Raw genomic sequence first — 48,350 nt, forward strand, 5'->3', positions numbered from 1 at the left:
GACGATCTCTGGCGTGCAGTCGGCAACATCTGCGACCTGTTCGAGCCCGAAGAATGTTGGAACTACCTCAAGGCCGCTGGCTATGTTGCAGATTAATCGCCTGACGCTCTAAGCAGCGCGGCTATCGCTGGTACAGCGTGCCGGGATAGCGCGTCTCGTCGGGCAGCGCCGAGCCGCCCGGGCCCAGCGGCATCTGCATCAGAACAGTGTCGATCCAGCGGCCGAATTTGAAGCCGGACTGCTCGAACACACCGATCATGCGGAAGCCTGCCCGTTCATGCAGCCTGACCGACGGCGCGTTACAGGAGTCGCCGACGACCGCGATCATCTGGCGGAAGCCGCTTTCGGCCGAAATCTCGATGAGGCGCGTCAGAAGATGGCCGCCCACACCGCGCCCCTTGGCGTCCGGCGCGACATAAACCGAATCCTCCACCGACCAGCGATAGGCGGGTCTGGCGCGGAAGGCATTGGCGTAGGCGTATCCCAGGACTACGCCGTGGGCGTCTTCGGCGACGATAAAGGGATAGCCCTGACCGGTCATCGCGGTGAAGCGCGCCGCCATTTCCGCCTCGTCCGGCGGCAAGATTTCGAATGTCCCGGTGCCATGCAGCACCGCGTGCTCGTAGATCGATCGGATCGCCGGGACGTCTTCGATGCTGGCGGGTCGGATCGTATGAGCGCTCATCGGCAGGCAAGCCCAGGCTTCTTCGTTGCAATCTGGATGTCGCAAAAGCGCCACCCAAAGAAAAGGGCGGCCCGTAAGCCGCCCTGATTTGTCGGTCCTGCCCTGGCGCTTAGTTGCGGTTGCCGAACAGCTGCAGGAGGAACAGGAACATGTTGAGGAAGTCGAGATAGAGGCGCAGCGCGCCCATGACCGCCTTGCGGCCCATCACCGCCGAGCCGTCGCCCTCATAGTACATTTCCTTGATCTGCTGCGTGTCGTAGGCGGTGAGGCCCGCGAACACCAGGACGCCGATCGCCGAAATGGCGAACTGCAAAGCCGGCGAGGCAAGGAAGATGTTCACGACCATCGCGATGACGATGCCGATGACGCCCATGAACAGGAACGAGCCCCAGCCCGAAATATCCCGCTTGGTGGTGTAGCCCCAGAGCGACAGCGCGCCGAAGGAGGCGGCGGTGATGAAGAACACCTGGGTGATGGATTCCTGCGTGTAGACCAGGAAGATCGTCGACAGCGACAGGCCGACCATCGCCGCGTAGGTCCAGAAGGTCGCCTGGGCGGCCGCGACGCTCATCTTGTGAACGCGGAAGGACAAGAAAAAGACCATCGCCAGCGGCGCCAGCATCAGCACCCACTTGAGCGGCGAGTTGTACACGACATTGCCGATGTCGGTCAGACCGACGACGGTGCCAGCGTCGTTCGTCACAACCGCCATCGAAAACAGGAGATAGGCCGCAACGCCGGTGAGGGCGAGACCGCCCGCCATCAGGTTGTAGACCTTCAGCATATAGGAGCGGAGGCCCTGGTCGATGTCCGCTCTTGTACCGGCTGCTGGCACGGTGCGAGCGCCGGCGTTCCGATATTCCGCCATGGATGAATTCCTTTCTGCGTGTCCCGTCCGGTGTCCCCGCGCGACGGTTTCAGTCGGCACGAAGAGGCGCCGCTGGCGGGACGCCCAGCGATCCTATGCATAATATGCGGATCGCGAGGTTCGCGCACAAGCCTCCAGCCGCATGGAACGATAAAATCGCGCCCGATCAGGGTTAATTATCCGTTAGCCTGTTGCCGAATCGAGCCGGAGGCAGGCGGCTGGAGACGCGCCTGCTTCGGTTTTTCCAGCTTCCGCGCGTCCCCTCATCACAGATTACGCAAGACCGGCGCGGCCTTCTGTCCCAGGACGCGCCATGTTCCCGCAAGACCGATGCCGACCGTCAGGACCAGAGAAACGGCCAACGTCGTCAACGCCACGGTCCAATCGAAAACGTAAGGCAGCTGCATGATCTGGACGACCACGAACCAGGCGGCGAGTGCGCCCGCCCCGACCGCGAAGACACCTGTCGCAAGGCCCAGCAGCAGATATTCGGTTGCGAAGGCGCGAATCAGGGTCAGCCGCGTCGCGCCAAGCGTCTTCAGGACGACGGCGTCGTGGATGCGGCTCCGGTTGCCGGCGGCCAGAGCCCCGGACAGGACCAGGATCGAGGCGATCAGCGCCACCGCCGCCGCGACCCGGATGGCCAGCGCGAGTTGGGCAATCAAGCCGTTCACCGCGTCGAGCGCTTCCTTCACCCGCACCGTCGTGACCGCCGGATAGGCGTTGGTGATTCCGTTGATCAGCGCCTTCTCCGCCGCCTCCCCGTCCTGTGGCATCGACAGGGTCGCCAGCCAGGAATGCGGTGCACCGGCAAAGGCGTTGGGCGAGAACACCATGACGAAGTTGATCGACAGGGATTCCCATTCCACCGCGCGGAAATTCGCGATCCGGGCGGTGATGTTGCGGCCGAGGACATTGACGGTCAGCGCGTCGCCGACCTTCAGGCCGAGTTCGCCCCCCTCCTCCGCCGAAAATGACACCAGAGGCTCGCCCGCATAGTCCGCCGGCCACCACTCGCCCTCGGTCAGGCTGGAGTTCTCCGGCAGCGTCGGCGAATAGGTCAGCCCGCGATCGCCATGCAGGACCCAACTGCCTTCGTGTCCCTCCGCAAAGGCGGAGACGTCCTGTCCCGCAAGGGCTGTGATCCGCCCCCGCAGCATCGGCGCGGCGTTGAGGGACGAGCCCGGGGCCAGCGTCTCGACAGTCTGGCGAAAACCGTCGATCTGATCGTTTTGAATGTCGACGAAAAAGAAATCAGGCGCCCGCGAGGCCATTCCCGTGCCGATCTCCTGACGCAGATCGTAGTCGATGGTCGCCAGCGTCACCAACAGCGTCAGGCCGAGGCCGAGCGACAGCACCACCGACGCCGTCAGCGCGCCCGGCCGATGAATGTTGCCGATAGCCAGTCGCAGCGGCGTCGAGCGAACCCGTGGTGCCCGCGCGGCGAACCACTGGACCGCCATCGCGACGCCGCGCAGGATCACGAAGGCAGCCGCTGTGCCCACGAGGAAGATCAGCGCCACCCGGCGGTCGCCGGCCATCACCAGCGCCAGCGCGGAAATGAAGAGGGCGAGACCGAGCGCCGTGCCGAGATAAGCCCAGCGCATCCGGTAGCCGCCCGTCGCCCCGGCTTCGCGGAACAGGGCCGTCGCGGCAACGTCGCGGGTGCGCCCGAGCGGGAGTAGCGCGAAGGCCAGCGCCGTGAGCACACCGAAAACGGCAGCTAGCGCGAGCGCGCCCGGATAGATGGACGCCTCGGCCGCGATCGGGACGACGCTTTCGAGGAAGCGAGCGGTCGCAAAGGGCGCGAGCGCTCCAAGGACGAGGCCAAGGATAATGCCCACACCGGCCAAGAGCATGATCTGGATCAGATAAACCGTGACGACGAAGCCGCCCCCGGCCCCGAGGCTCTTGAAGGTTGCGATCACCCCTCGCTTGGAATCGAGATAGGCGTTGACGGCATTGGCGACGCCGACGCCGCCAACGATGAGAGCGGTGAGCCCGACTAGCGTGAGGAACTGTGAGAAACGCTCGATATTGCGCTGGAGCGAGGGGGCGGCATCTGCCGAGGTGCGAATGTTGAAGCCGGATTCGGGAAAGTGCTCTTTTGCCTGCGCCGCGATTGCCGCGGCGTCGTCGCCATTCGGCAAACGGATCTTGTAGTCGTATTCGACGAGGCTTCCCGGCTGGATCAGCCCGCTCGCCGCGAGCCCATCCAGCGACAGCATCAGCCGCGGAGCGAAATTGAAGCGGCCGGACAAGACGTCGGGTTCGCGCTCGAGCACGCCGCGCAGTTCGATCTCGGCATTGCCGAGCTTGATGGTCTCGCCGGGCTCGATGCCCAATCGATCGTATAATTCCGATGCGGCGACGGCGCCGAACCGGCCGTCACGTTCTCCCAGAAGATCGCCCAACGGCACGTCTGGTTGCGTCTCGACGGCCCCATAAAGCGGATAAGCGCCGTCCACCGCCTTCACCTCGGCCAGGGACTGATCACTGCCGTCCAGCAGCCGAACCATGGAACGCAGGGACGCCGCCTCGGCGACGGTTCCGAGGTCCGCCAGGTAAGTGGTTTCCTCGTCGGTCGCCTGGCGCTGGACCAAGGCGAAGCGGAGGTCGCCGCCGAGGATCGACCGCCCCTGTTCGGCGATCCCGGTGGTCATCATCGTCGCGACGGAATTCACCGCGGCGATCGCCGCCACGCCGAGGGTGATGCAGGCGAGGAAGATGTAGAAGCCGGACAGTCCGCCGCGCATCTCACGCAGCGCGAAACGCACGGCGAGCTTCAGATTGCCGCGCCCGTTCGTCGGCTTCGGCCGGGCGGTCGCGGCAATTCCAGCTGTGGTATCGAGTGCGCTCATCCAGCGGCACCGGCGAGCGCGGGATCGGAGTTCGCTCCTGCGGCCTCGACCATCGCCATACGGTCGTCATGAATGACGCCCGAGCGGACGGCGACCTCCCGACCGCAGCGATGCGCCAGCGCCGGATCGTGAGTCACGAGGACGAGCGTCATGGCCCGCCGCTCGCATTCGGCGAACAGCAAATCGGCGACCTGCCGTCCGGTCTCCTGGTCGAGATTGCCGGTCGGCTCGTCGGCGATCAGAATCGCCGGTTGCGGTGCCAGAGCCCGCGCCAGCGCGACGCGCTGCTGTTCGCCACCCGATAATTCCCCAGGATAATGGGTAACGCGGTCGGCGAGGCCCACATTCGACAGTTCCCGCTCGGCGCGTTCGAAGGCATCGTCATGGCCGGCGAGTTCCAGCGGCACGGCGACGTTTTCCAGCGCCGTCATGTTCGGAATCAGATGAAACGACTGGAAGACGATACCGATATTGCGGCCGCGGAACGCGGCGAGCTGGTCCTCGCTGAGACCGCCGAGCGGCTGACCGGCGATTTCGACGATGCCCTCGTCGGCTCGCTCCAGCCCGGCAACCACCATCAAGAGCGTCGACTTGCCGGACCCGGACGGACCGACGATGCCGACGGATTCGCCTCGATCGACGGTAAGACCGACATCCTTCAGAACGTGGACCGCGCTGCGGCCACTCCCCAGCGTGAGATGAACGTTTCGTAACCGGATCGCTGGTTCTGCCAAGGCCGCCGGCTCCTATATGTGACATCGGGCGCCCCGCATGGGGCCTGCGCTATATGGGTGTATGATGCAACGCTTCCAACCGATCCTCTTGGCACTGACGCTATTGTCGTGGCTGATGGCGCCATCAGCTTCGAGTGCTCAGCAGGCTGCGCAGGGGGCCGCCGATGGCGAGCCGCTTCACGTCGTCGTTTTTGGCGACAGCCTCGTCGCCGGCTACGGCGTCGGCCCCGGCGCGGCGNGCGAGCCGCTTCACGTCGTCGTTTTTGGCGACAGCCTCGTCGCCGGCTACGGCGTCGGCCCCGGCGCGGCGTTTCCCGAGCAGTTGCAGGCAGCCTTGCGGAATGAGGGATACGGCGTCGAAGTGACCAACGCAGGCGCCTCGGGCGACACATCGAGCGGCGGGCTTGCCCGGCTCGATTGGTCGGTGCCGCAAAACGCCGACCTCGTCATCGTCGAACTGGGCGCCAACGACGCGCTGCGCGGGATTTCTCCCGAGATCACGGAAAAGAACCTCGACCAGATCCTGCAAACGCTGACCGAACGGGGCCAGGCCGTCATCCTCGCCGGCATGATCGCCCCGCCCAATATGGGCCCCGACTATTCGGCGGCTTTCAATCCGATCTATGCCGGCCTCGCCGAGAAATACGACGTCGCGTTCTATCCGTTCTTTCTCGACGGCGTGGCGACCCAGCCGAAGCTCAACCAGGACGACGCCATGCACCCGAACAAGGAAGGCGTTGCCGTCATTGTCGAAAAGATGCTGCCGCTGGTCACCGAAACGATTGATTCCGTCAATGCGGGGCGTGTTGCGGGACGAAACTCGCCGCCAGACGCCGCAGGGGCTCGGTGAAGAATCGCAGACGCCGACCGCGCTCCTCGATCATGGCGAACACATAGGCCTCGCTCTCGTCCGCCCATTCCCGCGCCAGGCTCTTCGCATCCGCGTAGGGCCGCAGGATTTCGGCGGTCACGTCGCCGGCGATGAAACTGAGATCGGCGCCGTGTTTGGCGGCGATCGCCTGCATCCGATGATTTTCGCGCAGGCAGGTCAGGAAAATTCGCCGAACGCCGCGATTGCGGGCGGCGGCAACCAGCCGGCCGAAGAGGCGATCCCCGTGACCGTGGCCCTGGAATTCCGGCTCGATCGAGAACGCACCTTCGGCTTCATCGTGAGATCCGGTGAGAAACCGCAATTCCGCGACGCCGCGTAGTTCGCCGTCGGCGAACAGACCCTTCACCAGAGAGTCAGGACCGAGTGCCAGCCGGGCATAGCTTTCCAGAAACGTATCGTTGACTGAGTTACCGAAGCGCAGGCGCCGGGTTTCGGAGGGAAGGCGTTGCAGGTGCGAAAGAAAGAGATCGGTCTCATGGGCGCGGACCCGGCGTACGTGAACCGGTGACCCTGCGCCGCCCATCAGGTCCGGGCGCGCATCATTTCGCTTGTCCGCAATATTGGCAGCAACGACATCCGTGACGATGGACATGGGTCATAGCCTTTGTTCAGCCTCCCAGCGACGTCCTCCGTGGACCCAACATAATTGTGCATGGTGCCGCGGACAACGGCGAATGGCGGCATGCAAGGCTGCCCTGTCCTTGAAACATGGCTCGGGAGGTGAGAGTCTTTTCGCGACGGCAACGACGCACGGAAGGACATCCGATGCCCCGACTGTTCACCGCCCTCGAGATCCCCCAGGATATCGCGCTTTCACTCTCCTTCCTGCGCGGCGGCCTGCCGTCGGCCCACTGGATCGATCCGCAGAACTATCATCTGACCCTGCGTTTCATCGGCGATATCGAGCCCCGGCTTGCCGACGAAATCGTCGCTTGGCTCGACCGCGTCGACCGACCGGCCTTTTCCATAGCCTTGAGCGGGGTAGCGGCCTTCGGAACACGCAAGCCGCACTCGATCTACGCCGGCGTCGAGGCGTCGCCCGAGCTTTGCGATCTGCAGGCGGAGATCGAACGCATCTGCAGGCGCCTCGACGTTCCCGCCGACCAGCGCAAATTCGTCCCGCATGTGACGCTGGCACGGTTGCGGCAGCCGAAGCTGGCGGAAGTCGCGCATTTTCTCGCCACGCGCGGCGACTTCCGCACGCCGCCGTTCATGGTCGAGCGATTCGGCCTGTTTTCGGCACGGGAGTCAGTCGGCGGCGGCCCTTATGTGCTGGAGGAGGCGTTTTCGCTGCACACCGGAACCCCCACGGCGAAAGGGCTTGCGCGGCCGGTGTCGGGCGGCCACGCGCAACGGCTGACCAAGTCCGCACGGCCCGCCGCGACGACCGCCCTGAACCGAACCTCTTGAGGCCGCGGCGATAATGGACCATCTAACCTCCTGACATTGGAGGACGCGATGGCACTCGACACACCGAAGGTCGGCGAAATTTTACTGCCCGGTTCCAGCGAGGAACAGGCGCGACAGGAAGAACGGGTTCGCGCGTCATTTTTCCAGACCGTCCGTCGCGCGTTGCGATCGGTCCCCTTCATGGAAGACGTGGTCGCGGCCTATTATTGCGCGCTCGATCCCCAGACGCCGGCGGCCAGCCGGGGCATCCTCCTAGCCGCGCTGGCCTATTTCGTCCTGCCAATGGATGTGGTGCCCGATTTCATTCTCGGCCTCGGCTTTACCGATGATATCGCGGTGCTTTGGGCTGCGTTCCGGGCGGTACGCCAGAACATCCGGCCGCAGCATTACCAGCGGGCCCGCGAGACGCTTGGCGACATGAACCGGTAGCGATTTCCCCCTTGGCGAGCACCGCTGCTGCGCCGCATGGCTACGCCTTACCATTCCGTAACAACGACTTGGCATGACTTGCCAAATTGTCGCCCAATTCGTTCCATCATTCACGGGGGCCGGATCAGGCTTTGGTGAAGCGGAAGGTCTGCATCCGGTTTTTGCCAGATGAAGCGCCGAGTGGTGGAGACGTTCTCCTCGGCTTCGTTCTTCGTTAACCGACGATAAACGGCCTTGGCGCTAGTCTGTCGGGTATCATCGCTTCCAGCGTCTTGCCGGCCTCGGCCTCGACCGTGGGAAATCAAACGAACACGCACCGAACGAGCGGGGAATTATGAACCTCAAGAACGTCCTGACGGCCTCCGCGGCCATTCTGATCTTCTCGAGCGCCGCGGGCGCGGCCCAGACCCCGACGCGCATGAACCAGTTCAACGCCTGGGGCACCTATTCCTACGCCGGCAACGGCGGCAAGGTCTGCTACATCCTGTCGACGCCGACCAAGATGGAGCCAGCGAATGTCGATCACGGCGACATCTTCTTCCTGATCTCGCAAAAGCCGGGCCAGGGCGTCTCATACGAGCCGCAAGCGGTGATGGGCTACACGCTCAAGGATGGTTCCAAGGTCACGGTCGACGTCGACGGCAAGGATTATTCGATGTTCGTCAAGGGCGAGTCGGCCTGGATGGAGAACGCCGCCGAGGAGCCCCAGCTGGTCGCCAATCTGCGCGCCGGGAAGGCGATGAAGGTCGACGCCGTGTCGCAGCGCGGCACAAAGACCAGTTACACGTTCTCGCTCTCCGGCGTGACCGCCGCGCTGAAGTCGATCAACGACTGCAAATAGCGCATTCAGCGGCCGTCTCCGGCCCTCGATATCGCAATGAAGCACGACGCTGGGTCCCCGCCCGGCGTTTCGCCGTTGTGGTCCCGGATCTGCCTGAAACCTTGCGCAAATGGCCAGAAGGGGTCATTTGAGGGGGCAATTCCTGTTCCTGACCGTTGATTTCGCCGGCAGCCGCTGGCCGAGGATATGATGCCCGTTTCGCTCGATCTCGCCTCTCCAGCCAACCGCCCGCGCCCTCTGGTCGCGGTTTCGCCGGTCGATGACGGCGAAAAACCGTCGCTTATAGGCCTCGATCGCGACAGCCTCGCCGAGGCGCTGCGCGCGGTCGGCGTGCCCGAAAAGCAACTGCGCATGCGCGTTGCCCAGCTCTGGCATTGGCTCTATGTGCGCGGGGTGGCCGATTTCGGCCAGATGGCGAATGTCGCCGGAGATCTGCGCAACGCGCTCGCCGACGCCTATTCGATCGCGCGGCCGGAGGTCGTCGAGGAGCAGGTCTCGGTCGACGGAACCCGCAAATGGCTGTTCCGCTTTCCGGCGAAAGGCGCCGGGCGCCCGGTCGAGATCGAAACGGTCTACATCCCGGAAGAAGGTCGCGGCACGCTCTGCGTCTCCTCCCAGGTCGGCTGCACACTCACCTGCACCTTCTGCCATACCGGCACCCAGCGCTTGGTTCGCAACCTGACGCCGGACGAGATCGTCGGGCAGATTCTCCTGGCCCGCGAACGGCTCGGCGATTTTCCGGACGCCGCGACGCCCGCCGGCGCGATCGTGCCGTCCGATGGCCGCCTCGTCTCCAATGTCGTGATGATGGGCATGGGCGAGCCGCTGTATAATTTTGACAATGTCCGCCAGGCGCTGGCCGTCGCCACCGACGGCGAAGGCCTGTCGCTGTCGCGGCGGCGCGTGACCCTGTCGACCTCGGGCGTGGTGCCGATGATCGCGAGGGCGGGCGAGGAAATGGGCGTGATGCTGGCCATCTCGCTCCATGCCGTGCGCGACGAATTGCGCGACGAGTTGGTGCCGATCAACAAGAAATATCCGCTGAAGGAACTGCTCGACGCTTGCCGCGCCTATCCGGGGGCGTCCAACGCCCGGCGCATCACCTTCGAATATGTGATGCTGAAGGGCGTCAACGATTCGATGGCGGATGCGAAGGAACTGGTCCGCATCCTCAAGGGCATTCCGGCGAAGATCAATCTGATCCCGTTCAATCCCTGGCCGGGAACGGTCTACGAATGTTCCGACTGGGACCAGATCGAGCGCTTCGCCGACTATGTGAACCAGGCCGGCTACGCTTCGCCGATCCGCACGCCGCGCGGTCGCGACATCTTCGCCGCCTGCGGCCAGCTGAAATCGGAATCCGAGCGGATGAAGAAGAGCGATCGAGTGAAGCTCGAAACGGCACGAATCTCGGAACTCGCGGCCCACTGAGGGCAGAGCACGGCGCCGAGACGCGCCAGCAAAGGAACCCTCTTCGTCGAATGACCGCCGTTCTCCGCTTTCTGTTCGTGATTCCCTTCGGCTTCGTCGCGGCTTGCATGACGGCGGCCTTCGCGATGCTGTGGCCGTTCCTGAACGTTCCCGCCAGCATGGAAGCGAGCGACCCGATCTTCCTGTTCCACACGGTCATCGCCTTCCTCGCCCAATCGGCGCAGATCGGCTCGGTGATCCTGCTGCCGTGGGCGTTGTTCATGGTGGCAAGCGAACTCTTCGGGCTTTCGTCAATACTCCTGCATCTTGCCGCCGGCCTTATTGGTGCGGGCGCGATCCTCGTTACCGCCTACGGGGATAATTTGCCGCATGCGAGCGTCCAAACCGCGATCGTCGTCGCGGCGCTATCGTTCACGCTGATCTACTGGATCGTCGCCGGACGCAGCGCGGGGCGATGGCGCCGCGGCTCCGGGCGGACGACGCCGGCCGCAGAACCGACAATCAAAGGATAAGATTTCATGGCCCGACGCCCGACCAATCCCCGGGACGCCGCCGAGGCGGCCTTCAAATCCGCCACGACGACGCCGGAGCGAATGAAGGAATCCCTCTCCGCCATCCCGACAGGCCGGGAGATGGTGTCCCTGCGCATCGACCGCGACGTGCTGGCGCATTTCCAGGAGGACGGTCCGGGTTGGCAGGAGCGCATCAACGCCGCGTTGCGGAAATCGGCCGGGCTTTAGTTCTCCACAGGGCACGGCCTCCGCGTCTTGCGCCTAGCACGTATTGCAGCAGGTTGGCCCTATGATCACCATCCATCATCTCAACAATTCCCGTTCGCAGCGCGTGCTTTGGCTGCTTGAGGAGCTCGGCGTCGCCTATGAGGTGAAGCGTTACGAGCGCACCAAGGATATGCAGGCGCCGAAAGAGCTCAAGCAGATTCACCCGCTCGGCAAGTCGCCGGTACTGACCGAGGACGGCCGGACGATCGCGGAGACCGGCGCCATCGTCGAATACATCCTGGCGCGATATGGCAATGGACGGCTGATGCCGGCGGAGGGAACGGACGATTACTGGAACGCCCGCCATTTCCTGCATTACGCCGAAGGCTCGGCGATGCCGCCGCTGTTCCTGATCCTCATTCTGCAGATGATCCCGGAACGGGCACCGTTCTTCATCAGGCCGATCCTGAAGACCTCGTTGGCCAAGGTCGACGCGATGCTGGTGCGGCCACAGATCGCGCTGCATCTCGACCATTGGGAGAAGGCGATCGGCGACAGTGGCTGGTTCGCCGGGCCGGAGCTTTCCATCGCCGACATCATGATGAGCTTTCCGGTCGAGGCGGCCGCCCACCGCTTCGGCTACGACGACCGCCCGAAGCTGCGCGACTTCCTGCTGCGTATCCACGACCGGCCAGCCTATCGACGCGGCCTCAAGCGCGGCGGCCCCTACGCCTACGCCTGAGGGCGATCAGCGCCAGGCGACCAGCACCGCCCCACCCATGATGAGGACGACGCCGAGCCAGTTCGTCCACGACAAGCGCTCGCCGAGAAAGGCCGCGCCGAAGACGGCGACGAGGACGACGCTCAGCTTGTCGACGGGCGCGACGGCCGAGGCGGGTCCGAGCTTCAGCGCCCGGAAATAGCACAGCCACGACGCGCCAGTCGCCAGTCCCGACAAGGCGAGAAAGACGAGGCTGCGACGGGACAACTCGGCGGGTGGCTGCCATTGTCCGGTCAGGCTCACGATCGCCGCCAGTAGCACCACGACGACCACCGTCCGCAGGAAGGTCGCGAGATCGGAGTTGATCCCCTCGACGCCGATCTTCGCCAGAATCGCCGTGGCAGCAGCGAACATGGCGGCCAGCACCGCCCAGAACTGCCAGGATTGCGCGAAGCCGAGCGATGTCGGGTGCGACGCCATGTCAGCGACCCTGCGTCAGGAGAATCCGCACGGCGAAAGCAGAGAACACGCTGGCGAACAGCCAGTCGATCGCCCGCATCACCTTCGGGCGGCGCTTCAGCGCGGCGGCGAAACGATCGGCGGTAAGAATCATCGCGACGCTCATCGGCACCGCCAGCACGATGAAAAACAGGCCGAGGAAGAACAGCTTGCCGATGACATCGGCATCGCGCGCCGAGACGAATTGCGGCAGGAAGGTCACGAAAAACAGGACGATCTTCGGGTTGAGCAGATTGATGCCAAGCCCGGTCAGCCAGTTCGAGAGGAGGCTGTGGGGCCGCCCCGCCGCCTTGCCGTCGAGCTTGAAGGTCGAGCCGCCGCGGATTGCCTGCACCGCCAGATAGACGAGATAGCCGGCACCGACGATCTTCAGCGCCAAAAACGCCTGCGGCGAAGCCGCGATCAGGGCGGAAATACCGAAGGCGGCCAAGCTCGTATGAACGACGATGCCGGAGGCCGCGCCCAGCATGGCGGCCATGCCCGCTGCCCGGCCCTCGGACAGCGTGCGGCCTAAAAACAGCGTCATGTCCGGCCCCGGCGTGATGGTCAGCACGAAGGCGGCGAGCATAAAGGCCAAAAGCGTCGGAAGCTCGGGGATGAAGGTCATGTCACATGTCTCGTTTCAATGCCGTCGGTCTGCGAGGGCTGACAATGCAAGCTGCTTTTCTCGATCCGGTATCGACCGATACGCTCCGCGCGCCACCCGGAATTCGCCGAAGGCGAGCGGACGCTTCGCGTGAAGCGGTTTCCCTACCGGCCTGCTTTGCGCTAGAGGCGTGGCGAAGCGCAAGACGAAAGAGTTCCAATGGCACAAACCCGCGACGTCAAGAAGGTCGTTCTCGCCTATTCCGGCGGCCTCGACACCTCGATCATCCTGAAATGGCTGCAGACCGAATACGGCGCGGAGGTGGTCACCTTCACGGCCGATCTCGGCCAGGGCGAGGAACTCGAGCCGGCCCGCCGCAAGGCGGAAATGCTCGGCATCAAGGAAATCTACATCGAGGATCTGCGCGAGGAGTTCTGCCGCGACTTCGTCTTTCCGATGTTCCGCGCCAACGCCGTCTATGAGGGCACTTATTTGCTCGGTACCTCGATCGCCCGGCCGCTGATCTCCAAGCGCCTCGTCGAGATCGCGCGCGAGACCGGTGCCGACGCAATCGCCCACGGCGCCACCGGCAAGGGCAACGACCAGGTGCGGTTCGAGTTGGCCGCCTACGCCCTCGACCCGGACATCAAGGTCATCGCCCCCTGGCGCGAATGGGAGTTCAAGTCGCGTACCGATCTGATCGACTTCGCCGAAAAGAACCAGATCGTCGTGTCCAAGGACAAACGCGGCGAGGCACCCTTCTCGGTCGACGCCAACCTCCTGCACTCCTCCTCCGAGGGCAAGGTGCTGGAGGACCCCGCGGAAGAGCCGCCGCACTACGTCTTCCAGCGCTCGGTCAGCCCGGAGGAAGCGCCGGACAAGGCGACGACGATCGAAATCGGCTTCGCCAAGGGCGATCCCGTCTCGATCGACGGCAAGACGCTGAAGCCACATGAGTTGCTCGCCGCGCTCAACGACCTCGGCCGCGACAACGGCATCGGCCGCCTCGATCTGGTCGAGAACCGCTTCGTCGGCATGAAGAGCCGCGGCATCTACGAGACCCCTGGCGGCACCATCCTTCTCGCCGCCCACCGGGCGATCGAATCGATCACCCTCGATCGCGGCGCGGCGCATCTGAAGGACGAGCTGATGCCGCGCTATGCCGAACTGATCTATAACGGCTTCTGGTTCTCTCCCGAGCGCGAGATGCTGCAGGCGGCGATCGACCGCAGCCAGGAACACGTCGAGGGAACGGTGCGGCTGAAGCTCTACAAGGGCAACGTCATCGTCATCGGCCGGACCTCGCCGCAATCGCTCTATTCCGACGAACTCGTCACCTTCGAGGACGACCACGGCGCCTACGACCAGAAGGACGCGGCCGGCTTCATTCGCCTGAACGCCCTGCGGCTCAGGACGCTGGCCAAACGCGCGGGGCGGTAGGCGCGGCGCGGAGAACGCAGCGTTTCATTGATGTCATAGAGCGCGGCGTCCATATCGGGGTCCACCATAGACAAGGGCCCGCCATGATCCCCTATTCCGTTCTCGACCTGTCGCCGATCCCGGAGGGCTCCACAGCCGCCGAAGCGCTGGCAAACTCCGCCGACCTCGCCCGACACGCCGAATCCCTCGGCTATCTGCGCTTCTGGATGGCCGAGCACCACAACATGACCGGCATCGCCAGCGCCGCGACCGCCGTCGCGCTCGGCCATGTCGCAAGCCAGACGACGACCATCCGGATCGGCGCCGGTGGCGTCATGCTGCCGAACCACGCGCCGCTGGTCATCGCCGAGCAGTTCGGCACGCTGGCGACGCTCTATCCGGGCCGGGTCGATCTCGGCCTCGGCCGCGCGCCGGGGACCGACCAGCCGACCGCGCGGGCGCTGCGCCGCAGCCTCGACAATTCCGATAATTTCCCCCAGGACGTCATGGAGCTGATGGCCTATTTCGAGGAGGCTGAGCCGAACCAGAAAATCCGGGCGGTGCCGGGCACGGGAACCCACGTTCCGGTCTGGATTCTCGGCTCCAGCCTGTATGGGGCCCAGCTCGCCGCGCATCTCGGCCTGCCTTACGCCTTCGCCTCGCATTTCGCGCCGGGCGCGCTGGATCAGGCCGTCGAGGACTATCGCCAGACCTATCGCCCGTCGGCGCGTTGGCCGAAGCCGCATTTCATGCTGGCGATCAATGTCTTCGCCGCCGCGAGCGACGAGGAAGGCCGCGTGTTGAAATCATCGATGCAACAGGCCTTCGTCAATCTGCGCACCGGTGAGCCCGGACCCCTGCCGCCCCCGGTCGAGGACTTCGCGGAGCGCGTCGCCCCGGCGGCCAAGGCGATGGTCGACGAAGCCCTTTCCGTCGCGGCGACCGGCTCGCAGGAGACCGTCCGTCATGAACTGGCGCGCTTCGTCGAAACCTATGCCCCCGACGAGGTGATCCTCACCGGCCAGATCCACGATCATGCGGCGCGCAAACGCTCCTTCGAGATCGCGGCAGAAGCGATGCGCGAGATCGCCAACACCCGCGACGCCGCCGAGTAGGAACAGGCTCCACAATCCGGCCACTTCGCCCGCGCGTGGCGCATGGCCGCAACGCCTGACGCAAATCCTCCGCCCGATGACCGACATTCCCTTCTCAATTCGGCGTCACTGGGCTAGGCGATACACGCGCCCGTGATCTTGACGTCCCAGCGGTCGCGAACAAGGCAGACCCTCCCGCCCGACGGTATATCGGGAGGATTGTGGAGAAGGCATGATCGAGAAGCGGCTCGTGTTCGTGTTCCCCGGTTTCGAGCCGATGCTGGCCCCGGCTCATATGGAACGGTTTTGGCGGGCGGCCGAACGCTCGGCGGCCGTATGGCAGGCCGATCTGCGGCTGGACGGCGCTCCGGGTGCGCCCACACTGTTTCCGTCGCTGCGGGCAGACCTTTCGGGCTCCGGCTGGCGCACGGAAACCGAACTGGTCTTCTGCGACTGGGGCGATCTCATTCTCGCCTACGCCGCACGCCCGGCAATCGAGCGATTGTCCAGCGGATTGCTGGCGTTGGCCGACTTCCTCGTGACCGGCACGGTCTTCCGCTATTGCCAGGTGAGCTGGCGCTACGCCTTCTTCTTCGCCTTTCCGATTGCCGTCATGACGGCGGCCATCTGGATAGGTTGGGCAGTCCATGCCGCGCTGACAGCCCTGTTGCCGGGACTTGCCGGCTCCGCGACCGGTTTCGTCCTGGGTTTGTTGGCCGCGCTGGCGCTGCTCTTTCTCGCGGAGCGGCGATGGCATCTTCTGACCGCCCTGGACGATTGGGCCTTGGCCCGCGACCTTTGCCGCGAGCGCAACCCCGCCCTGTCGGCGCGGATCGCACGACAGGCCGAGGAAATCGCCGCACGGGCGGCAGCGAGCGACGCGGGCGAGATCGTCGTCGCCGCCCACAGCCTCGGCGCCAGCTTCGCGGTCCTCGCCCTGGACCGGGCGTTGTCGGGCGATCTGAAGACCGACCTGCGCTGGCATATCCTCACCGTCGGCTCCAGCTTGATGAAGACGACGCTGCATCCGGCCGCCAAGACGCAACGCGCGGCCGTGCGACGGCTCGTTGCCGACCACCGCATCGCCTGGACCGATTGCCAGGGCCTGTCGGACCCGATCAATTTCTACAATTCGAACCCGGCCACGTCGCTCGGCATTCGGGAGGGGCGCATCCCGGTCGCCGTGCGCGTCCACTTCAAGCGGCTCGTCTCGCCTCAGACCTACCGGCGCATCAAGCGCGACTTCTTTCGCCTGCATCGGCAGTTCGTGCTCGCGGTCGAGCGCCGCTGCCCCTATTCCTTCCACATGCTGCTGCTCGGGCCCCGCCCCCTCGCGGACTTCGCCGAGACCAGGACCGTCGACGTCCCGCCGCTTGCGCCCGCCGCGTGCGAGGGAGCCGCTCCATGAGTCCCGCTTTGGCCGGTTCGGTCGCCTGGGTGCTGATGGTCGTCGGCTGGTACGTCATCCGCTATCCGTTCGAACGGCGCGCCAAGCGGCGGCGGGTCGAGCGCACGCGCCGCGGCCCCGCCGAGTCCCTTCGCATGGCGATCTCGCTGACCGGGCTCGGCATCCTGCCCGCGATCAATGTCGCCACCGGCTGGCCGGAGATCGCCCGCAGCGAGCCATCCTGGGGGCGGATCGCGCTCGGCCTCGCCGCGATGGCGCTGGCGCTGGTCCTGTTCCGCAAGACCCACAAGGCGCTGGGCAAGATGTGGTCGGTCTCGCTCGACATCCGCGAAAAGCACGAACTGGTCACCTCCGGCATTTACAGGCGGCTGCGCCATCCCATGTACAGCGCCTTCTGGGCGATGGCGTTGGCGCAGGCGCTGCTGGTGCCCAACTGGATCGCCGGGCCCGCCGGCCTTATCGGCTTCGGCATCCTCTTCGCCGCCCGGATCGGCCCGGAAGAGCGGATGATGGAAGAGACCTTCGGCGACGCCTATCGCGCCTACAAGGCGCGGACGGCGCGGATTATCCCCGGCATCTTCTGACGCGCTCTGCGCCTGAATCGTGCTCGCTGGCTGGTGTTTTGCCGGCTCCAAAGTCCCATATGATGGGCGACGCTGGTCGGCGCATATCCTGTTCGCACGCCGCCTCGCCGGTCGACGCTGAAATGGAGAGCCGCGAATGTCCTGGTCCCTCACCCTGGGCCGGCTGTTCGGATCCGAGATTCGGATCCACATCACCTTCCTGATGCTGCTGGCCTGGATCGGCGTCGCAGCCTACCAGCGGGGCGGTGCCGCCGCCGCCATCGCCAGCCTCGCCTTCATCATCGCGATCTTCGCCTGCGTCGTCGCACACGAGTTCGGCCACGCCCTCGCCGCGCGGCGCTACGGCATCAAGACGCCGGACATCACGCTGCTGCCGATCGGCGGCATTGCTCGGCTTGAGCGGATGCCGGAACGGCCACGCGAGGAGATCGTCGTCGCGCTTGCCGGCCCCGCCGTCAACGTCGTCATCGCGGCGGTGCTGATCGTCTTTCTCGGCGCCAACTTCGACCCTGAAAGCCTGGCGGCGCTCGAAAGCCCCAATGCGGGTTTTCTGGCGCGAATCGCGACGATCAACGTCTTTCTCGTCCTGTTCAACCTGATCCCGGCCTTCCCGATGGACGGCGGGCGCGTGCTGCGCGCCCTGCTGGCGCTCAAATTCGACCGCCCGACGGCGACGCGCTACGCCGCGCGCGCCGGCCAGTTCCTCGCCTTCGGCTTCGGTTTCTGGGGGTTGTCAACCGGCAACGTCTTCCTCGTCTTCATCGCCGTCTTCGTCTATGTAGCCGCCGCCAGCGAGAGCTATCAGGTCGGCGTCGATGACGCGGCGCGCTCGGTCTCGGCGCATGAGGTGATGATCACCAAATTTGAGAGTCTCGGCCCGACGGCGAGCCTCGCCGACGCCGCCGAGGCGCTGATCCGCACCACCCAGCACGAGTTTCCGGTGGTCGACGGCGGCGGAAAGCTGCGCGGCGTGCTCACCCAGAAGGCGCTGATCGCGGCACTGGCCCGGTCGGGACGCGAGACGCCGGTCATGGAGGTCATGATCAAGGACGTGCCGCTGGTGCGCGAGCACGCGGCGCTGTCATTCGCCTTGAAGACGATGCGGGAACGCGGCGCCGGTGTCATCGGCGTCATTGATCAGGCTGGACGATTCATCGCCTACATCACCCAGGAAAACATCGCCGAATATCTGATGCTCGCGAAGGCCGGCGGCGTCGACCGGCCGAAGCCGGCCACGCGCACCGAAGCCGGCCCGTTCTGAGCCGCGGCGCGCGTCCCTTCACTCCCGCGCGTCGCGGGGCAGCGGCGGGGCCGGTACCCTTGGCCGGGGCTCCGGTTCGACGACATGCGGATGGGCGCGATAGACCGCATAGGCGCCGATCGCGATGACGCCGAGGCCGGGCACGACGACCTGCGTCGCCAGCACCGGTTCGCCGATCATCGCGGCGATGACCCCGCCGACGAGGCCGGCACCCATTTGAATGAACCCCGTCATCGCCGCGGCGGCGCCCGCCATATGCGGAAACGGCGCCAGCGAAGCCGTGGTCATTGCCGGCATGACGAAGGCGATGCCGAAAGCATAAAGGCCGACAGGCCCCATGATCGAGAGATAGGACACCGGCAGCGCCGCGATCGAGACGGCGAGCGAGAGGCTCCCGGCGGCGATGAAGCCGAGTCCGACCGGTACGAGCCGATGGGCGCCGGTGCGCGGCATCAAAAAGCGCACGGCGAGCGAACCGGAAAAGAACATGCCGGACTGCCCGAGCATGCCGATGCCGAATTGGGTCGGCGTCAGGCCGGCGCGGTCGATGAGCACAAAGGGCAGCACGGTCGCCAGCGTATAGAGCGCGCCGACCGAGCCGGCGACGGTCAGGCTGGTAGCCATGAAGTGCCGGTTGGTGACGAGTTGGCCGTAGGAACGAGCGATCGCGCGCGGGCGAATACGCGACCGGTCGGGTATTACGGTTTCGCGCATGAAGCCGAGCGTCACCGCGACGACGGCGAGGCCGCAGACCAACATGCCGACGAAGATCGCCCGCCAGCCGGCGAGAGCGAGCAGGAGGCCACCGATCGTCGGCGAGACCGCGGGGCCGATGGCGAGGATGATGCCGATCGTGTTCATGATCCGCGACGAGGTTTCGCCGGTGAACTGATCGCGGACGATGGCGCGCGATGTCGCGACCCCGACGGACGCGCCGACCCCCTGCAGCAGGCGCGCGGCCAGCAGCGTCTCGACGTTGGGCGCGACAACTGCAAGCATCGAGCCGGCCAGATAGATGGTGATGAAGCCGAGCGTGGTAATCCGGCGGCCGAATGCGTCCGAGACCGGCCCACAGACCAGCTGGGTGAGGGCGAAACCGGCGAAATAGACGGCGAGCGTCAGTTTGATCAGCGAGTCGGTCGTGCCGAATTCGGCGACCAAGGTCGGCATCGCCGGCGTGTACAGCGCCAGCGAGATAGGCCCGATCGCGACCAGGCAGCCGCCGACGAGGCTGGTCCGCCGCTCGGACATCAGCGGCGAGCGGGCGGAAGAGACGGTCAAGCGGGGCGATCCGTTATTGGAGGCTCAAACGGCGACGCACGGCCGCGCCAAAGCGACCGTTCCGCGTCCCCTCGTGCCCTATCCCAATCCGGCAGCCGGGAAAACCCGCCAGTTTGTGCGGTCTATGCGGCGCCGCGCAGCGGCTGCTCGGCCGGCATCTCGCCCAGAACCTGCGGATCGTTGGTCAGATTGGCCCGCATCATCTGCAGCGCGGAACCGAGGAACTTGCGCTCATCCTCACTGAGGCCGGTCACCGTGCGTTCGTAAACCGCGAGCGCCACCGGTCGAGCCTCCTCGAACACCTGCTCGGCAGCCTTTGTCGGCGCGATCACCTTGGCGCGCCGATCGGTCGGATCGACGGTGCGGGTGATCAACCCGCGTATTTCCAGTCGGTCGAGATAGGCCGACAGGGTCATCGGCTCGACGCCCATGCGCTCGGCCAGCACCGCTTGGCGGGACCCCTCGTAACGTGCCACATAGGCAAGCGCCCGAATTTCCCCGGGCGTCAGTGCTAGGCCGGCTTCCTCGACAGCCTTTTCGAAGGCTTGTCGATAAAGCCGGGCGATGTCGACCACGACGAAGCCGAGTGCATTTCCTGGTAGTAGTTGTGACATGATAGCAAAGGTCCCGTTTCAGTCGTCTTGTCGATGTGAGCCTACCGGAAACGTTACGTCAGGACCGGCACAACCCCATTTTCGCATTATCTGCCTGCCGAAGCGGTACGTCTATAAGGCTTTCGACCAAAAGGCCGAACTGTTCCGTCGAGCATCGCCTCAATACAACAAGGTTTTCTCATGCCCGATCGCGGAATCACTGCCTCGCAGGATGCAGCCTTCACGTTTAATTTACCGTCTGGGCGTCTCGACTTCGGCACAATCGACCCTTCCGGTTTCCCCGACGCGTTTCGCGCGGCGATGGCGGAGCACCTCGCCGAAATTGCCGCGATAGCCGAAAACCCCGCCGCGCCTAGCTTTATCAACACCTTGGCCGCGATGGAGGGCTCCGGCAGACGTCTCGACGCCGTGGCTCGGACCTTTTTCGCACTCGCGGGAGCTCATACCAACGCGGAGTTGCAGGCGGCCGAGCGCGAGATTTCCCCGGCGCTTTCCCGCCATGCCTCGGCGATCGCGCTGAATGCCGGACTCTTCGCGCGGGTCGATGCCGTCGCCCAAAACAGCGTCGAAATGTCGCGTCTCGCACCGGAAGATGCGCGGCTGTTAAAGCGTGTTCACAGCGGATTTGTTCGTGGCGGCGCGAATCTTCAGGGGGCCGACCGCGAAAGGCTGGCCGAGATCGACGCTGAACTGGCCTCGCTCGGCACGCGCTTTTCCCAGAACATCCTGGCCGACGAGCGCGACTGGCTGCTGCCGCTCGCCAAGCGCGACCTCTCCGGCTTGCCGGATTTCCTCGTCTCGTCCATGGACGGGGTCGCGGCGGAGCGTCGTATCGACGGCTACGGGCTGACCCTGTCGCGCTCCCTTGTCGTGCCGTTCCTGACCTATTCCAACCGGCGCGATCTGCGCGAGACCGCGTTCCGCGCCTGGACCAGCCGCGGCGAGAATGACGGGCCGTCCGACAACCGGCAGATCATGGCCGACATCCTGCGGCTTCGCGGCGAAAAGGCGAAGCTGCTCGGATATCAAAGCTACGCCGCCTACAAGCTCGACGACCAGATGGCCAAGACGCCGGGTGCCGTCCGCGCTCTGCTCGAAGAGGTCTGGGGCCATGCCAAGGCGCGGGCGGCGGACGACGCCGAAGCGCTCCGCGCCCTCGCGGCGGCGACTGGCGACAACCACGCGCTGGAGCCCTGGGATTGGCGCTATTATGCCGAGAAGCGCCGCCGCGCCGCCTTCGATCTCGATGAGGCGGAACTGAAGCCGTATTTCCAGCTCGACCGCATGATCGACGCCGCCTTCGACGTCGCCGGCCGGCTGTTCGGCCTGACCTTCGAGCCGGCGCCCGACGCCCGGGCCTGGCACCCGGACGTGAAGGCCTGGGCCGTCCGCGACCGGACCGGCCGTGAGCGCGGGCTTTTTCTCGGCGATTATTTCGCGCGCGCCTCCAAGCGCTCCGGGGCCTGGATGAGCGCGTTGCGCGGCCAGCACAAGCTCGATGGCGGCCAGACGCCGATCATCTACAATGTCTGCAATTTCGCCAAGCCGAACCAGGGCGAGCCAGCGCTGCTGTCGCTCGACGACGCCCGCACCCTGTTCCACGAATTCGGCCACGCCCTGCATGGCCTGCTCTCGGACGTGACCTGGCCATCACTGGCCGGAACCGCCGTCGCCCGCGACTTCGTCGAGCTGCCGTCGCAGCTCTACGAACACTGGCTGACCGTTCCCGAAGTGCTGGAGAAACACGCCCGCCACGCCGAAACCGGGGAAACGTTACCCAAGGCGCTGCTCGACAAGCTTACCGCCGCGCGGACCTTCGATGCCGGCTTCGACACGGTCGAATACACCGCCTCGGCCCTGATCGATCTCGGTCTGCACGAGGCCGAAACCGTTCCGGACAAGCCGCTGGAGGCCGAGCGGGCCATGCTGGAGGCCCTCGGCATGCCGCGCGCGATCGTCATGCGCCACCGCTCGCCGCATTTCGCCCACATCTTCTCCGGCGACGGCTATTCGGCGGGCTATTACTCCTACATGTGGTCGGAAGTGCTCGACGCGGATGCCTTCGAGGCGTTCGGCGAGACGGGCGACCCGTTCGATCGCGCCACTGCGGACAAGCTGCTGACGCATATCTACTCGGCCGGCAATTCGCGCGATGCGGCCGAGCTCTACACCGCTTTTCGCGGCCGCATGCCGACCACCGAGGCGCTGTTGAAAAAGCGCGGCTTCGTCGCGGAGTAGGGCAAGGCGATCGGCGGCTATGCGGCGGTCGGCAAGCTGGCATCGAGCAGCCGACAGACTTGTAGCGAGGCACCGCGCGATCTGGTAAATTGGTCCGTCGCAATGGGACCGACGACGATGGCCCGACCGATACGCCGCCTCGCCGCAATTTTATCGATGGATGTGGAAGGCTTTTCCGGCCTTGTCGAAGCCGACGAGGCCGCCGCCCTCCGCGCCGTCGTGCATACCTATCGCGAGCGCGTGCTCCCGACGATTGGCGAATTTGGCGGCACGGTGTTCAAGACCACCGGCGACGGCCTGCTGGCGGAATTCGCGAGCGCCGTCAGCGCGGTCAAATGGACCGCCAGCTTCCAGCGTGCGATGGCCGCGGACGAACCCGATGATGCGCCGCTGCGCGTGCGCACCGGGATCGTCATCGGCGACGTGGTGGTGTCGGACGACGACCGGTTCGGCGGGGGTGTCAACATGGCAGCGCGGGTGCAAGGGCTCTCGCCCGTCGGCGGCATGGCGATCTCGCGGGGGGTCTTCGAGTATCTGACCGGCAAGACCGATCTTTATTTCACCGACATCGGCGAGCGGGTTCTCAAGGGGCTGGCCGGCCGCCATCGGATCTGGGTGTGGGACCCGAAGATCGTCGGGGTCAGCCGCCGCAGCCCGGTCGCCGTCCCCGACCCGGCGACACACCCCTCTATCGCGGTCCTGCCCTTCGACAATTTGAGCAGCAATGCCGAGCGCGACAGCTTCATCGAGGGCATGGTCGAGGAAATCACCGCCAGCCTGTCCCGGGTCCGGGAATTCCTCGTCATTGCCCGGCACTCGGCCTACGCCTATCAGGGACGGTCACTCGACGTGCGGGCCATCGCCACCGAGCTCGGTGTCCGCTACCTGCTTGAAGGCAGCGTGCGGTTTGCCGGGGAGCGGATGCGCGTCTCGCTACGCCTCGTCGACGGCGAGACCGCCATGCAGATATGGAGCGACCGGATCGAGGCGGAGATCGCCGACGTGTTCGAGGTGCAGGACAACATCGCTGAACTGGTCTCCGGGGCGCTGCATCCGACGATCCGCCAGGCCGAGGTCGAGCGCTCCCGTCGCAAGGCGCCGGAGAGTCTCGTCGCCTACGACCTCGTCATGCGGGCGCTACCGCATTTGTGGGCGCATCGGCGGGAGGAGAACACACGTGCCATCGCGCTGCTCGGCGAAGCGCTGACGCTGGAGCCCGGCAACGGCCGGGCAGCGGCCATCTGCGCCTGGGCGCACGCCCAGCACATCGTCTACAACTGGTCGGAGGATTTTGCCGTCGAACGCGCCGCCGGACGCGCGCATCTGGAAGCCACGGCGGGACAGATCGACGACGACCCGCTGGCGCTGACCGCCGCCGCCACCGCGATCATGCTGACCGACGGCGCGCTGGACCGGGCCAACGCGCTGATCGACCGGGCGCTCGACATCGACGTCAATCATGCCTGGGCGTGGACCCGCCGGGGTTTCGCGCGCGTTTATGCCGGCCGGGCGGAGGAAGCGTTCGCCTGTTTCGAGCGCTCGATGCGGCTATCGCCCCGCGACCCCTTCAGCTTCAATTCGATCGTGGGAATGGGTCTGTCGCATTTTGCCGCTGGCCGGCCGGCGGAAGCGGCCCGCTGGACACGACGGGCGCTGGCTGAAAAGCCCGGGATGACCTGGCCGCTACGTGACCTGGCGACCTTTCTGGCGTCGGCCGGCGAGATGGAGGACGCACGCCGCGCCCTTCTGGCTTTCCTCGCGATCAGACCGGACGTCACCGCCGCCACCGTGCGGGACGCCCTACACTTCATGGAGCCGGCGCTACTCGACCGCTATGTCGGAGGCCTCCTCGCCGCGGGCCTTCGCGATGAACCGGCCCCGCCGGCGCGGCTGGTCCATGGTTGAGGCCAGGGTCGACCGCCGGCGGAAATCGTGGCGGTCGGTAAAGGCCAAGTCGCCTTTCCGGCATTGGCATCTTTCGCAATTGCACAAAATGCTGTAGGAGGGCGTCCAGATCAGCGCCGGGCGGACATTTGAGGTGTCGGCCGCGGCCTTAACTTGTTTCCGGTGACAATCATGAAGCTCCGCAACATCGCGATTATCGCGCACGTCGACCATGGCAAGACGACTCTCGTCGACAAGCTGCTGGCCCAATCCGGCTCATTCCGCGAGAACCAGCGCCAGGAAGACCGTGCGATGGACTCCAACGATCTGGAGAAGGAGCGCGGCATCACCATCCTGGCCAAGGCGACTTCGGTCGAGTGGAAGGATACCCGCATCAACATCGTCGATACGCCGGGCCACGCCGATTTCGGCGGCGAGGTGGAGCGTATCCTCAACATGGTCGATGGCGCCGTCATCCTGGTCGACGCGTCGGAAGGCCCGATGCCACAGACGAAATTCGTACTCGGCAAGGCGCTCAAGGTCGGATTGAAGCCGATCGTGGCAATCAACAAGATCGACCGCTCCGACGAGCGCCATCAGGAAGTGCTCAACGAGATCTTCGACCTGTTCGTCGCGCTCGACGCCACCGAAGAGCAGCTCGACTTCCCGGTGCTGTACGGCTCGGGCCGTGGCGGCTGGATGGCCGAGGAGCCGGAAGGCCCGCAGGACAAGGGCCTCGAGCCGCTGTTCGATTTGATCCTCAAGCATGTCCCAGAGCCGGACACCGCCAGCAAGGATGAGCCGTTCAAGATGATCGGCACGATCCTGGAGGCGAACCCCTTCCTCGGCCGGCTGATCACCGGTCGCATCCAGTCGGGCTCGATCAAGCCAAACCAAGCGGTCAAGGTGCTGCATGGCGACGGCAAGCTGCTGGAAACCGGCCGCATCTCGAAAATCCTTGCCTTCCGCGGCCTTGAGCGGGTGCCGCTCGAATTTGCCGAGGCGGGCGACATCGTCGCGATCGCCGGCCTGTCCAAGGGCACGGTCGCCGACACCTTCTGCGACCCGGCGGTCACCGAGCCGCTGCACGCGCAACCGATCGATCCGCCGACGGTGACGATGTCCTTCATCGTCAACGATTCCCCGCTCGCCGGCACCGAGGGCGACAAGGTGACGAGCCGCATCATCCGCGACCGTCTCCTGAAGGAGGCCGAAGGCAATGTCGCGCTGAAGATCGACGAGGCGGACGACAAGGATTCCTTCTACGTCTCCGGTCGCGGCGAGCTGCAGCTCGCCGTGCTGATCGAGACGATGCGCCGCGAGGGTTTCGAGCTCGGGATCTCGCGTCCGCGCGTCGTCATGAAAGAGGGCGAGAACGGCGAAACCCTGGAGCCAATCGAGGAAGTCGTCATCGACGTCGACGAGGAGCATTCCGGCATCGTCGTCCAGAAGATGAGCGAGCGCAAAGCCGAGATGATCGAGCTGCGCCCCTCCGGTGGCGACCGCCAGCGTCTGGTGTTCCACGCCCCGACGCGCGGCCTCATCGGCTATCAGTCGGAGCTGTTGACCGACACCCGCGGCACGGCGATCATGAACCGCCTGTTCCATTCCTACGCGCCCTTCAAGGGCACGCTTCCCGGCCGCAACACCGGTGTGTTGATCTCCAACGACACTGGCGAGAGCGTCGCCTTCGCCATGTTCAACCTGGAAGATCGCGGCCCGATGGTCATCGATGCCGGCGTCAAGGTCTATGCCGGCATGATTATCGGCATCCACACCCGTGAGAACGATCTGGAAGTGAACGTTCTCAAGGGCAAGAAGCTGACCAACATGCGCGCTTCCGGCAAGGACGAGGCGATCAAGCTGACGCCACCGATCCGCATGACGCTGGACCGGGCGCTGTCCTGGATTCAGGACGACGAGTTGGTCGAGGTGACGCCGAAGACGATCCGGCTGCGCAAGATCTATCTCGACTCGAACGAGCGCAAGCGCTTCGACAAGAGCCGCAAGGCGGCTTGATCGCCTGGCGCTTAAGACCAAGCGGCCCTCTATGCTGACGAAAAAACGGGTGCCTGCTCTCGCGGGCACCCGTTTTTCGTCGGCACGGCTTGGGAGGTCGCGCGATCAAACGCGTTACGCGGCCGCCACTTGCGAGCTGGCCGCCTCGGCCGCCTCGCCGCGGTAATAATTCTGCGCCGCCGCGACGCCGGATCCGAGCTCGATCCGTGCGCCGACGTCGACCAGCGCCATCTCGGCAATGCTCAGCGCGGTCAGGCACATCCCCGCATTGAGATCGCCGAGATGGCCGATACGGAACACCTTGCCCGATAATTGCGCGAGCCCGCTGCCGAATGAGGTTTCGTAGCGCTCATAGGCGATCTTGAGCACCGCGTTGGCATCGACGCCCTCCGGCACGCGAATGGCCGAGACCGTGTCCGAATACCATTGCGGCGCCACCGCCTGAAGCTTCAGCCCCATGCCGGCGACACCGCGCCGGACGCCTTCGGCCAGCCGGTGATGGCGGGCGAAGACATTGTCGAGCCCTTCCTCGAACAGCATGTCGAGCGCGACCCTTAGCCCGTGGAAGAACTGCGTCGGCGGCGTATAGGGGAAATAGCCCTGATCGTTGGTCGCGATCATGTCGGCGAAGGAGAAGTAGCACCGCTCCATCTTCGGGCGGTTGTCCCGATACGCGGCCATGGCTTTTTCCGATACCGACAGGAACGACAGTCCGGCCGGTAGCATGAAGCCCTTCTGCGAGCCGGCGACGGCCAGATCGACGCCCCATTGGTCCTGGCGAAAATCGATCGAGGCGATCGACGAGACGCCGTCGACGAAGATCAGCGCAGGGTGCGAATGGGCGTCGAGCAGCTTGCGGAGCCCGGCGATGTCCGAGGCCACGCCGGTCGCCGTTTCATTCTGGGTGGCGAAGACTGCCCTGATCTCGTGCGCCTTGTCGGCGGCGATGACGCGCTCGTATTCGTCCAATGGCACGCCGGCGCCCCATTGGACGTCGATCGCCGTCACGTCGAGGCCGAGGCGGATCGCCATATCCACCCACAGATGCGAGAACTGGCCGAAGCGCGACATCAGCACCTTGTCGCCGCGCGCGAGCGTGTTCTGGATAGCCGCCTCCCAGGCGCCCGTCCCCGAGGAGGGGTACATGAAAACGCGGCCGTCCTTGTTTTGAAAGACCTTCTTCAGGTCGCGGAACAGCGGCAAGGTCAGTTCGGGCAAGTCCGGGGAGCGCTGATCCTCCATCGGCACGTTCATGGCGCGACGGACGCGCTCGGGAACGTTGGTCGGGCCGGGGATGAACAGATGTCGGATACCGTGCTTCAAGATGACCTCCCATAAACCGGGATCGCGTGCGTTCGCACACGTCTTCGCCGGTTTTTCTCGATCGTACCCCTCCCTCCCCTATAGACATACTTTCAAATTCTGTCGTCGGCGTAAGCTTTTCTTATCCATCATCGGCGGATGTCGGCACCCTCGACGCACGGTTGTGGACAGCGGGCGCGGGATCGCTATCCAGTCACCCAAGATAACGACAACGAAAAGCGAGCGGGGAAATGGGTCTTCTTTCCGGTATCATGGGACTGACCAGCGACGCCGATATCGACGAGGTGCGGAGCGACCTCGACCCGATTCTGCTGGCTGACGAAGACGTTGATTTGGCGTTTCGAGTCGTCCGCGATCTGTTCGTGTTCACCGATCTTCGCCTGATCATCGTCGACAAGCAGGGCATGACCGGCCGCAAACGGCATATCCAAACGATCCCCTATCGCTCGATCACCATGTTCGCGATCGAGACGGCCGGCAATTTCGACGCCGATTCCGAACTGACGCTGTGGATGAGCGGACAGCCGCCGCTGTTGCGTCAATTATCGCGCCGCGCCGACATCGCCGGTATCCAGCGCGCTCTGGCGCACGGGGTCCTCGACCGAAAGTGAGGCGCTCTCCAATCGGTCATTCGAGTCAGTGCTGTCGTCCGCCGCGATAGGTCGGACGCCTCCTCCGCCAAACTCAAAAAGCCGGGGACAAACCGGGCGACCGCGTCGGCAACGCCGCGGCCCGATTGATGTTCGCGGACGATCAGCGGAAATATGAACCGGCGAACGAGACGGATCGGTCGAGACGGTTTATGGTTAATATCCGATGAACACGATTGTCGCCGAAACTCGCTTAGCCGAACCGCGTGACACCGCGGCGCTGGCGGCGGTGCATGAGGCGGCATGGCGCGGCGCCTATGCCGGCTTGATCCCCCACCATAGTCTCTCCCGGATGATCGGGCGGCGTCACCAAGCCTGGTGGGCACGGGCGATCCGCGGCGGTGCGGCGATCCTGGTGGTCGAGTTCGCCGGCGAAACGATCGGCTATGCCACGCTCGGGGACAACCGGGCCGAGGCGATCAAGGCCGAGGGCGAGATCTACGAACTCTACATCCGACCGGAATATCAGGGGCTGGGCTTCGGCGGGCGCCTGTTCAAGGCGGCCAGAGGCCTGCTGGCCGACCGCCGCCTGACCGGTCTGGTGGTCTGGGCGCTCGCGGACAATCACCAGGCCCTCGACTTCTATGCGCGGCTCGGCGGCGCCGATGTCGCCGAGGGCAGCGAAGTGTTCGAGGGCCGAAACCTCGGCAAGATCGCTTTCGTCTGGCCCCGATAACGGGCGCAAGGCGATCGCACGGGTTTGTTGCACCGCCCTCCGGGAGCGGCTAGAGCATCGGGCAACCCCCAAGGCGCCTCAGATCGAGATTTCCCCGCGCTTTGGCAAGCCAATCCCGGCGTTCACGCCGTCGGTACCCCTGAGGCGCCGACCGGCCGGCCCGAGACCGTGAAGAGGACAGATCATGCGCATCGATGCGATCGCCATCGGCAACACCCCCCCCGACGATATCAACGTCATCATCGAGGTGCCGCTGGGCGGCCATCCGATCAAATACGAGATGGACAAGGAGGCCGGTTGCCTCGTCGTCGACCGGTTCCTCTACACGCCGATGACCTATCCGGGGAATTACGGCTTCGTTCCGCATACACTGTCCGACGATGGCGATCCGATCGACGTCCTGATCTGCAACACCCGCCCGCTGTTTCCCGGCTGCGTCATCAACTGCCGGCCGATCGGCGTTCTGGTCATGGAAGACAACAAGGGCCAGGACGAGAAGATCATCGCCGTGCCCTCGCCGCACATCACCCGCCGTTTCGAGATGGTCACGGAATACAAGGACCTGCCGGAGATCACCCTGCAGCAGGTCGAGCATTTCTTCGAGCACTACAAGGATCTGGAACCCGGCAAGTGGGTGAAGATCGGCGATTGGGGCGATAGCGACAAGGCGCGCACCCTGATCACGGAAGCCATCGAACGCGAGAAGCAGACCAAGGCCTAAGCGAAACCGGGCGGGCGGCGCGCGAGCGCCGCTCGCATAGCCGCAACCTTCCGCGAACAAAGTATGCCCATTTCATGAACGATTGATATCCGGTAAACAGCCGGGTGCCTTTGTCATGCGCAGTTTGCACACGAGATTTGCAATTTAATGCCCTGCTCTTGTGCAACGCAATATACTATGTCTGGGTCATCGCAACGACCTGTCTGGACAGAACCATGTTTCGCCATCTCACCAGCCGCCTGCAGGCTTACCGCAACCAGCGCAACGACATTCGCCAGTTGTCCATGATGGACGACCGCGCCCTGTCCGACATCGGCGTAGGCCGTGCCGACATCGCGCGCGCTGTTCGCTTCGGCCGCTAATGCGGCGTGCGTCCTTTCGGACGCACAAAGGACGCTGTAACGCTTTGATCGAGCATCGGACCGCTACGCCTTCCGGGCCGGCGATCCGACGAGATACCGCTTGAGCGCCGCCGCCGTGAACAACGGACGGGCGGCGTTTTTGCGTCCGCAGTACGATGGGGATGGTGATCCTTCAGAGTGCCTCAAGCGCGTCGACCAGCACCAGCAGATCGCCCTCGATCCGCAATGTCTTCGCGCGTGATGTGTGACCGGCGACCACGGTAACGGCCGATTTCGGCACCCCAAGATGTTTCGCCAGCATGGCCGTCAACGCCTTGTTCGCCTTGCCGTCCTCCGGCACCGCCCGGACCCGGGCGCGTAGATGCAAACGCCCTTCCGCACCCGCTTCCCGTCCGTCGATTCGGTCGACCGAGGATTTCGGCGTCAGCCTGACCTGCACGAGCACGCCGTCATCGACGACGCGCCAGAGGCCCGGCTCGGCCACAGCCGACAGTCGCGCGACCGGCTCAGACGCCGACGCTGTAAATCGCCGGGTTGACATAATAGACCAGCAGATACTGCAGGAACATGATCCCGAACAGCACGACCAGCGGCGACAGGTCGATGCCGCCGAGATCGGGCAGCACCTTGCGGATGCGCCGATAGACCGGCTCGGTCAGCTGCCACAGGAAGCGCCCAACCGAATCGACGAAGGGGTTGCCCGGATTGACGATGTTGAAGGCGTAGAGCCAGGAGAGGATCGCCGATGCGATGACGATCCACCAATACAGGTTGAGCGCCTGATAAAGAACATAGGTGACTGCGAGCATGAATATCCGGACCTTTGCGACGACGTGCCCCGATGTAGCCATCGCCCCTTGAAATCGCAAGCCGGCGACGGCGGCGCCAAGTCACGACGGCGCCGCCGATTGCCCGTTGACACCGCCGAGCCCCGCACCCTATATCGCGAACGCAATGGTGGACGGGGCTGTAGCTCAGTTGGGAGAGCGCGTCGTTCGCAATGACGAGGTCAGCGGTTCGATCCCGCTCAGCTCCACCAGCCAGTCTCATGCTTGTCCAGGACGCCCCGTAAGCCTGGTATGACGCGCCCGACGGTTCGGGCTGAGCCATGGCAGGTGCGGTCGTGACCCAGGACGTGGAAGCCGAGGCCGGCGCGCAACCCGCCTCCGACGGGAGCGCCATTCCGGATGACGACCGCTTCGCCGCCTTCCGCAATCCCCGCTTCCTGCGCTACTGGCTCGCCCGCTTTTTCTCCACCTTCGCCATCCAGATCGTCATCGTGTCGGTCGGCTGGCAGATCTACGATCTGACCCGCAACCCGCTGGATCTCGGCATTATCGGCCTTTGCCAGTTCCTGCCTGCGCTTCTTCTGGTTCTCGTCACGGGGGCGGCGGCCGACCGGTTTTCGCGGCGGCTGATCATGGGACTGGCCATTTTTGTCGAGGCGATCGGGGCACTCGCCCTGCTACTGCTGACGTGGCACGGCCTCGCCTCGCCGCTGCCGGTCTTCGCCGTCCTCGTCGGCTTCGGTATCGCCCGCGCCTTCTTCGGCCCGTCCTCGCAGTCACTCGTGGTCAATCTCGTGACCCGGCAGGAACTCGCCAACGCCATTGCCTGGAACTCCTCCTCCTGGCAGATCGCGGCGATCGTCGGCCCGGTCGCCGGCGGCCTCCTCTACGGCGTCTCGCCGCTCGCCGCCTATGCCACCGGCCTCGCGCTCTTTCTCGGCGCCGCGACGCTGGTGATGTCGATCCGCGCGCCCGCCCGCAAGCGCGTTTCCGAGCCGGCGAGCTTTGAGACCGTCGTCGCCGGATTCCGCTACATCTGGTCGGAAAAAGTGGTGCTCGGTGCCATCTCGCTCGACCTCTTCGCGGTGCTCATGGGCGGCGCAGTGGCGCTGATGCCGGTCTATGCCCGCGACGTGCTGGAGGTCGGCCCCTGGGGCCTTGGCTTATTGCGCGCCGCGCCCGGCATCGGCGCCGTCGCCATGGCGGTCTGGCTGGCCGCCCATCCCGTCAAGGACAATGCCGGCGCGATCATGTTCGCCTTTGTCGGCCTGTTCGGCGCCTTCACGGTGGTCTTCGGCCTCGCCACCGTCCCCTGGCTGGCGATCGTCGCGCTCGTGCTGATGGGCGCCTCCGACATGATCAGCGTCTATGTCCGCGAGACCTTGCTGCAGCTGTGGACGCCGGACGCGGTGCGCGGCCGGGTCAACGCCGTCAACATGGTGTTCCTTGGCGCCTCCAACGAACTCGGCGAATTCCGCGCCGGGGTCATGGCGTTCTGGATCGGCGCGGTGCCGGCCGTGGTCGTAGGCGGTGCCGCGACCGTGGGCGTCACCGGCCTCTGGGCCTGGATGTTTCCGGAACTCCGCCAGGTTCGCCATCTCGCCGGACGGGACTGACACCTCTGCCCGCCGAAGAGGTTCAGCCGAGCGCCCCAATCAGCCCCGCCACTTCGCCGAGCCGCTCGATGCGGCGAAAGCGCGGGTCGTCCGCCGGCGCCTCGGCGCGTTCCAGCGCCCAGGTCAGATCATGCGGCACGTGCACGCCGTAGCTGCCCGCGGCGAGCGCCGGCAGGACGTCCGATTTCAGCGAATTGCCGACCATCATCGCCCGCGCCGGCCCGTCGCCGTGGCGCGCGAAAATCCGTTCGTAGGTCGCCGCCGATTTGTCGCTGACGATCTCGACCGCGTCGAAGAAATCGCCGAGTCCGGAGGCGGCGAGCTTCCTTTCCTGGTCGAACAGATCGCCCTTGGTGATCAGCACCAGCCGGTAGCGCCCGGCGAGCGCTTCCAGCGTCTCCTGAGCCTCCGGCAGCGTCTCGACCGGATGCTCCAGCATCTCCCGGCCGGCGTCGATGATCTGGCGCACGATCGCCGGCGAGGCGTTGTCGCCAGTGACATCAAGAGCGGTCTCGATCATCGACAGGACAAAGCCTTTGATACCGAAGCCGTAACGGGCAAGGTTGCGGCGTTCGGCATCGAGCAGCCGGCTGGACACGACCTCACCCGTCGCATGGTCCGCGAGCATCTCGCGAAACCGAGCCTCGGTCAGCTGGAAGAACCGTTCATTGTGCCAGAGCGTGTCGTCGGCATCGAAGCCGATGGTGGTGAGCGTCGTGCTGGATGGCATGATCCGGTCTCACTCCTCCACCCGCGCCCCGAAAATCCTGGCGAGGAATTCTTCCAGCCAGCGCCGGATCGGCGCGTCGTAGATCGCCCGCCCGTCGAAGTGCTGACGCCGCCCCTGCGCGCCCGGCAGCTTCAGCCGTTCATGCCCGCGCGTCGTCCAGCGGTGCATCATGGCGAGCGTCAGTTCGGCATGGAACTGCACCCCGTAGGCGGCCTTGCCATAGCTGAACGCCTGGTTCGGATACCAGTCGCCCTTGGCCAGACGTTTCGCGCCATGCGGCAGGTCGAAGCCCTCCCGATGCCATTGATAGACCATGTCCGGCCAGTGTGGCATCAGCATCCGCCCCTCGGTGGTCGGCTGGATCGGGTAATAGCCGACCTCGGCAAAACCATGCGGATGGCTGGCGATCGGTGCACCAAGATGCTTGGCGAGCATCTGCGCGCCGAGGCAGATACCGAGAAACGGTCGCTCCTCGGCCAATGGCACCTTGAGCCAATCGATCTCCCGAATGAGATGCGCATCGGTATCGTTGGCGCTGGGCGGCCCGCCGAAGACGATGGCGCCGCCATGCCCATCCAGGGTCTCCGGCAGGGGATCGCCCATCACCGGCCGGCGGATGTCGAGCGTGACGCCGTGCGCCTCAAGCAATTGCCCGACGCGGCCGGGTGTCGAGCTTTCCTGATGCAGGACGACCAGTATTGGCCGCCGGTCCGCGCCGTCGAGACTGTAGCGGTGTTCCGCCGCCGCATGACGGACCGTTTCGGCAGCATCCTGTTCGCGCTTGTCGTAATAGGCCATCAGTCGGAAAGCCCGCTCCTGTCCGCCGCCTCCCGCTTCATCAACATCCGGTCCCGCGTCGAAACCCCGAGAAGGTCGGAAATGCGCCAGATCAGATTGTCCTCGAGTTCATGCACCTCGCCGTCGGCGTAGGTTACCTCCCACAGCATCTCGACGAAACGAACCCGGTGCTCCGCCTCCAGCCGCGCATTGAGGACCGAGGTGAACTGATAGAGATCGACGGCCCCGGCATCCGCCTCGCGACCGGCCTCGGCTATCCTGTCGGTCTCGGTCGGGTCGAGCTGGAACTCTTGCGCCAGCACCGCCCGCATTTTTTTCCGCTCGTCGTCCGTGACGATGCCGTCGGCGCCGATGATGTGGAACAAAAGCGCTGCGGTCGCGACCCGTAAATCGTCAGCGCCCGCCGCATCTCGCGCCGTCTCGTCTCTGCCGATCGTCTGCACGAAGTCCCGAAACGCCTCGAACATCATCTCACGCCGCGCCCGGTTGATGGATCGACTCGGTCAAGCGAAGCGAGCCTCCTTGCGGTCCTCGCTGGTCGGGGCCGCGTTGCTTTCCGCAGGCTTGTCGCCATCCGACTTGTTCTTGCCGCCGGCGGAGGCATCCCCGGCCTTCGCGGGTTCCGGCTTGGATTGGGCGGGCATACCGTTTGCCGACGGTTTTTCGGTCTTTTGCGGACCGCTGTCCGTCGCCGCAGCGCTCGGCTGTTTGGGCGCGGAAGCTGAGCCGTCTCCGCCCTTCCCGGCCTCGATCGACGTGGCCAGTGCGTCCACCGCCTTGTCGGTGCGCTTCGGCTCGGCCGCCGGAATTTCGGTCACTTCGATGGTCTGGGCATCGCGGCCCGCATCGGCTTCGATGAGCCGGCCTTCGCCACCCATGTGCTCGACCGGCACCTTCCAGCGGAAGGCATCCAGCCGCCCGGTGACCGGTGATGTCGGCGCCCAGACCCTCGACACATAGCCGTCGGCGGTCCAGGCCGGATCGCGCTCCGCGCGGATTGCCTTGGCCAACCATTCGCGCACCCGGCCCACCTCGCCGGTGTCTTCTTCCTCAATGTCGGCAAGCAGCAGGTAACCGCTTTCGCGCGGTTCCGCCTCAACCGCCGCGAGCGCCGACTTGCGCGCCAACGCGAAGTCGCCAGCGTCGAGCGCGGCGCGGGCGAGACACATCTCCGCCTCGAAATTGCCGGGACGAAGACCGTGCAGCTTGCGCGCTCGCTTCAGACGGTCCTCGGCGGAGTCGCCGGGCCGCGCGCGTACATAAGCCTCGGCGATGTCCGGATGGGGGGCGTGCGTCCAGCTGGATTCAAGGATCTTGGCGCCGCGCCGAAGGTCGCCGAGCCGGAATAGCGCTTCCGCCGCCACCAGGGCGGCTGGGGTCAGCTCAGGCGCGAGCTTCTGCGCCTCGATGCCGGCGGCCTTGGCGGCCGACGGATCGCTTTCGGCGACGGTCATCGCCTTGGCGGTCAGAAGCACTGCGCGCAGCCGCTTGGATTCGTCCCGGTCGATCAGGCGGGTATTCTTCTGCGCCTCGAGAATATCGAGCGCCCCGTCCCACTCGCCGGCAAGCGACTTGGCTTCCAGAACGGCACCGCCGGCCCAGGGCACATGCGGCGCGATCCGCACCGCTCGCTCGGCATAATGGCGGGCCGCACCCTCGTCACCGACGCGCTCGGCCTCCAGGAACAGGCCGCGCAGCGCGAGCAAGCGCGTCTCGGGGTCGCGCTCCATCTGCTCGAAGGCGCCCCGCGCCCGCGCGTGGTCTCCCTCGATCATCGCCGTCTGGGCGTCAAGGAAGCGAATCAGCGGCTCCTTGCGTGTGTCCAGCAGCTTTTCGCTGCGCTTGGTCATACGCCGCGCCTCGATCGCGTCGCCAGCACCGGCGGCCAGGATGCCGGCCGACAGCGCATGGTAGCCGCGATCGCGCTTGCGGGTGCTCCACCAGCTGCCGATAGCGCCCGGCGTCTTGAAGAAGGCCCCGACCAGCCAGAGGACGAGGAGAATTGCGGCGATCAGCGCACCGAGCGCGATCAGGAACATCATCAGGCTGGTTTCGACATTCTGCCCCTGCCAGACGAAGGTCACTTGGCCGGGATTGTCCGCCAGCCAGGAAAAACCGATGCCGGCGGCCAAAACGATGAGAAAGAAGGCGAGGATTCGCAGCATGTTAATTCCTTAGCCCTGGTTGGCTTGGCCGGTCGGCTGGTCAGCCGGTGGCTGGCTATCGGCTCCGCCCGCCGGCGCCGGGGCAAGCGCCGAGGACAGCGCCTCGGCAACGACGCGGTCCGCCGTTAGCCGCGCCGCCACGCGGCTCGCGAAGTCTTGGCTGACGTCCTGTCCCGCCTGGGGCAGCGTCTGCCATTCGGATTGCCATCCGGCGAGGTCGCCACTCTCGATGGCCGCGTTAAGCCGCGAGAGCACGGCATCCGGCCCCTTGGCTTCCGCCGGGGCGGGGCCGGCAGGTCGCACCTGGACGAGGGAGCGCAACCCCGACAGCAGTTGCTCCTGCACCGGCGCGTCGGGCTGCGCTGGCCGCAGGCTTTCGGCGATCTTGTCCTCGACCGCCGGCCACTCGGCGGCCAATGCCTGCTTCGACGGCACGCCGTCGGCCGCGAACGCCCGCAAATCCTCGGTCGCGGCGCCGGCGCCCGTGGCCTCGGCATAGGTTTCGAGCTGGCTCATGAACGGCCCGCCTTGGTCGATGGCGGATTTCAAATTCGCCGCCGCAAGCGCCCCGTCAGCGCGGCGGTTGTTCGCTTCCATTCCGGCGATCCGGCTCTCGAACTGGGCGGCGGCCTCATCGACCTTCGCGCTTGCCTGCTCCGCAGCCTGTTGCGTCGCCGTTGCGGCCTCATTGGCCTGCGTCGCCGATTGCTGCGCGGCGGTCGCGGCCTGTTGCGCCGCGTTAGCGGTCTCTTGCGCGGCTGCGGCGGTCTCTTGCGCAGCCGTGGCGGTCTGTTGTGCCGCCACCGCGGTCTCGCCGGCCTGCTGCAGTCCCGCGGTCGCCTCCGCTCCGGCGGTGGACGCGGAGGTTTCGAGCGTCTCGATCCGCTGACCGAGCGCCGTCAATTGTTCCGCCGCCGCGCCATTTTCAGCCGGTGCGGCGGGCGCGCTTTGCACCTGGTCGCGCAAGGCTGCGACCTCGCCGCTCAAAGCATCGAGCTGTTCGGCGCTTGCCGCAACTTCGCCGGTCTCCTGCACGCCGCCGAGCGCGGGCAGATAGCCGCCCGCCTGCAACGCCGCCGCGCCACCCAAAGCCAGGATCGCTCCGATGATGCCGGCTGCCAGAGCGCCGCCGAAGCCGGTCCCAGAAGAGCTGGCCGGCGCGGCGCTTCTCGAAGAGCCGGTGCCCGTCGCGGGCGACGCCGGCGGCCGCGCGGGCGCGGTCGAGGCCGACGTGGCCGTCGTGGCGGACGTGCTTGCGGGATTCGACGAAGGCCGGCTCGTGTCAGTAGGCCCGGACTTGATGGCAGACGAGGGCGCCGCCAGGGACGACGGCGTCGTCTTGGCGTCGCCGGACTTTGCGTTCGAAGCGCTCGTGCTCGTAGTGGCCATGCCCGGCTTGGTCGCTGCGCTGGGCGAGGCGACGGGAGGCTTCCCGCCTCCGACGACGGGCGGCGACCCCGCTGGCGTAGCGGGCACCGATCCCGGCGCGCCGCTGGCTACGGCCGGCTTGGCGGATGACGATGCAAGCGCTCCGCCCGTCGCAGCCCCGGCCTTGACGTCCTCTTTCGTAGACGGCGTGGACGCGGCCGACGCACTGGGCGCCGGCTTCGCGTCGCTTGGCTTGGACGGTGCCGAGGCCGCCGCGCTCGACACGACGGGCGATGTCGCGCCAGCTCGCTCTGCGGACGCCGGAACGGTCGGCTGCGCCGTCGTCGTCGCAGGCGTACTGGTGCCGCCGCCCGATGTCGCCACGGTCTGTGCCTCGGTATTCGTTGTCTTGTCGCCGTCAGTCACAGTGCTCTTTTCCGCTTTGAGATCGATCGTTTGCCCACGCGTCTGCTTCGGCTTCGACCGCCGGGGACGGTTGGTCATCGCGTTTGCTCCATTCCTGCTGGCTCCGCGCGTGGAATCGCCCGTTTCGCGCGCCGCACTCAATCGAGGCGTATTCGTCCTTCATTCGTGCGGGCCGTGCAAGCATCGTCTCGTTCCAACGATCAAACTAGGTTAGTCGATGCATTCGAAAAGCGAAGCAAGCCGGGCATCGGAAGAAATTATCGCATCGCGGCGAAGCGCGGGCGACAGCGCCTCGGCGATTCGCCGCGACAGAGCGAGAATGGCGGGCATCGGCTGGAACAGCTTCGGCAGCCGTGCGGCGAGCCCGCAAAATGCCTCCGCCTGCCCCGCAGAAAGCACGAGTACGGCGTCCGGCGCCGCGCCGCCGAGCACGGAAGCGACCGTCGCTTCGTCCGGCGCGAGGCGGACCATCTCATAGACCTCCCAGACGGCATAGGGGATCGCCGCCGCATTAAATGCCTCCTCCAGCGTGCCGGTCCGCGTTTTGCCCGCAGCGTAAAGCAGCGCGGTCTCGACGGAAAGACCGGCGGCATCGGCGAGGCGTGCGATGTCGGGCGCTGTCCCGCCGGCAACCCGCACGTCTGGAAAGCCCGCCTCGCGCGCCGCCTTGCCAGTTCGCTCGCCGACCGCGAAGACCGGCCGCGGGTCGGCGGGAAAATGCCGGGCGAGGGCGGGCACGGCCCGGGCGCTGGTGACGGCGAAGCCGGTGAACGCTCCCTGCGGCGGCCGTTGGTCGAGCGGCCGCGCCGCTTCCAGCGGCAGGATCAGTGGCTGGTGGCCCCGCGCCTCGAGCGCTTCGGCGGTGCGCCTCGCCTCGTCGCGCTCGCGCAGGATCAGGACGCGCGCCATCGCGGACCTAGCGTTCGCTCGCGGCCGTTCACGTCGCCCAGCCGTCGAAGAAGCCGGGTCCGGCCGCCTCAAGGACGTCGCGCCCGGCCAGCCGCCCGATGGCCTCGGCATCCGCAACGACGCCGCTGCGCCGGGTTTCGTGCATCCCGACGCCATCCGGCGTCAGGATCATGCCGTGCAGGGTCAGCGTGCCGTCGTCATGGCGCGTCGCATGGGCGGCGATCGGCGTCCGGCAGGAACCGTCGAGCGCGGCAAGGAAGGCGCGCTCGGCCGTCAATGCGTCGGTCGTCTCGCGATGTCCGATCGCCGCGACCAGCGTATCGATCCTTGCATCGCCGATCCGGCTTTCGATGCAGATCGCGCCCTGACCCGGCGCCGGCGGAAACGCCTCAACGTCGAGAATGTCGGTCGCGACATGGCTCATGTCCATGCGATTGAGCCCGGCGAGCGCCAGCAGCGTCGCGTCGACCTGGCCTTCCCCGAGCTTGCGCAGCCGGCTTTGAACGTTGCCGCGAAAATTGACGACGTTGAGATCCGGCCGCAGCCGCTTCAACAGCGCCTGGCGCCGCAGCGAGGCGGAGCCGACCGTCGCGCCCTGCGGCAGATCGGCGATCGTGCGGCCGCTTCGCCCGATGAAGGCGTCGCGCACGTCCTCACGCGGCAGGAACGCCGATATCCTCAGGCCGTCCGGAATCGCTGTCGCCATGTCCTTGGACGAATGGGCGGCGAGATCGATCCGATCCTCCAGCAGCGCGGCCTCGATCTCCTTGGTGAACAGGCCCTTGCCGCCGACCTCCGACAGCGGCCGATCGAGAATGCGATCGCCGGAGGTCGAAATCACCGCGATCGCGAAAGCGTCCTCGGGCAGATCATGGGCGGCCATCAGCCGCGCCCGCACCTCGCTGGCCTGGGCCAACGCCAGTTGGCTGCCACGTGTCCCGATGCGGATAATGTCGTTCGTCCCCATAGATGCCCCTGTCGTTGCATCGCCCCGGCGTCGGCCGGCATGATCGTGCCCTTGCATAGGGGATCGGTCCCGCCGAAATCAATGGCAGCGGCGAGCCGGCGGCGGCGCTCTTCCATCTTGCGGCGAAGGCGGTAGAAGAACCGCTCGAAAGGAAGCCCCATGAATGGCACGCTGATCCTCGGCATCGAGACGAGCTGCGACGAGACCGCCGCGTCCATCGTCGGCCGCGACGCGTCGGGCGCACCGGCGATCCTGTCGAACGTCGTTCTGTCCCAGGTCGAGGAGCACGCCGCGTTCGGCGGCGTCGTGCCCGAGATTGCCGCGCGCGCCCATGTCGAGGCGCTCGACGGCATCGTTCGGGCGGCGATGGCGGATGCGAACACAGGCTTCGGCGATCTGTCCGCGGTCGCCGCCACCGCCGGCCCCGGCCTGGTCGGCGGCCTGATCGTCGGCGCAATGACCGGCAAGGCGATCGCCGCGGCCAGAGGCCTGCCCTTCATCGCGGTGAATCACCTCGAAGGTCACGCTCTCACCCCGCGGCTGACCGACCGCCTCGCCTACCCTTACCTCCTGCTGCTGGTCTCGGGCGGGCACAGCCAGATCGTCCTGGTCCGGGCGTTGGGCGATTACGAGCGGTGGGGAACGACGATCGACGACGCGCTGGGCGAGGCCTTCGACAAGACGGCGAAGCTGTTGCGGCTTCCCCATCCCGGCGGCCCGAATGTCGAGCGGACGGCCGAAGGCGGCGACCCGAAGCGATTCGCCTTGCCCCGACCGCTGAAGGGCGAAGCCCGGCTCGACTTTTCCTTCTCCGGCCTCAAGACCGCGGTGCGGCTCGCCGCCGAGGCCGCCTCGCCCCTGTCGAGCAAGGACGTCGCCGATCTCTGCGCCAGCTTCCAGGCGGCCGCCGCCGACAGTCTCGGCGATCGCATTGGCCGGGCGCTGGCACGGTTTCGCGAAAGCTTTCCAGAGCTTGCCGATCCCGTCCTCGCGGTGGCCGGCGGCGTCGCGGCCAATCGCACGATCCGCACCGCGCTGGAGGCAGAAGCCGCCAAGGCGGGCGTGCGGCTGGTGGCGCCGCCGCCGGCGCTGTGCACCGACAACGCCGCGATGATCGCCTATGCCGGGCTGGAGCGCTTCGAGGCCGGGCTCCTCGACGGGCTCGACGCCCCGGTGCGTTCACGCTGGCCGCTCGACGAAAAGTCGCAGCCGATGGTCGGCTTCGGCCGGCGCGGAGCCAAGGCATGACGCGCTTCGCGATCGTCGGCGGCGGCGCCTGGGGCACGGCGCTCGGTTGTCTCTACGCTCGCGCCGGACATCGCACGATGCTTTATGCCCGCGACGCGGAGACCGTGGCTGCTATCAACCGCGCGCATCGCAACGCACGCTATCTCCCGGATATCGGCCTCCCCGACAGCCTCGCCGCGACCAGCGACCCGGCCGAGGCGCTCGCCGGCGCCGACATCGTGCTCTTCGTCGTCCCGGCTCAGTCGCTGAGCGTCGCGACGGCCGAGCTGGATGGCTTGGTTCCGCCCGGTGCGCTGGCCGTGCTCTGCGCCAAGGGAATCGAGCGCGGCACCGGCCGCTTCGCCTCGCAAATCTTCTCGCAAGCCCAGCCCGCCCAGCCGCTCGCGGTGCTCTCCGGCCCGAGCTTCGCCGCCGATGTCGCGCGCGGCCTGCCGACGGCCGTCACCATCGCCGCCGGCGAGCCTGCCCTCGCCGACCGCGCCGCGCGGCTTCTGTCGACCGAGACCTTCCGCTGCTATGCCGCCAGCGACGTCGTCGGCGTCGAGGCCGGTGGCGCGTTGAAGAACGTCCTGGCGCTCGCCGCCGGGGCGGTGGTCGGCCGCGGCCTCGGCGCCTCGGCGCAGGCCGCGATCATCACCCGCGGCTTCGTCGAGTTGCGCCGCCTCGGCGCCGCCTTCGGCGGCCAGCCGGAGACGCTGATGGGCCTGTCCGGTCTCGGCGATCTCGTGCTGACCTGCTCCAGCCCGCAATCGCGCAATTTCGCCTATGGAATGGCCCTTGGTCGGGGCGACGACCGCTCCGGGCTGAAACTCGCCGAAGGCGTCTTCACCGCCGAAATCGCCGCCCGCCTGGCGCACGACCTTGGCATCGACGCGCCGATCATCGCGACCGTTGCGGCGATCCTGTCGAGCGAACTCGATGTCGACGCCGCCGTGCAGTCGCTGCTCGCGCGACCCTTGAAGCGCGAATTCGATTGAAACCCGCACGGAGACCCTTACCCTTCGCCGCGTTCGCCAGCTCGGACCAACTCAACTCACGCCGATCACAGGATTTTTTATGCTCTACGCCCTTCTTTGCGACGACAAGCCGGATTCGCTGCAGCTTCGCCTCGATAACCGCCCGGCGCATCTGGAATTTCTGAACGGCCTCGGCGACGCGCTGAAATTCGCCGGTCCGTTCCTCGACGGGAATGACAAGCCCTGCGGCAGCCTCGTCGTCATCGAGGCGGACAGTCTGGGCGCGGCCCAATCGATCGCCGCCGACGACCCCTATGCCAAGGCCGGGCTGTTCGACAATGTCGCGGTTCGCCCCTGGAACTGGGCGATCAAGAACCCGGCGGCGGCTTAAGGCGAGGCGGACATGCGTTATTGGCTGTTCAAATCCGAGCCCAACAAATGGTCCTTCGACCACCAGAAAAAGGCCGGCGCCAAGGGCCAGGAATGGGATGGGGTCCGCAATTACCAGGCGCGCAACTTCATGCGTGACATGAAGATCGGAGACCGCGGCTTCTTCTACCATTCCAACGAGGGCAAGGAAGTCGTCGGCATCGTCGAGGTCGTCGCCGAGGCCCATCCGGATTCAACGACCGAGGACGCCCGATGGGAGTGCGTCGACATCAAGGCGCTGATGGACATGCCGGAGCCCGTCTCCCTCGATGCCGTCAAGGCGGAGCCCAAGCTGAAAGACATGGTGCTGGTCAACAATTCGCGGCTCTCCGTCCAGCCGGTCGAGCCATCGGAGTTCCGGCTGATCTGCGAGATGGGCGGGCTCGATCCCGGCACCGCGATGACGGGCTGAGCCGCAGCCGCGGGGGCTCCAAAATGCTGAAGCCCGACGATCGCGATTTCGAAGTCTTCGTCCTCGCCAACACGGCGGTGTTTTGCCCGCCGCATGTGCCGGAAATCCGGCTGCGGCTGGCCGACGAGGCGCATGACCTCTGGCTGAAGACCGAGGAAGAACTCGAGGCAATCTGCCTGTCGCCGCCGTTCTGGGCGTTTGCCTGGGCCGGCGGCCAGGCGCTCGCCCGCTTCCTCCTCGACCATCCCGAGCAGATCGCCGGGCGCCGGGTCGTCGACTTCGCCACCGGTTCCGGCCTCGTCGCCATCGCCGCCGTCAAGGCCGGCGCGGCCTTGACGGCGATCGACGTCGACCCGTTCTGCCGGACCGCCGTCCGGCTCAACGCCGCGCTCAACGGCGTCGACCTTCCATTCGACGACCGCGACCCCGTCGGCGGTCCGCTCGACGCGGACATCCTGCTCGCCGGGGACGTCTTCTACGACGCCGCCATGGCCGCCGCCGTGGCGCCCTGGTTCGATCGCCTCGCTCGCGACGGCCTGACCGTCCTCGTCGGCGATCCGGGCCGTCGCTACCTGCCGGCCGATCGCGTCGAACATCTCGCCACTTACGCGGTGCCGGTGACCCGCGCGTTGGAAGACGCGGAGGTCAAGCGCACCACCGTCTGGCGGTGGCGCGCGGACTGACGAAACAGGCGCCCGACGTCGCCGCCACGTCCTTCTCCCCCTGCTGAGGTTCGAGCGAAGCGAGCCGCGACGGGCGAGGGAGAAGCCGATAGTCACCGGCCTCGCGCTCAACGCTGAACGATCAATCGCGTCCCCGGCCCCAGCAGTGGCGCGAGCCGCAGCATGTCCTTCGACGCCACCGCGACGCAGCCTTCGGTCGGCGGGAAGCCTTCCCTGGCGATGTGGAGAAAGATCGCGCTGCCGCGATAGCGGGCGCGGGTGCTAATATTCCAGTCGAGCACGACGACGAAATCGTAGAGCCGATCGGCCCGGGCGAGGCTTTCGGCGCTTGCGGAAAACGGCGAGCGGACATGGCGGTTGTAGGCGGGATGGGCCGGCGCGTCGCACCACAGATCGACCCCCTGCCGCACACCGCGAATCGGCAACAGCGCCGCCGGCCGCGCCATCCGACCTTGCCGATGCCAAGCCGACAGCAGCCGCATCGAGGCCACGGGGGTGGCGCCGTCGCCCTCGCGTTTAAAGATCGTCGTGCCGGTACGGCCCAGCGCGCAGGGAATGCGCAGGGAGCCGGCCGCGAGAAGGCCGCGCGTTCCCGATCCGGGGGCTCGGCGCACCATGATCACGCTATTTTTTCCCATCATTTGCCTTTTTTTCCTGACTTTCCTTGCAATCGGCCCATTTGTCGTCACGAATTGTTACAAGCTCGGATGTGCGCCGCCCCTTCTTACGGCCATCCTTGAGACAAGAACCGAACGGCTGAATCGCATGACCGCACGCAGCATCCTCATCGTCGACGACGACGACGACCTCCGGCAGACCCTCGCCGAGCAGCTTTCGCTGCACGAGGAGTTCGCCGTGCTGCAAGAGCCCACAGCGACGAAAGGAATCAATACGGCCAGAGCCGGACTGATCGATCTCGTGGTCATGGATGTCGGCCTGCCCGACATGGACGGACGCGAGGCCGTCAAGGTTCTGCGCAAGGGCGGCTTCAAGGCGCCGATCATCATCCTGACCGGCCAGAATACCGATTCCGACACGATTCTCGGGCTCGAGGCCGGCGCCAACGATTATGTTATCAAGCCCTTCCGTTTCGCGGTGCTGCTCGCCCGTATCCGCGCGCAATTGCGCCAGCACGAACAGAGCGAGGATGCCACCTTCCAGGTCGGTCCTTACGTCTTCAAGCCGAGCCAGAAACTGCTGCTCGACGAGAAGGGCGGCAAGATCCGCCTGACCGAGAAGGAGACGGCGATCATCCGCTATCTCTACCGCGCCGACCGCCGGGTCATCACACGGGACGTTCTCCTGGAGGAGGTCTGGGGCTACAATTCGGGCGTCACCACCCATACGCTCGAAACCCATGTCTATCGCCTGCGCCAGAAGATCGAGCCCGATCCGTCAAACGCCCGGATACTGGTCACGGAGTCCGGCGGCTACAAGCTCGTCCCCTAAGCCGCTTCAGCGATCTCGCAATGTCCCTCGTTTCTTCTTGTGCCGGGTCGAGGGGCATCGCCTCGCGCTATAGACTTGCGGTTTCGTTTCGCTTTCTCTCTACCCTTCATTAAAAGGCTCCGTTAACGGTGGCGCAGGAACAGCCGAGCGATCACGGCCAACCCGACCGCCGGGAAAAACCGCGCATCGGACGCTGGATCAAGGCCATCAAGGCCGCGACGCAGGCTAGGAAAACGGTACTCCGACGAGATGAGCCTTGAAAGCGACATCGCGATCCTTAGAAACGTGCCGCTGTTCGAAGGCTTGGCGAGCGACCAATTGCGTCTCCTCGCCTTCGGGGCCGAGCGCCGGCGCCTGGCCGCCGGGGAAATCGTCTTTCGCCAGGATGCGCAGGCGGATGCCGGTTTCGTCATTGCCTCCGGCACTGTTGCGCTCGCTCGGCAAGGAGGCAGCCAACAGAAGATCGTCGGGGTGTATGGACCGGGGACGCTGCTCGGCGAACTCGCATTGATCACCGCGACCACCCGGCCTGCCAACGCCAAGGCGGAGACCGATTGCGAACTGCTCAGGATAACCCGGTCGCTGTTTCGGCGCATGCTGGAGGAATACCCCGAATACGCCGCCGGCCTGCATGAACGGCTGAAGGTTCAGTTCGCCGACATGACCCGGCAGATCCTCGCGCTCGAGGAACGGTTCTCAGGATAGATGTCGCGGACCCTGCGAGACGATCGCCCGCCGCCGCATGGCCGAGCGATTTGTCACAACATGAAGGTCGCGGTCACCGGGACATGGTCCGACGGGCGCTCCCAGCCTCTCGCGTCGCTGAGCACATCGATGGCGGAAAGCGCCGGCGCGAGATCGGCCGACCCCCAGACATGGTCGAGCCGCCGGCCGCGGTTCGACGTCGCCCAGTCCTTGGCGCGGTAGCTCCACCAGGTGAACACCGTCTCCTCCATCGGGATGTGATGGCGCATCAGGTCGACCCATTTGCCGTCGTCGCGCGCCCTCAGCAGCCCCTCGCATTCGATCGGCGTGTGCGACACCACTTTCAAAAGCTGCTTGTGCGACCACACGTCGGTCTCGAACGGCGCGATGTTGAGATCGCCGACAAGCAACGACGAGACGCCCGGCTCCGCCTCGGCGCCGATCAGCCGCATCTCCTCGATGAAATCGAGCTTGTGGCGGAATTTCGGATTGATCGCCGGGTCCGGCTCGTCCCCGCCGGCGGGGACGTAGAAATTATGCACCCGGACGCGGCGCTCGCCGACCCTCAGCCGTGTCGACAAGTGCCTCGCGTCGCCGATGGCGCAGAAATCCTGCCGGACGATGTCGTCGAAAGGCTGTCTCGAGACGGTCGCGACGCCGTGATAGCCTTTCTGTCCGTGGATCGCGATATGCGGGTAGCCGAGCGCCCGAAACGCCTTTTCGGGAAACTGGTCGTTCGGGCATTTGGTTTCCTGCAGGCACAAGACGTCCGGCGCGGTCTCCTTCAGGAAGCGCTCGACGAGCGGCATGCGCAGCCGCACGGAGTTGATGTTCCAGGTGGCGATCTTGAAGGACATGGGCGCTGGGTTCCGGATTGAAGGACGGAACGGGCATATGTGGCCGGCCGCCGGCTCGCAAGCTTTTGCGAGCCGCGATTTGCCGCACTGGATGCGCGAAGCGGTTTCGCAAGCGGCCAGATCCATAACCGCAGCTCTTCCCGTGGGCCGCAGCGAGTCTGGCGCTGCCGTCAGCGACAATGCAGGCCGCAGTGGAATTTGACGGCGAAGGCAACCTGACCATAGGTTTGCCACATAATGACAGAAATGATCCGGCCTTTCCGAAAGCGGACCGCCTTATGACCATTTCCACCTGCAGTTTCGGCCGGCCCTGCTCGAACCGCCACTTCGGCTGGGCTGCATTTGGAAGAATTTCCTTTCTTGTTCTCTTCCTGTCCCTGAATGCCGGGCAGTTCGCGGAAGCGGCCCCCTCACCGATTCCAGACAGTCCCAGCTTGGCCCTACGTTCGAACGGACATGTGGCGCCGGGAGGTACTTCTGCGAAGAAAGCGCCCGGCTCTTCGGCTGAACAGCGCCTTGCCCTGACGCCTCCGAACCCGGACCGGCCTTTTAGGGCGAGGACCTGCGTCGAGGCGCTGACCCGCCTGCGCGAGGCGGCCAGGGGAAGCCCGCTGATCGACCCCCAGGAAAACCAGGCCGTCCTGATGAAGGCGATCGACCAAGCGATTGCCGTTTGCTCGAAGGAAATCTGCCGAAAACGCAATTAGTATATTGCGCACTGCACGCAACGAAAAATACATTTTAATAGACATCGGAACAAATGCGCGATATGCCTTTAGGGCATTATCGGCATTTTGCTTGATGATTGGAGGGGCTCCGATGGGACACTATTGGTTGATCCGCCCGCGCGGTGACTGGCGCCTTGGTCTCGTCATCACTGTCGGAGACGGCGGCACGACCGTTCCTCAGATCTATCCCAACGGCCGTCCTCTTTCGAGAGTGACCCCTTACGTTGCGGTGGGCGGTTAGAATGAAAACAGAACCGACAATCATAATTTCAATATATTTCTTGTCAATACTTATGACGACGAGTGCGGGCCAATCTTACAGCCAAAGTACGGATATTATAACCATGGCCAAATCGCCTCCCATGAGTTCTGACAGCGCAAGCCCAACGACACAGGCTGCACCCGCCCGGGACGGCAACATCGCCATCAGTGAAGAATTTGACATGGCGGTCGAGCAAGGCACAGCGGAAGCCTATGATCTGTTTATAAAGCGCCATCCAGATCATCCTCTAACAGTGGAAGCGCGAAGGCGGCTGAATATTATGAATAATGGCAATGCGAACCGTTCGATTTTGGGAATAATATTACGTGGCAAAGAAATTAAAGGCTCAGATGGAGAGAAGCAATGAGTGGGACGGGGCATACAACCAAATCTGTCACATCAACAACCGACCAGACTATTAATGGTGTGTTGAGCGGCGTTGCGTGGGGTGACGCCACAATTTATTATTCGTTCCCGACAACCAGCGGCGAATACGCATATACCGGTGAGCCTGAGTGTCGGTCCACAAAGAAGTTGAATGATATGAATCGTTTGTGATTCCATGCTGTTGATTTGATTCGACGAGGGCATGGAAGCGATGTGGACGAAAGCAAACCGCGGGAA

52 protein-coding genes and 1 tRNA gene are annotated in these 48,350 nt (G+C 65.5%); 32 read left to right on the forward strand and 21 right to left on the reverse strand.

The annotated features are described in order from the left end of the window. Positions 1 to 121: 121 nt before the first annotated feature. The 4 genes from VQ045_RS14555 to VQ045_RS14570 form a co-directional block, all read right to left on the reverse strand. Positions 122 to 685: a GNAT family N-acetyltransferase gene (locus VQ045_RS14555; protein WP_331830606.1), complete on the reverse strand. Its 564-nt coding sequence runs from the start codon at positions 683 to 685 to the stop codon at positions 122 to 124. A gap of 109 nt (positions 686 to 794) precedes the next feature. After that, positions 795 to 1,553, reverse strand: a complete 759-nt coding sequence (locus VQ045_RS14560; protein ID WP_327622748.1) for a Bax inhibitor-1/YccA family protein — start codon at positions 1,551 to 1,553, stop codon at positions 795 to 797. Between the two features lie 266 nt (positions 1,554 to 1,819). Next, positions 1,820 to 4,414, reverse strand: coding sequence for an ABC transporter permease (locus tag VQ045_RS14565; RefSeq protein WP_442879877.1), 2,595 nt, complete (start codon positions 4,412 to 4,414; stop codon positions 1,820 to 1,822). After that, positions 4,411 to 5,148 carry an ABC transporter ATP-binding protein gene (locus tag VQ045_RS14570; RefSeq protein WP_331830607.1) on the reverse strand — a complete coding sequence of 246 codons (738 nt, stop codon included), beginning with the start codon at positions 5,146 to 5,148 and terminating at the stop codon, positions 4,411 to 4,413. The genes VQ045_RS14565 and VQ045_RS14570 overlap by 4 nt, the downstream gene beginning before the upstream one ends. Before the next feature lie 64 nt (positions 5,149 to 5,212). Between VQ045_RS14570 and VQ045_RS14575 the strand changes: the two genes are divergently transcribed. Continuing rightward, complete coding sequence (locus VQ045_RS14575) at positions 5,213 to 5,998, forward strand: arylesterase (protein ID WP_331830608.1); 786 nt, start codon at positions 5,213 to 5,215, stop codon at positions 5,996 to 5,998. Here VQ045_RS14575 and VQ045_RS14580 read toward each other — a convergent pair. After that, the gene (locus tag VQ045_RS14580) at positions 5,940 to 6,632 is read right to left on the reverse strand and encodes a GNAT family N-acetyltransferase (RefSeq protein ID WP_327622751.1); all 693 of its coding nucleotides are present in this window, start codon (positions 6,630 to 6,632) and stop codon (positions 5,940 to 5,942) included. The two genes, VQ045_RS14575 and VQ045_RS14580, sit on opposite strands and share 59 nt — an antisense overlap. Positions 6,633 to 6,805: 173 nt before the next feature. Here VQ045_RS14580 and thpR point away from each other — a divergent pair, with 173 nt between their 5' ends. From thpR to VQ045_RS14615, 7 genes are all read left to right on the forward strand, one after another. Beyond that, the gene (gene thpR, locus VQ045_RS14585) at positions 6,806 to 7,450 is read left to right on the forward strand and encodes an RNA 2',3'-cyclic phosphodiesterase (protein WP_331830609.1); all 645 of its coding nucleotides are present in this window, start codon (positions 6,806 to 6,808) and stop codon (positions 7,448 to 7,450) included. 48 nt (positions 7,451 to 7,498) lie between these two features. After that, complete coding sequence (locus VQ045_RS14590) at positions 7,499 to 7,879, forward strand: YkvA family protein (RefSeq protein WP_327645397.1); 381 nt, start codon at positions 7,499 to 7,501, stop codon at positions 7,877 to 7,879. A gap of 334 nt (positions 7,880 to 8,213) precedes the next feature. Next, positions 8,214 to 8,720, forward strand: a complete 507-nt coding sequence (locus tag VQ045_RS14595; RefSeq protein WP_327622754.1) for an invasion associated locus B family protein — start codon at positions 8,214 to 8,216, stop codon at positions 8,718 to 8,720. 189 nt (positions 8,721 to 8,909) lie between these two features. Beyond that, the gene (rlmN, locus tag VQ045_RS14600; RefSeq protein ID WP_331830610.1) at positions 8,910 to 10,151 is read left to right on the forward strand and encodes a 23S rRNA (adenine(2503)-C(2))-methyltransferase RlmN; all 1,242 of its coding nucleotides are present in this window, start codon (positions 8,910 to 8,912) and stop codon (positions 10,149 to 10,151) included. A gap of 50 nt (positions 10,152 to 10,201) precedes the next feature. Then, positions 10,202 to 10,663 (forward strand): hypothetical protein, encoded by a 462-nt coding sequence (locus VQ045_RS14605; protein ID WP_331830611.1) that lies wholly within the window; start codon positions 10,202 to 10,204, stop codon positions 10,661 to 10,663. Between the two features lie 6 nt (positions 10,664 to 10,669). Continuing rightward, positions 10,670 to 10,891, forward strand: coding sequence for a BrnA antitoxin family protein (locus tag VQ045_RS14610; protein ID WP_327622758.1), 222 nt, complete (start codon positions 10,670 to 10,672; stop codon positions 10,889 to 10,891). A gap of 61 nt (positions 10,892 to 10,952) precedes the next feature. After that, the gene (locus tag VQ045_RS14615; RefSeq protein ID WP_331830612.1) at positions 10,953 to 11,612 is read left to right on the forward strand and encodes a glutathione S-transferase family protein; all 660 of its coding nucleotides are present in this window, start codon (positions 10,953 to 10,955) and stop codon (positions 11,610 to 11,612) included. A 6-nt stretch (positions 11,613 to 11,618) separates the two neighbouring features. Here the strand turns inward: VQ045_RS14615 and VQ045_RS14620 are convergent, their stop codons facing one another. Then, the gene (locus tag VQ045_RS14620; protein WP_331830613.1) at positions 11,619 to 12,071 is read right to left on the reverse strand and encodes an EamA family transporter; all 453 of its coding nucleotides are present in this window, start codon (positions 12,069 to 12,071) and stop codon (positions 11,619 to 11,621) included. Position 12,072: 1 nt separating this feature from the next. Then, positions 12,073 to 12,717, reverse strand: a complete 645-nt coding sequence (locus VQ045_RS14625) for a LysE family translocator (protein ID WP_327622760.1) — start codon at positions 12,715 to 12,717, stop codon at positions 12,073 to 12,075. A gap of 198 nt (positions 12,718 to 12,915) precedes the next feature. On the opposite strand from VQ045_RS14625, the gene VQ045_RS14630 reads away from it, so the two are divergent. From VQ045_RS14630 to VQ045_RS14650, 5 genes are all read left to right on the forward strand, one after another. After that, a complete protein-coding gene (locus tag VQ045_RS14630) occupies positions 12,916 to 14,136 on the forward strand; it encodes an argininosuccinate synthase (RefSeq protein ID WP_327622761.1) in 1,221 nt (406 codons plus the stop codon). Between the two features lie 83 nt (positions 14,137 to 14,219). After that, positions 14,220 to 15,230 (forward strand): LLM class flavin-dependent oxidoreductase, encoded by a 1,011-nt coding sequence (locus tag VQ045_RS14635; RefSeq protein ID WP_331830616.1) that lies wholly within the window; start codon positions 14,220 to 14,222, stop codon positions 15,228 to 15,230. A 211-nt stretch (positions 15,231 to 15,441) separates the two neighbouring features. After that, positions 15,442 to 16,617 (forward strand): hypothetical protein, encoded by a 1,176-nt coding sequence (locus VQ045_RS14640; protein WP_331830618.1) that lies wholly within the window; start codon positions 15,442 to 15,444, stop codon positions 16,615 to 16,617. After that, complete coding sequence (locus VQ045_RS14645; protein WP_331830619.1) at positions 16,614 to 17,201, forward strand: protein-S-isoprenylcysteine O-methyltransferase; 588 nt, start codon at positions 16,614 to 16,616, stop codon at positions 17,199 to 17,201. The genes VQ045_RS14640 and VQ045_RS14645 overlap by 4 nt, the downstream gene beginning before the upstream one ends. A gap of 136 nt (positions 17,202 to 17,337) precedes the next feature. Then, positions 17,338 to 18,462, forward strand: coding sequence for a site-2 protease family protein (locus VQ045_RS14650; RefSeq protein WP_327622765.1), 1,125 nt, complete (start codon positions 17,338 to 17,340; stop codon positions 18,460 to 18,462). A gap of 18 nt (positions 18,463 to 18,480) precedes the next feature. Here the strand turns inward: VQ045_RS14650 and VQ045_RS14655 are convergent, their stop codons facing one another. Further along, on the reverse strand, positions 18,481 to 19,713 hold the full coding sequence (locus VQ045_RS14655; protein ID WP_442879878.1) for a multidrug effflux MFS transporter: 1,233 nt from the start codon (positions 19,711 to 19,713) through the stop codon (positions 18,481 to 18,483). A gap of 152 nt (positions 19,714 to 19,865) precedes the next feature. After that, on the reverse strand, positions 19,866 to 20,357 hold the full coding sequence (locus tag VQ045_RS14660; RefSeq protein WP_331830621.1) for a MarR family winged helix-turn-helix transcriptional regulator: 492 nt from the start codon (positions 20,355 to 20,357) through the stop codon (positions 19,866 to 19,868). Positions 20,358 to 20,537: 180 nt separating this feature from the next. Here VQ045_RS14660 and VQ045_RS14665 point away from each other — a divergent pair, with 180 nt between their 5' ends. From VQ045_RS14665 to typA, 3 genes are all read left to right on the forward strand, one after another. Then, positions 20,538 to 22,595 carry a M3 family metallopeptidase gene (locus tag VQ045_RS14665; protein ID WP_331830622.1) on the forward strand — a complete coding sequence of 686 codons (2,058 nt, stop codon included), beginning with the start codon at positions 20,538 to 20,540 and terminating at the stop codon, positions 22,593 to 22,595. 117 nt (positions 22,596 to 22,712) lie between these two features. Continuing rightward, complete coding sequence (locus tag VQ045_RS14670) at positions 22,713 to 24,500, forward strand: tetratricopeptide repeat protein (RefSeq protein WP_331830623.1); 1,788 nt, start codon at positions 22,713 to 22,715, stop codon at positions 24,498 to 24,500. Between the two features lie 171 nt (positions 24,501 to 24,671). Then, positions 24,672 to 26,498, forward strand: coding sequence for a translational GTPase TypA (typA, locus tag VQ045_RS14675; protein ID WP_327645420.1), 1,827 nt, complete (start codon positions 24,672 to 24,674; stop codon positions 26,496 to 26,498). Positions 26,499 to 26,612: 114 nt separating this feature from the next. On the opposite strand, the gene VQ045_RS14680 is transcribed toward typA, so the two are convergent. Then, positions 26,613 to 27,821 carry an aminotransferase class V-fold PLP-dependent enzyme gene (locus VQ045_RS14680; protein WP_331830624.1) on the reverse strand — a complete coding sequence of 403 codons (1,209 nt, stop codon included), beginning with the start codon at positions 27,819 to 27,821 and terminating at the stop codon, positions 26,613 to 26,615. Positions 27,822 to 28,051: 230 nt separating this feature from the next. On the opposite strand from VQ045_RS14680, the gene VQ045_RS14685 reads away from it, so the two are divergent. From VQ045_RS14685 to VQ045_RS14700, 4 genes are all read left to right on the forward strand, one after another. Then, on the forward strand, positions 28,052 to 28,432 hold the full coding sequence (locus VQ045_RS14685; RefSeq protein ID WP_331830625.1) for a PH domain-containing protein: 381 nt from the start codon (positions 28,052 to 28,054) through the stop codon (positions 28,430 to 28,432). A gap of 205 nt (positions 28,433 to 28,637) precedes the next feature. Then, positions 28,638 to 29,147, forward strand: coding sequence for a GNAT family N-acetyltransferase (locus VQ045_RS14690; protein ID WP_331830626.1), 510 nt, complete (start codon positions 28,638 to 28,640; stop codon positions 29,145 to 29,147). Between the two features lie 184 nt (positions 29,148 to 29,331). Further along, the gene (ppa, locus tag VQ045_RS14695) at positions 29,332 to 29,868 is read left to right on the forward strand and encodes an inorganic diphosphatase (RefSeq protein WP_327622774.1); all 537 of its coding nucleotides are present in this window, start codon (positions 29,332 to 29,334) and stop codon (positions 29,866 to 29,868) included. Positions 29,869 to 30,083: 215 nt separating this feature from the next. Further along, a complete protein-coding gene (locus VQ045_RS14700; RefSeq protein ID WP_327622775.1) occupies positions 30,084 to 30,230 on the forward strand; it encodes a DUF1127 domain-containing protein in 147 nt (48 codons plus the stop codon). A gap of 172 nt (positions 30,231 to 30,402) precedes the next feature. On the opposite strand, the gene VQ045_RS14705 is transcribed toward VQ045_RS14700, so the two are convergent. Together VQ045_RS14705 and VQ045_RS14710 are read right to left on the reverse strand one after the other, a co-directional pair. Next, on the reverse strand, positions 30,403 to 30,714 hold the full coding sequence (locus VQ045_RS14705; RefSeq protein WP_331830627.1) for a DUF167 family protein: 312 nt from the start codon (positions 30,712 to 30,714) through the stop codon (positions 30,403 to 30,405). Positions 30,715 to 30,736: 22 nt separating this feature from the next. Beyond that, positions 30,737 to 31,039, reverse strand: a complete 303-nt coding sequence (locus VQ045_RS14710) for a YggT family protein (RefSeq protein ID WP_327622776.1) — start codon at positions 31,037 to 31,039, stop codon at positions 30,737 to 30,739. Positions 31,040 to 31,193: 154 nt separating this feature from the next. Between VQ045_RS14710 and VQ045_RS14715 the strand changes: the two genes are divergently transcribed. Continuing rightward, positions 31,194 to 31,269, forward strand: a tRNA-Ala gene (locus tag VQ045_RS14715). Between the two features lie 69 nt (positions 31,270 to 31,338). Continuing rightward, a complete protein-coding gene (locus tag VQ045_RS14720; RefSeq protein WP_327622777.1) occupies positions 31,339 to 32,634 on the forward strand; it encodes an MFS transporter in 1,296 nt (431 codons plus the stop codon). 22 nt (positions 32,635 to 32,656) lie between these two features. Here the strand turns inward: VQ045_RS14720 and VQ045_RS14725 are convergent, their stop codons facing one another. The 5 genes from VQ045_RS14725 to VQ045_RS14745 are packed head-to-tail and all read right to left on the reverse strand — an operon-like array spanning position 32,657 to position 37,416. Further along, complete coding sequence (locus tag VQ045_RS14725; RefSeq protein ID WP_327622778.1) at positions 32,657 to 33,364, reverse strand: HAD family hydrolase; 708 nt, start codon at positions 33,362 to 33,364, stop codon at positions 32,657 to 32,659. Between the two features lie 9 nt (positions 33,365 to 33,373). Then, on the reverse strand, positions 33,374 to 34,162 hold the full coding sequence (locus tag VQ045_RS14730; protein ID WP_327622779.1) for a glutamine amidotransferase: 789 nt from the start codon (positions 34,160 to 34,162) through the stop codon (positions 33,374 to 33,376). After that, entirely contained in the window at positions 34,162 to 34,629 is a 468-nt protein-coding gene (locus tag VQ045_RS14735) for a tellurite resistance TerB family protein (protein ID WP_327622780.1), read from the reverse strand. Before VQ045_RS14735 ends, VQ045_RS14730 begins: the two co-directional genes overlap by 1 nt. A gap of 36 nt (positions 34,630 to 34,665) precedes the next feature. Then, positions 34,666 to 36,327 carry a heme biosynthesis protein HemY gene (locus tag VQ045_RS14740; RefSeq protein WP_331830628.1) on the reverse strand — a complete coding sequence of 554 codons (1,662 nt, stop codon included), beginning with the start codon at positions 36,325 to 36,327 and terminating at the stop codon, positions 34,666 to 34,668. A gap of 9 nt (positions 36,328 to 36,336) precedes the next feature. After that, a complete protein-coding gene (locus VQ045_RS14745; RefSeq protein ID WP_331830629.1) occupies positions 36,337 to 37,416 on the reverse strand; it encodes a COG4223 family protein in 1,080 nt (359 codons plus the stop codon). Positions 37,417 to 37,432: 16 nt separating this feature from the next. Here VQ045_RS14745 and VQ045_RS14750 point away from each other — a divergent pair, with 16 nt between their 5' ends. After that, the gene (locus VQ045_RS14750) at positions 37,433 to 38,335 is read left to right on the forward strand and encodes a hypothetical protein (protein ID WP_331830630.1); all 903 of its coding nucleotides are present in this window, start codon (positions 37,433 to 37,435) and stop codon (positions 38,333 to 38,335) included. On the opposite strand, the gene VQ045_RS14755 is transcribed toward VQ045_RS14750, so the two are convergent. Together VQ045_RS14755 and hemC are read right to left on the reverse strand one after the other, a co-directional pair. Then, positions 38,332 to 39,030 (reverse strand): uroporphyrinogen-III synthase, encoded by a 699-nt coding sequence (locus tag VQ045_RS14755; protein ID WP_331830631.1) that lies wholly within the window; start codon positions 39,028 to 39,030, stop codon positions 38,332 to 38,334. The two genes, VQ045_RS14750 and VQ045_RS14755, sit on opposite strands and share 4 nt — an antisense overlap. Before the next feature lie 28 nt (positions 39,031 to 39,058). Continuing rightward, the gene (gene hemC / locus VQ045_RS14760) at positions 39,059 to 39,997 is read right to left on the reverse strand and encodes a hydroxymethylbilane synthase (protein ID WP_331830632.1); all 939 of its coding nucleotides are present in this window, start codon (positions 39,995 to 39,997) and stop codon (positions 39,059 to 39,061) included. A 159-nt stretch (positions 39,998 to 40,156) separates the two neighbouring features. Here hemC and tsaD point away from each other — a divergent pair, with 159 nt between their 5' ends. From tsaD to VQ045_RS14785, 5 genes are all read left to right on the forward strand, one after another. Then, positions 40,157 to 41,245: a tRNA (adenosine(37)-N6)-threonylcarbamoyltransferase complex transferase subunit TsaD gene (gene tsaD / locus VQ045_RS14765; protein ID WP_331830633.1), complete on the forward strand. Its 1,089-nt coding sequence runs from the start codon at positions 40,157 to 40,159 to the stop codon at positions 41,243 to 41,245. Next, on the forward strand, positions 41,242 to 42,222 hold the full coding sequence (locus VQ045_RS14770) for an NAD(P)H-dependent glycerol-3-phosphate dehydrogenase (protein WP_331830635.1): 981 nt from the start codon (positions 41,242 to 41,244) through the stop codon (positions 42,220 to 42,222). Before tsaD ends, VQ045_RS14770 begins: the two co-directional genes overlap by 4 nt. A 79-nt stretch (positions 42,223 to 42,301) precedes the next feature. Further along, positions 42,302 to 42,592: a YciI-like protein gene (locus VQ045_RS14775; RefSeq protein WP_331830637.1), complete on the forward strand. Its 291-nt coding sequence runs from the start codon at positions 42,302 to 42,304 to the stop codon at positions 42,590 to 42,592. A gap of 12 nt (positions 42,593 to 42,604) precedes the next feature. Then, positions 42,605 to 43,042, forward strand: coding sequence for an EVE domain-containing protein (locus tag VQ045_RS14780; protein ID WP_331830638.1), 438 nt, complete (start codon positions 42,605 to 42,607; stop codon positions 43,040 to 43,042). Between the two features lie 23 nt (positions 43,043 to 43,065). Then, entirely contained in the window at positions 43,066 to 43,725 is a 660-nt protein-coding gene (locus tag VQ045_RS14785; protein WP_331830639.1) for a class I SAM-dependent methyltransferase, read from the forward strand. A gap of 107 nt (positions 43,726 to 43,832) precedes the next feature. Here the strand turns inward: VQ045_RS14785 and VQ045_RS14790 are convergent, their stop codons facing one another. Further along, complete coding sequence (locus tag VQ045_RS14790) at positions 43,833 to 44,366, reverse strand: L,D-transpeptidase family protein (protein ID WP_331830640.1); 534 nt, start codon at positions 44,364 to 44,366, stop codon at positions 43,833 to 43,835. A 124-nt stretch (positions 44,367 to 44,490) separates the two neighbouring features. Between VQ045_RS14790 and VQ045_RS14795 the strand changes: the two genes are divergently transcribed. Beyond that, positions 44,491 to 45,174, forward strand: coding sequence for a response regulator transcription factor (locus VQ045_RS14795; RefSeq protein WP_331830641.1), 684 nt, complete (start codon positions 44,491 to 44,493; stop codon positions 45,172 to 45,174). A 249-nt stretch (positions 45,175 to 45,423) separates the two neighbouring features. Continuing rightward, entirely contained in the window at positions 45,424 to 45,879 is a 456-nt protein-coding gene (locus VQ045_RS14800) for a cyclic nucleotide-binding domain-containing protein (RefSeq protein WP_331830642.1), read from the forward strand. A 53-nt stretch (positions 45,880 to 45,932) separates the two neighbouring features. On the opposite strand, the gene VQ045_RS14805 is transcribed toward VQ045_RS14800, so the two are convergent. After that, positions 45,933 to 46,736 carry an exodeoxyribonuclease III gene (locus VQ045_RS14805; RefSeq protein WP_331830643.1) on the reverse strand — a complete coding sequence of 268 codons (804 nt, stop codon included), beginning with the start codon at positions 46,734 to 46,736 and terminating at the stop codon, positions 45,933 to 45,935. A 179-nt stretch (positions 46,737 to 46,915) separates the two neighbouring features. Between VQ045_RS14805 and VQ045_RS14810 the strand changes: the two genes are divergently transcribed. Both VQ045_RS14810 and VQ045_RS14815 read left to right on the forward strand, forming a co-directional pair. After that, complete coding sequence (locus VQ045_RS14810) at positions 46,916 to 47,443, forward strand: hypothetical protein (RefSeq protein ID WP_331830644.1); 528 nt, start codon at positions 46,916 to 46,918, stop codon at positions 47,441 to 47,443. A 365-nt stretch (positions 47,444 to 47,808) separates the two neighbouring features. Continuing rightward, positions 47,809 to 48,093, forward strand: a complete 285-nt coding sequence (locus VQ045_RS14815; RefSeq protein ID WP_331830645.1) for a hypothetical protein — start codon at positions 47,809 to 47,811, stop codon at positions 48,091 to 48,093. Positions 48,094 to 48,350 lie beyond the last annotated feature (257 nt).

Source organism: Aurantimonas sp. E1-2-R+4, from assembly GCF_036549515.1.
Lineage (GTDB): Bacteria > Pseudomonadota > Alphaproteobacteria > Rhizobiales > Rhizobiaceae > Aurantimonas > Aurantimonas coralicida_A.

Bases quoted from the DNA above. Each gene is read 5' to 3' on its own strand.
- VQ045_RS14555 (WP_331830606.1), bottom strand. From the start codon at position 685: ATGAGCGCTCATACGATCCGACCCGCCAGCATCGAAGACGTCCCGGCG.
- VQ045_RS14560 (WP_327622748.1), bottom strand. From the start codon at position 1,553: ATGGCGGAATATCGGAACGCCGGCGCTCGCACCGTGCCAGCAGCCGGT.
- VQ045_RS14565 (WP_442879877.1), bottom strand. From the start codon at position 4,414: ATGAGCGCACTCGATACCACAGCTGGAATTGCCGCGACCGCCCGGCCG.
- VQ045_RS14580 (WP_327622751.1), bottom strand. From the start codon at position 6,632: ATGTCCATCGTCACGGATGTCGTTGCTGCCAATATTGCGGACAAGCGA.
- thpR (WP_331830609.1), top strand. From the start codon at position 6,806: ATGCCCCGACTGTTCACCGCCCTCGAGATCCCCCAGGATATCGCGCTT.
- VQ045_RS14590 (WP_327645397.1), top strand. From the start codon at position 7,499: ATGGCACTCGACACACCGAAGGTCGGCGAAATTTTACTGCCCGGTTCC.
- VQ045_RS14595 (WP_327622754.1), top strand. From the start codon at position 8,214: ATGAACCTCAAGAACGTCCTGACGGCCTCCGCGGCCATTCTGATCTTC.
- rlmN (WP_331830610.1), top strand. From the start codon at position 8,910: ATGCCCGTTTCGCTCGATCTCGCCTCTCCAGCCAACCGCCCGCGCCCT.
- VQ045_RS14605 (WP_331830611.1), top strand. From the start codon at position 10,202: ATGACCGCCGTTCTCCGCTTTCTGTTCGTGATTCCCTTCGGCTTCGTC.
- VQ045_RS14610 (WP_327622758.1), top strand. From the start codon at position 10,670: ATGGCCCGACGCCCGACCAATCCCCGGGACGCCGCCGAGGCGGCCTTC.
- VQ045_RS14615 (WP_331830612.1), top strand. From the start codon at position 10,953: ATGATCACCATCCATCATCTCAACAATTCCCGTTCGCAGCGCGTGCTT.
- VQ045_RS14620 (WP_331830613.1), bottom strand. From the start codon at position 12,071: ATGGCGTCGCACCCGACATCGCTCGGCTTCGCGCAATCCTGGCAGTTC.
- VQ045_RS14625 (WP_327622760.1), bottom strand. From the start codon at position 12,717: ATGACCTTCATCCCCGAGCTTCCGACGCTTTTGGCCTTTATGCTCGCC.
- VQ045_RS14630 (WP_327622761.1), top strand. From the start codon at position 12,916: ATGGCACAAACCCGCGACGTCAAGAAGGTCGTTCTCGCCTATTCCGGC.
- VQ045_RS14635 (WP_331830616.1), top strand. From the start codon at position 14,220: ATGATCCCCTATTCCGTTCTCGACCTGTCGCCGATCCCGGAGGGCTCC.
- VQ045_RS14640 (WP_331830618.1), top strand. From the start codon at position 15,442: ATGATCGAGAAGCGGCTCGTGTTCGTGTTCCCCGGTTTCGAGCCGATG.
- VQ045_RS14645 (WP_331830619.1), top strand. From the start codon at position 16,614: ATGAGTCCCGCTTTGGCCGGTTCGGTCGCCTGGGTGCTGATGGTCGTC.
- VQ045_RS14650 (WP_327622765.1), top strand. From the start codon at position 17,338: ATGTCCTGGTCCCTCACCCTGGGCCGGCTGTTCGGATCCGAGATTCGG.
- VQ045_RS14655 (WP_442879878.1), bottom strand. From the start codon at position 19,713: ATGTCCGAGCGGCGGACCAGCCTCGTCGGCGGCTGCCTGGTCGCGATC.
- VQ045_RS14660 (WP_331830621.1), bottom strand. From the start codon at position 20,357: ATGTCACAACTACTACCAGGAAATGCACTCGGCTTCGTCGTGGTCGAC.
- VQ045_RS14665 (WP_331830622.1), top strand. From the start codon at position 20,538: ATGCCCGATCGCGGAATCACTGCCTCGCAGGATGCAGCCTTCACGTTT.
- VQ045_RS14670 (WP_331830623.1), top strand. From the start codon at position 22,713: ATGGCCCGACCGATACGCCGCCTCGCCGCAATTTTATCGATGGATGTG.
- typA (WP_327645420.1), top strand. From the start codon at position 24,672: ATGAAGCTCCGCAACATCGCGATTATCGCGCACGTCGACCATGGCAAG.
- VQ045_RS14685 (WP_331830625.1), top strand. From the start codon at position 28,052: ATGGGTCTTCTTTCCGGTATCATGGGACTGACCAGCGACGCCGATATC.
- VQ045_RS14690 (WP_331830626.1), top strand. From the start codon at position 28,638: ATGAACACGATTGTCGCCGAAACTCGCTTAGCCGAACCGCGTGACACC.
- ppa (WP_327622774.1), top strand. From the start codon at position 29,332: ATGCGCATCGATGCGATCGCCATCGGCAACACCCCCCCCGACGATATC.
- VQ045_RS14700 (WP_327622775.1), top strand. From the start codon at position 30,084: ATGTTTCGCCATCTCACCAGCCGCCTGCAGGCTTACCGCAACCAGCGC.
- VQ045_RS14710 (WP_327622776.1), bottom strand. From the start codon at position 31,039: ATGCTCGCAGTCACCTATGTTCTTTATCAGGCGCTCAACCTGTATTGG.
- VQ045_RS14720 (WP_327622777.1), top strand. From the start codon at position 31,339: ATGGCAGGTGCGGTCGTGACCCAGGACGTGGAAGCCGAGGCCGGCGCG.
- VQ045_RS14725 (WP_327622778.1), bottom strand. From the start codon at position 33,364: ATGCCATCCAGCACGACGCTCACCACCATCGGCTTCGATGCCGACGAC.
- VQ045_RS14730 (WP_327622779.1), bottom strand. From the start codon at position 34,162: ATGGCCTATTACGACAAGCGCGAACAGGATGCTGCCGAAACGGTCCGT.
- VQ045_RS14735 (WP_327622780.1), bottom strand. From the start codon at position 34,629: ATGTTCGAGGCGTTTCGGGACTTCGTGCAGACGATCGGCAGAGACGAG.
- VQ045_RS14740 (WP_331830628.1), bottom strand. From the start codon at position 36,327: ATGCTGCGAATCCTCGCCTTCTTTCTCATCGTTTTGGCCGCCGGCATC.
- VQ045_RS14750 (WP_331830630.1), top strand. From the start codon at position 37,433: ATGATGCCGGCTGCCAGAGCGCCGCCGAAGCCGGTCCCAGAAGAGCTG.
- VQ045_RS14755 (WP_331830631.1), bottom strand. From the start codon at position 39,030: ATGGCGCGCGTCCTGATCCTGCGCGAGCGCGACGAGGCGAGGCGCACC.
- hemC (WP_331830632.1), bottom strand. From the start codon at position 39,997: ATGGGGACGAACGACATTATCCGCATCGGGACACGTGGCAGCCAACTG.
- tsaD (WP_331830633.1), top strand. From the start codon at position 40,157: ATGAATGGCACGCTGATCCTCGGCATCGAGACGAGCTGCGACGAGACC.
- VQ045_RS14770 (WP_331830635.1), top strand. From the start codon at position 41,242: ATGACGCGCTTCGCGATCGTCGGCGGCGGCGCCTGGGGCACGGCGCTC.
- VQ045_RS14775 (WP_331830637.1), top strand. From the start codon at position 42,302: ATGCTCTACGCCCTTCTTTGCGACGACAAGCCGGATTCGCTGCAGCTT.
- VQ045_RS14780 (WP_331830638.1), top strand. From the start codon at position 42,605: ATGCGTTATTGGCTGTTCAAATCCGAGCCCAACAAATGGTCCTTCGAC.
- VQ045_RS14785 (WP_331830639.1), top strand. From the start codon at position 43,066: ATGCTGAAGCCCGACGATCGCGATTTCGAAGTCTTCGTCCTCGCCAAC.
- VQ045_RS14790 (WP_331830640.1), bottom strand. From the start codon at position 44,366: ATGATGGGAAAAAATAGCGTGATCATGGTGCGCCGAGCCCCCGGATCG.
- VQ045_RS14795 (WP_331830641.1), top strand. From the start codon at position 44,491: ATGACCGCACGCAGCATCCTCATCGTCGACGACGACGACGACCTCCGG.
- VQ045_RS14800 (WP_331830642.1), top strand. From the start codon at position 45,424: ATGAGCCTTGAAAGCGACATCGCGATCCTTAGAAACGTGCCGCTGTTC.
- VQ045_RS14805 (WP_331830643.1), bottom strand. From the start codon at position 46,736: ATGTCCTTCAAGATCGCCACCTGGAACATCAACTCCGTGCGGCTGCGC.
- VQ045_RS14810 (WP_331830644.1), top strand. From the start codon at position 46,916: ATGCAGGCCGCAGTGGAATTTGACGGCGAAGGCAACCTGACCATAGGT.
- VQ045_RS14815 (WP_331830645.1), top strand. From the start codon at position 47,809: ATGGCCAAATCGCCTCCCATGAGTTCTGACAGCGCAAGCCCAACGACA.